Here is a 57,671-nt window from a genome sequence, read left to right as displayed (position 1 = left end):
ACGAAAAAATTAAGCAGGCTGTCGTGATGATATTAGAAGCGATTGGAGAAGATCCTTCACGTGAAGGGTTAATAGATACACCAAAACGTGTGGCAAAAATGTATGAAGAAGTGTTTCAAGGGTTGAATGAAGACCCGAAAGAGCATTTTGCAACGGTTTTTGGCGAGGACCATGAAGAGTTAGTCTTAGTTAAAGACATTCCATTTTTTTCAATGTGTGAGCACCACTTAGTTCCTTTTTTTGGAAAAGCCCATGTTGGTTATATTCCTCGCGGTGGAAAAGTGACAGGATTAAGTAAACTGGCTCGTGCAGTCGAGGCTGTTGCTAGAAGACCGCAGCTACAAGAGAGAATTACGTCAACGGTTGCAGATTCTTTAGTTGAAACACTTGACCCTCATGGTGTGATCGTTATCGTTGAAGCAGAGCACATGTGTATGACGATGCGTGGCGTGAAAAAGCCTGGCTCGTCTACAGTTACATCTGCTGTTCGAGGGGTATTTGCAAACGATCAAGCAGCGCGGGCCGAGGTTTTGGCTCTAATCAAAGCATAACGAGGAGGCTGGGGATGAGCGACAATGCGGATTTTTTCATTATTAAAGCAAAAGAAAACGGTGTAAACGTGATTGGGCTAACAAGGGGAACCGATACACGCTTTCACCATTCAGAGAAATTGGACAAAGGCGAAGTAATGATTGCTCAATTTACAGAGCATACATCTGCTGTGAAGGTAAGAGGAAAAGCCATTATTCAGACGCGTCACGGTACAATAGATACAGAGGAATAGGAGGAAAAGCAGGATCCCCTGCTTTTCTTTTCCTTAGCAGATAAGAAAGAAGAAAGTATTGAATTTTAAAGCTGTCTAGCTGCGGCGCAAGCTGCTCGCGGTCGATTCTGCTCTTCCTAAGAAAAACAAAAATCGTTTTTTAGGCACAGTTTCCCGTGCTTGTCGCGGATAGGCGGGCGCCTTGGGCAATTCTAATCGATCACTTTAAGGATATGTTGCTTATCGGGTCTAAGGAATTATGCTATAATAGGATTCGATCTTGTCTTTTGAATGATTATAGGTAAAGAAAAAGAAGGATTGACCTGACACCTTAACAACAACGAATGTTTTCAGTATATGGGGGACTTATTCATGGTTAGAATGGAACATTTAAATGATAAAGTAGAAGAAATTAAGCAAAGCTTTTATGGATTAATTCAGCACTCATACTTACAAAAATACATAACAGAGCCGAAAGTTGATGAAGATAAGATTCGTTTCATGTATGCGATGCTTCCTGAAAAGCTAGCAAAAAAAGATACGAAGGTTTTCATTCTATCAGCTTTGCTTGCTCAAGCAGCACTAGATATCCATGAAGAAGTCTCCCTCCATAATATTAAGTCCGACTCTATTAAAAAAAATCGGCAATTAAAAATACTTGCGGGTGATTATTATAGCAGTCTCTATTATTATTTGCTTGCGGACGGCAATCACTTGCCAATCATCCGAATTTTTAGTCATTCGATCCAAGAAATTAACGAAGATAAAATGACGGTTTACCGTGAAGAACGGCTTCCATATAAAAATGCTGAAGAAATTGTAAAGCGAATTGAGTCAATTTTAACGCAAAATATGGCTGAACATTTTCAACTCCCCGCTTGGAAGGATGTCATTGCAGACTTCTTTTATTTAAAGCGACTGATTGCTGAAAAAGAAGCATGGTTAAAAGGGAAAAGTGTTCCGCTGATTCGTGCAATTATTTTTGATTATTTTGGTGAAGCTTCACAAGAGTTAGCGCTTAAAAAGCAGGAGAAAGAAGACATCCTGCTCATTTGTGAGCAAAAAGTGGAAGGCGTAAAAGATCGACTCCTAACGGCGGCAAAAGGTATGCAGCGAATTGAAAAATTTGTCATTGACCATGTGGACCACCTTCTCGGTTCATCAGTACAAACAGATAAAGTTGCGGAAGAAGGGTAGACAATCATGGCAAAAAGTAAAGAAGAGCGTGTTCATCAAGTCTTTGAATCCATTTATAAAAAGTACGATATGATGAATTCAGTTATTAGTTTTCAACGCCACAAGGCATGGCGAAAAGATACAATGAAACGTATGGATGTGAAAGCCGGTCAATCAGCTTTGGATGTTTGCTGTGGAACAGGAGATTGGACCATCGCCCTTGCCGAAGCAGTTGGGGAGAAGGGCCGTGTTGAAGGACTTGATTTTAGCCAAAATATGCTTAAAATAGGAAAACAAAAAATTTTAGAAAAGAAGCTAACCCAAGTGACATTACGTCATGGTAACGCGATGGAGCTTCCGTATGACGATAATACATTTGATTATGTGACGATCGGGTTTGGATTGCGTAATGTTCCGGATTATATGCAGGTTTTAAAGGAAATGAGACGTGTGGTAAAACCTGGTGGAATGGTCGTTTGTTTAGAAACATCGCAGCCGACGATTCCGGTTTTTAAGCAAATGTATTTCCTTTATTTTCGCCGAGTGATGCCTTTGTTCGGCAAAATTTTTGCGAAAAGCTATAACGAATATTCGTGGCTGCAGGAATCGACCATGTCTTTCCCAGGGAGAGACAGGCTTGCTGAGATGTTTCGTGAGGCAGGGTTAACGGACGTGGAAGTAAAAGCGTATTCAGGGGGCGTTTGTGCCATGCATTTAGGGAAGAAGAAAGGTTCAAAGTAGAATTGAGGCAGATATTGTGGTTAGAAAAATAAAAATCATCCTAGAAATGATTAAGTTTGAACATACGGTTTTTGCACTTCCGTTTGCTTATTTTGGTGCAATTTTAGGTGCGCAGATAATCAATGGAGAATGGCCAAGCATAAGCACATGGCTATGGATTACGTTGGCAATGGTTGGAGCACGAAGCGCTGCCATGTCGTTAAATCGTGTCATTGATGCACAAATTGATAAAGCGAATCCGAGAACGAAATCACGGGCGATTCCAGCTGGGCTTGTTTCGAAGCTTGAAGTCTACTTTTTTATACTCGTGTCGTTGGCTCTTCTCTTTTTTTCAGCGTATCAACTAAACATGTTAGCGGTTATTTTACTCCCGGTTGCTGTATTTTTTCTTGTCATTTATTCGTACACAAAACGGTTTACATGGGCTTGTCATCTCATTTTAGGGATTACGATTGGGATTGCTCCTCTAGGTGGATGGGTCGGTGCCACTGGAACCTTAACATGGGATGCGATGGTATTGTTTCTTGCTGTCGCCCTTTGGACTGCAGGGTTTGACGTGATTTACGCAACACAGGATGCCGACTATGACCGTTCAAAAGGATTATTTTCCATTCCCAGTTGTTTCGGAATTAAGAAGGCACTTCAACTGGCGAAAGGCTTTCACATCATAAGCTTTGTTTCCTTTATTCTTATGTTTTTTATAACCCCTCTTGGATATGTCTATTTAATAGGAGTGCTCATTGCTGGTGGGATTATGTTGTATGAACATTCCCTTGTCTCAGCAGACGATTTATCAAAAGTAGATGTTGCATTCTTCACAATGAATGGCATCTTAAGCTTAGTAATGTTTGTATTTACGATTGGGGACATGCTGTTATGACAAATCACAAGGGCATTTTAACGGTAGGAATAACGGGAGCCAGTGGAGGGCTTTATGGCGTGCGCCTTGTCCAAGAGCTCGTACGTCAGCAATATAAGGTCCACCTTGTTATTACAGAAGCTGGCTGGCAAGTGTTTCGTGAGGAGCTTCTTCTTGATACGACCGATCGGGGGAAAGTCATTGTCGACTTGTTCTCAGAAGGCGATGGAGGCGTTTTCTTTCATCCGTTGCATGACTATACAGCTCCTATTGCCAGTGGTTCCTATCGGCAAGATGGGATGATTATTATACCATGTTCGATGGGCACGCTATCAGGGATTGCCCACGGTGCCTCAGGGAATTTATTAGAACGAACAGCAGATGTCGTGCTGAAGGAAGGGCGTCGTCTTGTCATCGTTCCGAGAGAAACACCGTTAAACCAAATTCACTTAGAAAATATGTTAAAGCTATCGAAAATGGGTGCAACGATTATGCCAGCGATGCCGGGTTTTTATCAATTACCGAAAACCCTTGACGATCTTGTTTCCTTTGTTGTTGGAAAAGCGCTCGATCAACTTGGCATCGAACATCATCTTTTCACCCGATGGGGGGAAGAACGATGACGTTAACCGTAGGGGAAATTAGTTATACGAATACACTACCGTTCTTTTATTATCTAAGCCGAGATTGGCTTAAAGAAAACGGATGTTTGTTTGTCCCGCAAATTCCTGCACATCTAAATCGTGAAATGGCCAGTGGTAGAATTCACGTTGGCCCGATTTCATCCTTTGCCTATGCACAGCAGCAGCATAAATATGTTTTATTTCCGGAATTGTCAGTTTCGGCTCATGGAAAAGTTGGATCCATTTTTTTATTTTCTAACGTTCCGATTGCTGAATTGACAGGAAAAAAAATTGCCCTTACATCAACATCGGCAACATCTGTTCATTTAATTAAACTTCTTTTGGCTGCATTTTATAAAATTGATGTCACTTATACCGTAGCCGCCCCAAATTATGAAGAGATGATGAAAGAACATGATGCTTGCCTTCTGATCGGTGATGAGGCCATTGCCTCATCATGGAGTGTTGATGACCGCATTTATCGATATGATTTAGGGGAGCTATGGGAAGAGTGGACAGGCTTGCCGATGACCTATGCAGTATTTGCTGTTCGCAAGGACGCGATAGATGAACATGCTGAACTTTTAGCTGAATTGTATCAGCAATTTATCGATAGCAAACGAAAAAGCATGGAGGATGCGTATCGCCCGATGATTGCTGCGATCCAAAAACGTCTTGGCGGTACAGTGCCGTTTTGGGAGCATTATTTTACTCATCTTACGTATTCGTTTGGTGAAAAGGAGCAAGAAGGTCTACTCCTTTATTATCGGTTGGCATATGAACATGGTTTTTTAAAGGAACCAGTTGAATCAATTCAAATTTGGAGTGACGTTTCCAACCATCACTCCAGTTTTATGTAGGGTGGGCACTATGAATCTAGCTGACATTTATATGAAATTTCAATCGGATATTTCGATTATTGAGAAAGAGCTTGAAGCGAATGTACAAGCCCGGCATGATGTCTTGCGGGAGGCTTCAACGCATTTATTAAAAGCAGGGGGAAAAAGAATTCGTCCGGTTTTAGTTTTATTGGCTGCGAAATTCGGGAACTATAATATTGATGTGCTGAAGCATGTAGCCGTTCCCCTTGAATTAATTCATATGGCTTCACTTGTACATGATGACGTTATCGATGATGCCGAGCTTCGCCGTGGGAAAAAAACGATTAAATCACAATGGGATAACCGTGTCGCCATGTATACGGGAGATTATATTTTTGCTAAAGCCGTTGAAGCATCAACCTTTTTTGATGATCCGAAAATTCATCAAATTCTTTCACATGCGATCGTGGAAATGTGTGTTGGAGAAGTAGAGCAAATTCGTGATCAATATAATTGGAATCAAAATTTGCGTATTTATTTTCGACGAATTAAACGAAAAACAGCGTTACTTATTGCTGTTAGCTGCCAGCTAGGTGCTCTTGCTGCGAAAGCAGAGCCGTCTATCCAAAAAAAACTCTTCTTCTTTGGCTATTATGTGGGCATGTCCTTTCAAATCACCGATGACATTTTAGACTTTGTTGGAACAGAGGAGCAGCTTGGTAAGCCAGCTGGTGGAGACTTATTGCAAGGGAATGTAACGTTACCTGCTCTTTACGCTCTATATCATGACGATAAATCAAAAGCCTTAATTAAAGAAACACTTTCAAATCCGTATCTTGAGCATCAGGATATGGCAGAGGTCATTTCAGCGATTAAACATTCAGGTGGGATCGAATATGCCCTATCGATCAGTGATCGGTACTTAGAGAAGGCACTAAAAGCATTAGAGCCGCTGCCTGAACAGAAAGCGAAAACCTATTTTAGAGAGATTGCAATGTTTATCGGAAAGCGAAAATTTTAACACAATGGCTGTCTAATTCGTAGGCAGCCTTTCTTAATGTTGCGATAAATCTTTATATTTGCTATAATCATGAAGGTTTATCATACATATTGAAGGGTGAGGGTGTAACATGGAACGAACATATTTAATGGTAAAACCAGATGGTGTACAACGTAACTTAATTGGGGAAATTGTTTCTCGCTTTGAAAGGAAAGGGTTTACATTAGTTGCTGCAAAATTGATGACGGTTACAAAAGAGCAAGCAAAAACCCATTATGCTGAACATAAAGAGCGCCCGTTTTTTGGAGAGCTTGTTGATTTTATTACGTCTGGCCCTGTATTTGCAATGGTATGGGAAGGGGAAAATGTGATTTCAACCGCTCGTACAATGATGGGGAAAACAAACCCAGCAGAAGCTGATCCTGGCACAATTCGTGGCGATTTTGGGGTTCAAGTGGCAATGAATGTAATTCATGGCTCAGATTCTCCTGAAAGTGCAAAGCGTGAAATCGGTATCTTTTTTGATGAAAAAGAGCTGAATACGTACGAAAAAGCAATGAATAAATGGGTGTAAGATTGTAAGCGCTTATAAGCGATTGAAAGCTACCGGACAAAATATGCAGGTAGCTTTTTTTTTGATCGGCTTTTAATGAAAATACGGTCTGAAGGGGACGAGCGTTCTTTTCAACCAATGGACAAAAGTCTATAATAAACAAAGGAAGATGTCGATACTTGTTATCGCTAGATAAAATGTCGTTTTCGTTATGAGGAGATTAAAAATGACTACTGATTACGAGCAATTTATTGGGAAAATCAAACAAAAAACGGGAATTGATTTAGCTCTTTATAAAGAAGCACAAATGCAGCGACGCCTAAAAGCACTACGTGATAAACGAGGTTTTACAGATTTTATGAGTTATTTTAACGCTCTAACAAAAAATGAAGCATTTTTTAATGAATTTTTAGATCGCATGACCATCAATGTGTCAGAATTTTATCGAAATGCGCGCCGCTGGGAGGTATTAGACAAAAAGATTATCCCTCGGCTTCTTAAAGAGAATAAAAAATTAAAGCTTTGGAGTGCCGCCTGTTCAACAGGAGAGGAACCCTATACCCTTGCAATGGTGATGGCAGGGCATGTGCCATTGAGAGATATTTCGATATTGGCAACAGACATTGATCAGCAAATCTTAGAGCGGGCAAAAGTCGGCCTATATAGTGAACGTTCGCTCAAGGAAGTACCAGCGGATGTGTTAAATCACTATTTTGAGAAGGACAGCATGGGTTACAAAGTAAAGCCAGAAGTGAAGGCAACGGTTCGCTTCCAAAAACAAAATTTACTTGCCGATCCGTTTATCGAGAATGCAGACCTTATCATTTGCAGAAATGTCATGATCTATTTTACGGAAGAGGCGAAGCATGAGCTATACCATAAATTTAGTCAGGCCTTGCGACCAGGTGGGGTTCTTTTTGTCGGGAGCACAGAGCAGATTTTTAATGCAGCATCTTATGGATTCGAAACGGAAGATACATTTTTTTATCGTAAAGCAGAAAGCTAGAGAGTGGTGACAACAACTTCCCACTCTATTTTTATCGAAAAAAGGATGAAATGGTTCAGTGCATTTGTTAAAATGAACAATTAATAGCAACGTAATGTACATAAGCAAAGACAGGTTTTAAAATGTATGTTATAATTTAACGCATAAAAGCGATAAAGAGATGAATTGTAGTAGGAGGAGTCGCGATGAGATACTTAACAGCTGGAGAATCACATGGTCCCCAATTAACGACGATTTTAGAAGGTGTACCAGCCCATTTGGAGCTTGTGGCAGAAGATATTAATACGGATTTAGCACGTCGGCAAGGTGGCTATGGAAGAGGACGGCGGATGCAGATTGAAAAGGATCAGGTTCAAATTTTAAGTGGCGTTCGACATGGGAAAACAACCGGGGCACCGATTGCTCTTGTTGTTGAGAACAAAGATTGGAAGCATTGGACAAAGATTATGGGTGCAGAACCGATTTCTGAGGAAGAAGAATCAGAAGTTAAACGCAAGCTTACCCGTCCACGTCCTGGTCATGCAGATTTAAATGGTGCAATCAAATACGGTCATCGCGATATGAGGAATGTGCTAGAGCGTTCTTCAGCTCGGGAAACGACAGTTCGTGTTGCTGCGGGTGCTGTGGCCAAAAAGATTCTACGGACCTTTGGGATGGAAATTGCTGGCCATGTTCTGGAAATCGGCGGTGTAAAGGCAGCTGATACAGACTACACATCCATCAAAGACTTGCAAGAACGTTCAGAAGCATCTCCTGTACGCTGTCTAGATAAAAAAGCGGAAAAAGAAATGATGAATTTGATCGACGAAGCAAAGAAAAACGGAGATTCCATTGGTGGCGTGGTAGAGGTTATTGTTGAAGGCGCGCCAATTGGACTTGGAAGTCATGTTCATTACGATCGGAAGCTCGATGCGAAAATTGCAGCGGCAGTCATGAGTATAAATGCTTTTAAAGGCGTTGAGATTGGCATTGGTTTTGAGGCGGCGTCACGACCTGGAAGTGAAGTACATGATGAAATTCTTTGGAGTGAAGAAAGAGGATACTACCGTAAAACAAACAACCTTGGTGGGTTAGAGGGTGGCATGACAAATGGTATGCCAATCGTTGTTCGTGGCGTAATGAAGCCGATTCCGACGCTCTATAAACCGTTGCAAAGTGTAGATATTGAAACAAAAGAAACATTTGAAGCAAGCATTGAGCGTTCAGATAGCTGTGCAGTTCCAGCAGCTTCAGTTGTAGCTGAGGCAGTTGTGGCTTGGGAAGTAGCGAACGCATTACTTGAAACGTTTGGTTCTGACCAAGTGGAGGCAATTGCTGAAAATATTGAGCGTCATAATGAGCAAGCGAGGTTATTTTAATGACCACGTTACCGATTCAAACATCTTCAAAAACCTATGATGTTGTCATTAAAGAGGGTGTGCGAAAGACCATTGGTCATTATTTGCAGGAAAAAAAGATCAAGCCTTCTTCGGTTTTAATCATTACAGACGATGTTGTCGCCAAGCGTTATTTGGCAGATGTGAAGGAAGGCTTGATTGGTTCCTACCCTGTCTATGAGGCGATTGTACCGAGTGGAGAGGCGACAAAATCATTCAAATATTTTGATGAGCTTTTAACACGAGCATTAGAGAAGAGCCTTGACCGAAAATCACTAATCATTGCCCTAGGTGGGGGTGTGATTGGTGATTTAGCAGGATTTGTCGCAGCGACATTTATGAGAGGAATTCCGTTCATTCAAGTGCCTACGACATTGCTTGCCCATGATAGCAGTGTCGGTGGAAAGGTTGCGATCAATCATCCGCTGGGAAAAAACATGATCGGTGCGTTTCACCAGCCTGAGGCCGTTCTTTATGATCCTGAGACATTATCGTCATTACCTGAAAAAGAATGGCGTTCTGGCTTTGCTGAGGTGATGAAGCACGGGTTTATTTGTGATAAGTCATTTTTAAGCTGGCTTCAGGAGCAAATTGATGATCTGCAGTCCGTCAAAGGTGCAGTGGCAGAAGAAATGCTCGCTCGTTCCATTGGTGTGAAAGCGGCAATCGTCGCTGAGGATGAAAAAGAGACTGGCTTACGCGCGTTACTTAATTTCGGTCATACTTTGGGTCATGCAATTGAAGCAAACCTTGGCTATGGTGAAATGACTCATGGGGAAGCGGTCGTTATTGGAATGTTGTTTGCGATGAGAGTAAGTGAAGATCGACTGGCAGTCCGCTTGCCGATTCAAGAAACAGAATTGTGGTTTCGAGGGCTAGGCTATGAAACGACGATACCAAAGCAGCTATCAAGTGAACGTTTAGTAGAAACAATGAAAAAAGACAAAAAAGCAGAAGCTGGTACGTTACGTATGGTTCTCCTGAAAGAAGTCGGTGAAGCCTTCGTTGACAGTGTAGACGAAACTCGGATTTACGAGCTTCTAGATAAACTGCGTAAGGAGGCGTAGCATGATTCGTGGAGTAAGAGGAGCAACAACGGTGTATGAAAACAATGAAGCGGAAATTCTTGATGCAACGGAGGAGCTTGTTCGAGTAATGTGTGAAGCGAATAACATTGAGCCAGCGGACGTGGCCCAAGTGTTAATTACTGTAACGGAAGATTTGCCATCCACGTTTCCGGCAAAGGCGTTACGTCGCATTGAAGGGTGGACCTTTGTCCCTGTGATGTGTGCACTTGAAATTCCTGTTCCAAATAGTTTACCTCGTTGTATTCGTGTGATGATGACGGTGAATACAGCCTTACAACAAGAGGACGTACAGCACATCTATTTACATGATGCCGTAAAGCTTCGACCAGACTTGAAGTTGACAAAAGATTCCTAATCAAGGTAAAATAAAAGCATTGAAACGAGTAAGTGAGATTGAAGAGTCGAGTTGAGAATGAAGTTGAGTTGAGGAGAGCAGAGCAGAGGGATACGTATGTACATTATGCCCTTAGACGCCTCGTCTTGGGGCTTTTTTAGTTGTTGGTGTCTCACGTTCCTATTGACGTAGCCGTGTAGATGACGTTTGGCTTCTTGCCGAGTTTGTATATACGAATAAAGATATTCTCCCCCTAATCTTCTCCTTCATTCTTTCATTCCACAGACAAAGGAGTGAATGTAAATGAAGATGACCTCTTACCAGGATTTTGTAGAAGCTGCGCGCAGCTACAAAACTGTTCCGGTGGTCGGTGAGTTCTTTGCCGATGCCATTACCCCTATTCAAATTGTTCAACAAGTAAATGAGCAGGTTTCCTTTATCCTTGAAAGCAAAGATGATGAATCGCCATGGTCTCGCTATTCTTTTATTGGGTTGAACCCAATGATCGAATTAATTGAGGAATTAGGCATGTACAAAGCGGTCGATCGATCTGGTCGAGTCATTGTTAAGCAGGATAGCTTTCAAAAAGCATTTGATCAGACATTAGAGGCCTTACAGGTGCAGCCAGTTGAGCTACCCATTCCGTTTCGCGGCGGAGCTGTCGGTTACATGGCTTATGATGCCATCGATACAATTGAGCCTAGTCTCGCTGTGGAAGGAAAGAAGCATCTGGACCCTCTCTATCACTTCCTTTTTTGTCAAACAATGATTACTTACGATCATACGCAAAAGCAGCTAACGATTACCCATTTTAGCGAGACACAAGAAAAAGGAAAGATTGAAGATCGTTATCAGGAAGCAGTGCAAATCATTCAGGCGCTCGTTGACCGTCTGGATCAGCCGGGAAGGGCGGGGCGTCTTGGCACACCACCTCAGCTTGAAGGCCCTGTTAGCTTTGAGGGCGTACGGTCGAATTATGAAAAAGATGCCTTCCTTAAAGATGTGGAGAAGATTAAGGAATATATTCGCGCAGGGGATGTTTTTCAAGCTGTTCTTTCACAGCGTTTTGAAATGGATGTCACGGTTTCAGCTCTTGATTTGTACCGAGTGCTACGAATGATTAATCCGTCTCCTTATCTGTTTTATTTGAAATTTGACAACAAAGAAGTGGTGGGTAGCTCTCCAGAGCGGCTCGTGCAGGTGGAGAACCGTCATGTGGAGATTCATCCGATTGCGGGTACGCGTAAGCGAGGAGAGACACCTGAAGAGGATGATGCACTTGCTGAAGAGTTACTTGCAGATGAAAAGGAGCGTGCGGAGCATTACATGCTCGTCGATCTCGCAAGAAATGATGTGGGAAGGGTTGCTACCTATGGTTCTGTCAAAACACCGGCGCTCTTAGAAATAGGGAAATTTTCACATGTGATGCACATCATTTCAAAGGTTACAGGTGAATTGCGCGAAGGGCTTCACCCACTTGAAGCGCTCCATCGCTCCTTTCCGGCGGGAACCGTGTCTGGTGCACCTAAAATCCGCGCAATGGAAATTTTAAAGGAGCTTGAACCGACGAAGCGAGGACTTTATGCAGGTGCGATTGGCTACCTTGGCTATGATGGAAACATTGATTCCTGCATTGCGATTCGAACGATGGTGGTGCAAGATGGCAAAGTATTTATTCAGGCTGGAGCAGGAATTGTAGCAGACTCTGTTCCTGAAAATGAATATGAAGAGACGAGAAATAAAGCAAAAGCATTGTTGAAGGCTGTGCAAGTGGCTGAAGCGATGTTTGGGGAGAAGGAGGCGAAGCGTCATGCTTAAAGACATACTAAAAGCATGCATGGAAGGAAAGACGTTAACGGAAGCAGAAGCTAGAAATGTCATGGATGAGATCATGAAGGGATATGCCACACCTAGCCAAATTGCGAGTTTTTTGACGGTCCTTCGCTTCCGTGGCGAGACGGTCGATGAGATGACTGGCTTTGCCCAAGCGATGCGAAGTCATGCGATTACCATTCCCCATACCTTTGAAGATGTGGTGGATACGTGTGGAACAGGTGGCGATGGTGCTAATACATTTAACATCTCCACAACGACAGCTCTCGTTTTATCAGCGATGGGTGTAAAAGTAGCAAAGCATGGAAATCGCGCTGTTTCTTCTAAAAGCGGAAGCGCCGATGTACTTGAAGAGTTAAACATTCCGATTCAAAGCACACCTGAGGCGGCAGCGGAAGCACTTGAAAAGCAAAACATGTCCTTTTTATTTGCGCCGATTTACCATGTAGCCATGAAGTATGCAGTAACCCCTAGAAGTGAAATTGGCTTCCGAACCGTTTTTAACGTCCTTGGCCCCCTTACGAATCCGGCGCGAGCAAAGCATCAGTTAATAGGCGTCTATGATACGGGATTTGCAAAAAAAATGGCGGAAACCCTAAATCGACTAGGGACGAAACATGCCCTTTTTGTGACGGGAGAAGACGGAATGGATGAGTGCTCCATTACAGGTACGACTCAAGTTGTTGAAGTGAAGGACGGGAAAGTAACGCAGTATACATTGACGCCAGAAGATGTGGGATTAACACGTGGCAGATTAGAAGACCTACAAGTCTCATCTGCTGCTGAAAGCGGAGAGCTGATCAAACAAGTTCTTGCTGGAGAAGCAAACGATTCAGCGCAGCAAATCGTTCTCTTTAATGCTGGTGCAGCCCTTTATGTCGCTGATCGTGTAAAATCGATTCGTGAGGGTGTGGAGCTTGTTCGTGAGGCGGTTGAACGCGGTGACGTATACCGCCATTTTCTTACTCTCCAGAGAGAACGAAAGGAGTCCCAGCATGCTTGAGAAGATTATTCAGACAAAGCGTGAAGAAGTCGAACATCTTGAGCTTCCAGAACAAGTCGAGGTAACGAAATATTCTCTCTATGAGGCGCTACGTAAGCCAAACCGTTCTGTTGGTTTACTAGCAGAAGTAAAAAAAGCTTCTCCTTCAAAGGGCTTGATCCGGGAAGATTTTGAACCAGTTAAGATTGCGAAAGGCTATGAAGAAGGTGGAGCGGACGCCATTTCAGTTTTAACCGATCAGCTATATTTTCAAGGACATCGGGATTATTTAACTGCGGTCAAACGCTCCGTACATTTGCCGGTGCTACGAAAGGATTTTATTATCGATGAGCGCCAAATTGAGGAAAGTGAGCGAATCGGTGCTGATGCCATTTTGCTCATTGTTGGAACCGTCCCGATTGAAACCCTTCATCATTTTTATAAGATTGCACATGAGATAGGTCTTGAGTGCTTAGTCGAAGTTCATAGTAAAGAAGAGCTTGAAGAGCTTCTCTCGACTTTTACACCTACCTTAATCGGTGTGAACAACCGGAATTTAAAAACATTTGAAACAGACTTAGCTCAGACTGAATTAATGAGTGAAATGATTCCTAAAGACAGTCTATTTCTTAGTGAGAGTGGAATTTTTAACCGTTCAGATATCGAACGTGTCGCACAGGCTGGAGCAGCAGGGGTTTTAGTTGGTGAATCGCTTATGCGTGCACGTACTCCTCAGGAAGGCATTTATCACTTGTTCGGAGGGGAACAAATTGAAGCCCGTTCTTAAGTATTGCGGCAATCGTTCAATGCAGGATGTTAAAACAACCGTTGCCTCAAATGGAGAGTACCTTGGTTTCGTATTCGCAGAAAGTAAACGTCGAGTTGAGGCTGATGACGTTGCTGAATGGTTGAAGGTCGTACCTGTTCACGGAAAAAAAATTGTCGCCCTGTTTGTTAATGAACGGATCGAGGAGATTGAAAAAGTTGTCAAAAAAGCCCCAATTGATATCATCCAGTGTCATGGCTCTGAATCTCCAGAGGAAGTGAAGGCGATTAAGGAACGATGCAAGCTTCCTGTATGGAAGGCGATCCATCATTCTAAGACGGCTATTGATGCGATGAAATCCTATGAAGGGATCGTTGACGGCTTCATCATTGACAGCAAGGTAAAAGGACAGTGGGGTGGAACAGGTCAAACCTTTGACTGGTCACACATCCCTGCTTACATTGAAGAGGGAAAACGCCAAGGTGTGCTCGTTTTTATAGCTGGAGGAATCACACCGGAAAATGTGTCTGGTTTGCTTTCGTATAAACCAGCTGGGATCGATATTTCAAGTGGGATTGAATCAGAAGAACAAAAAAATGCTGAGCGAATTTCACAGATAGAAATGAGGGTAAATCAACATGGACATGACATATCCTGATAAGCGCGGTCGTTTTGGCCAATTCGGCGGAAAGTATGTTCCTGAAACACTGATGAGTGCAATTGAGGAATTAGAGTCAGCATTAGAGGAGGCAATGGCAGATCCAAGCTTTCATGAAGATTATAAAGAGCAGCTGCGGGAATATGCAGGACGCCCGACAGCGTTAACCTATGCAAAAAATGTTAGTGAAGCTTTAGGTGGGGCACAGATCTACTTAAAGCGTGAAGATCTGCTCCATACAGGTGCGCATAAGCTGAACAATGCAATGGGTCAGGCGCTCCTCGCAAAACGAATGGGCAAGAAAAAAATCGTTGCTGAAACAGGTGCAGGGCAGCACGGTGTAGCAACGGCAACCATTGCTGCACGCTTCGGCCTTGAATGCAAAGTGTTTATGGGTGAAGAAGACATGGAGCGTCAAGCGTTGAACGTCTTTCGGATGGAGCTTTTAGGTGCTGAAGTCATTCCTGCTAAATCGGGGAGTAAGACGTTAAAGGATGCAACAAATGAAGCGATCCGCTACTGGGTAACACACGCTGAAGATACGTTTTATTTAATTGGTTCTGTTGTTGGTCCTCACCCATATCCACGTATGGTTCGTGATTTCCAACGAATTATTGGCGATGAAGCAAGAGCTCAGTTTCAAGAGGCAGTAGGCACGCTACCAACTGAAGTGATTGCTTGTGTTGGTGGGGGAAGTAATGCGATCGGAACGTTTTACCCGTTTCTTGAGGACGATGTCCGTTTAATTGGTGTCGAAGCGGCAGGAATGGGTGTGGATACTGACCGGCACGCAGCAACGATTACAAAAGGACGGATTGGGGTCATTCATGGGTCGATGACGTATCTTCTACAGGATGAGGGCGGACAAATTACTGAGCCTTATTCCATATCAGCAGGACTTGATTATCCAGGCGTAGGGCCTGAGCATGCTTATTTAGCAAGCGAGGGTCGTGTTCAGTACGAGGCGGTAACGGATAAACAGGCTCTCGATGCCTTGAAACTACTATCTGAGACAGAGGGGATCATTCCAGCTGTTGAATCTGCTCATGCCCTCGCGAAAGCGTTTGAGCGGGCGAAAACGTTGGAAAAAGGTGCCCGCATTCTTGTCTGTCTATCAGGCCGTGGTGATAAAGATGTGCATACGCTAATGAAGCATTTCCGAGGTGACGAAGCATGAGTCGGTTAAATGAATACATCGCAAACAAACGCAATTTATTTATTCCTTTTATTACAGCTGGGGATCCGACACCTGAAGCGACCGTTGATCTTGCAGTGGCCTTGCAAGAAGCGGGTGCTGACTTGCTAGAGCTAGGCATTCCATATTCAGATCCCTTGGCAGACGGACCAGTCATTCAAGAGGCATCAAAGCGTGCACTTGCTCAAGGGATGACGTTAAAAAAAGCATTAGAGCTTGTTCCTGAAATGCGTGCTAAAGGGCTGACGATTCCTGTGGTTGTCTTTACGTATGTCAACCCCCTCTTACAATTTGGCGAAGGAAACTTTGTTGAAAAAGCATCTGAGTATGAAGTTGATGGGATCTTAGTACCAGACCTTCCTTTTGAGGAATCAGCGCTTTTGCAAAAGCGCTGTGAGCAGCATGGATTAGCCCTTATTTCCCTCGTTGCCCCCACATCGAAAAGTCGAATTGAAAAAATCGCCTCTCAGGCACAAGGATTTTTGTACTGTGTATCATCATTAGGGGTGACAGGCGTTCGTGACGAATTAGATCCAAGGGTCTATGAGTTTCTTCAAACGGTGAAAACGTACAGTCACGTTCCGGTTGCAGTCGGATTTGGTATCTCCAAGCGTGAACAGGTTGAAGCGCTTGCTGATCATGCAGATGGAATCGTTGTAGGAAGCGCCATTGTGCGTTTGATTGGCGAATTAGAGCAGGAGCTTCGCGATGAAAAAACGAGAAAAGAAGGCTTAGAAAAAATAAAAAGGTTTGTTCTCTCACTCATTTCATCGTAACATAGAGGTAAGCTATACTTTCACTAGGTGAGGTGCTAAAGTTGAACATTAAACCACAAATTGTTGGTCTGCCTGCGTATGTGCCAGGAAAGCCAATTGAAGATGTAAAGCGAGAGCTAGGTCTTGAAAAGGTCATTAAACTAGCCTCGAATGAAAATCCATTTGGTGCATCACCTAAGGTGGCTGAAGCGATTCGCGAAGCAGCATCAAAAACAGCAATCTATCCAGATGGCTATGCAACAGACTTACGAATTCGTGTTGCGCAGCATGTGGGGGTCCAACCGAACCAATTGATATTTGGAAACGGCTCAGATGAAGTGATTCAAATTTTATGTCGGGCATATTTAACGCCTGATTCAAATACGGTCACAGCGTTTCCAACATTTTCTCAATATAAATTAAATGCAACCATTGAAGGCGCGGAAATTCGGGAAGTACCTTTAAAAAATGGTGTACACGATCTAGAAGCCATGCTTCATGCGATTGATGAGAAAACAAAAATTGTATGGGTGTGTAACCCGAACAACCCATCAGGTACGTATGTGAATGAAGGACAATTTCATTCATTCATGAAGCGCGTTCCGAAAGGGGTTCTCGTCGTGTCAGATGAAGCTTACTACGAATATACGACAGCAGATGACTATCCTGAAACCATTGAGATGCTTGATTCTTATGATAACCTTGTTATTTTACGAACTTTTTCCAAAGCATATGGGTTAGCTGCGCTGCGGGTTGGTTACGGAATCGCTTCAGAGGAGATCATTCGCTTGATTGAGCCGATTCGCCCTCCTTTTAATAATACGACGTTTGCCCATGTGGCGGCGATCGCTGGTCTTGAGGATCAAGCGTTTATTCAGCACTCAATTGAAAAAAATAAGCAAGGGATTGCTCAGTTTGAGGCATTTTGTGAAGAGCATAAGCTTTATTATTACCCGACTCAAGCGAACTTTCTTCTGATTGATTTAAAACGACCGAGTGATGAGGTGTTTGATTACTTACTGACAAAGGGGTACATCGTCCGATCAGGAAGAGCGCTTGGATTCCCTTCATGCATTCGTATTACAATCGGTTCACAAGAAGAAAATGAAGGGATTATTGCTGCATTAACTCAGTTGTTGAAGGAAAGTCCCGTTCCACAAATGTAACGATATGGAGCCGTCCTTTCAGATATAAGGAAATGGACGGTTTTTTCAATGGGACTCATTCCTTGTCAGGGTAGGGAAGAAAGATGTTGGATCGAGAAAGGAGAGATCATCCGTTGGCTCGAAAGGTTTTTATCATCGGACTCGGATTAATCGGTGGTTCGATTGCCCTTGCAATACGAAAAGAACATGATGTTACAATTTCTGGCTATGACATCAATGAACAACAGCTAAAAATGGCTCGTTCTCTAGGTATTATCGATGAACAAGCGAACAATCTCCAAGAAGGGATAGCAGATGCAGATTTAGTCATCATTGCGACACCTGTTACAAAAACAGAAAAAATACTTGAAGAGATCGCTAAGTATGATTTAAAGGAAGGCATGTTAATTACAGATGTAGGAAGCACGAAACAACGAATCGTAGAAAAGGCAAAATGCTTAAATGATAAAGGGGTCATGTTTATTGGCGGGCATCCGATGGCAGGTTCGCATAAAACAGGAGTGGAAGCGGCAAGGGTCCACTTGTTTGAAAACGCCTTTTATATTTTGACGCCTGAAGATGGTTCATCGATTCGACCAGTCATTCAACTGCAAAATTGGCTTAAGGGGACAAAAGCAAAATTTATTGAAATGACACCTGAGCAGCATGACAAGCTAGCAGGTGCAATTAGCCATTTCCCACACATTGTTGCGGCAAGCCTCGTCCATCAAGTTTCAAAAATCGAAGGGGAGGAGCCCCTCGTGTCTCGTTTAGCAGCTGGAGGCTTTCGAGATATTACACGAATTGCCTCGGCGAGCCCTGTTATGTGGCGCGATATTTTGCTCCATAATAAAGAAAGCCTTTTACGCTTATTAGAAGCTTGGCAAGAAGAGATGAATGATGTAAAAGCTCTTATCGAAGCAGCGGATGATGAAGGAATTTTCCGTTACTTTGAGGAGGCGAAAGCCTTTCGTGATGGCTTGCCAGTACATAAAAAAGGTGCGATCCCTTCTTTTTATGATTTGTATGTTGACGTCCCAGACCATCCTGGAGTGATTTCTGATGTAACGGGCATTTTGGGAAAAGCCGAAATTAGCATTACAAATATACGAATTTTAGAAACACGTGAGGATATTATGGGAGTTCTTGTCTTGAGCTTTCGTTCAGAGGAAGATCGAGAAGGAGCAAAGTCAGCCCTTCATCGAGAAATGTATGAAACATATACAATGTAAGGAGGAGATAATATGGCAACGAAAACGGTTCAACCAATTCATGGGGGCCTTCGTGGCACCATTCGAATTCCAGGTGATAAATCGATCTCTCACCGAGCGGTAATGTTTGGCGCTCTCGCAGAGGGAACGACAACGATTGAAGGTTTTTTAGCAGGTGAGGATTGTTTAAGTACGATTGCCTGCTTTCAAAAGTTAGGAGTGGAAATCGTCCAAGAGGGAGAGAAAGTAACGGTACATGGTAAGGGCTGGAAGGGACTAGAAGAACCAGCTGAGATTTTAGATGTTGGAAACTCTGGAACGACCACACGGCTGATGCTCGGAATTCTCGCAACGCAGCCCTTCCATTCTGTTGTGATCGGCGACGATTCAATTGGAAAGCGTCCAATGAAACGTGTAACCGTTCCTTTACGAGAAATGGGAGCACAAATTGATGGCCGTGATGATGGGAATTTCACCCCATTATCTGTTCGCGGTGGACAAACAAAAGGAATTTCTTTTCAATCAAAAGTGGCAAGTGCCCAAGTAAAATCGGCCATTCTCCTTGCTGGTTTGCAAAGTGAAGGGACAACCTCTGTCATAGAGCCTGCTCTTTCTCGGGATCATACAGAACGGATGCTTGAAGCATTCGGCGTCGAAGTGAAAAGAGACGGCTTAACGGTATCTGTAAAAGGGGGGCAAGTACTAAAAGCACGTCATGTTGTCGTTCCTGGCGACATTTCCTCGGCAGCGTTTTTCCTTGTTGCAGGTGCCATTACACCAAACAGCAAGCTAACGTTGACCAATGTTGGCTTGAATCCAACTCGATCTGGCGTTATCGATGTTTTGCAGCAAATGGGAGCAAGCCTTCAAATTGAAAATGAACGTCTTGAAGGCGGAGAGCCTGTAGCGGATCTTACGATTGAAACGTCAACGCTCCATGGTACGGAAATAGGAGGGGAGTTAATTCCTCGCTTGATCGATGAAATTCCAGTTCTCGCTGTCCTTGCAACGCAAGCAAAAGGACGGACTGTAATCAAAGATGCAGAAGAACTCAAAGTGAAAGAAACAAATCGAATTGATACGGTTGTTAGTGAGTTAACAAAGCTTGGCGCAACCATTCAAGCCACGGATGATGGGATGATTATCGAAGGGCCTACAACCTTATCTGGTGGAGTGGTTCAAAGCTTTGGCGATCACCGCATTGGTATGGCCATGGCGATAGCTGGACTTGTGGCGAGCGATTCAGTCCAGGTTGAGCGTAGTGAAGCCATTTCTGTTTCCTACCCAACCTTTTTCGATGATATTAATAAATTAAGTGAAAAATAAGAACGCGTTGCTCCCTGCCGCGAAAGCTAGGTTAGGGAGCAAATAATTCGAGCAATCGTTTAAATTTTTCGAAAAATGACATTGACATTTCATGTTAACTAGGTATAATAAATATAAGCGTATGGTTTCTCTCCACTCCTATCCATACTATACTTTTTTTAGCGATTATTTTGCTAAAGCCTGATTTGAAAGCGTTTTCGTTTTCGAATCAGGTCTTTTTTTGTTTGAAAACAAAGGAAATATGGATAAGCTTCCACTTAAAAGCAGGCATTTTTTTTTCTTTTCCTCATAGGTTGTCTATAAGCATGTCTATTTGGGGAAGAAAGGGACGAAGAGTATGGCCTATATTATAAAAAATGTATTAAAAGAGTTGGACGACCAACTAATTAGGCAGTCGTACGTAATCGATGATGAACAAATTGTCTATGCAAACGGACAGCTGAATGCCATCGCATATCCTCATTTACACGTTTCTGACTTTCGAATTGCCCCAGGGAGAGTAATGTGTGGCGAGCAGCTTGCAAAAGCTGAGGATCCTGCCGATTTTAAAAATCGAATGGGTCGTTTACTTGAAAAAGGCTGTACGACAGTCATATATTATGCAAAAGCAGACTACGAACGGTCATTGCCTTTTGAGATCAAACGGGCGTTTCATCAAATGAATAACTCGTTTCTTGATTATGTCATTGGCTTGGCTATCCCTCTAATTCTTCTTCGACCTTCCGTCTTACGGTTGTGCAAAAGCAAAAAAATTCCCCTTATTCGTTTTCAGGTTAGCTGTTTAGATGAATTATTGCTTGTACCTTGGTCACGATTAAAAGAACCGCTTTTTCATTATCCTGTTGTTTTCCAACCGGATTTTCGTCTTCTTTCAACCAAGGAGCAAAAGCAGGCGATGAAAATATGGGAGCGGATTGCCACAAATATCAAGCTACCTACCTGTGTTGAATCATTAGAAGATAACGAGTCATGGAGCAAATCATCGACTCAAAAAATGGGGATTTATCCGCGAAAAGGTGAATTACGCGTAGGAGGAGATGCTGATTATTTGCTATATTATCAGCCTCATTCAAGCGCATCAGTTGCTGAGAGTAACGAACTTGATTATGATAAAGACAAGCCAAACGTTGTTGTCTTGCGCGGGCGTGTCCTTAAAGCGAATCAATTTGTAAAAATTCGTCCAGGTTCAGGGAAAGCCATTCCTGTTCTCCGCCCTGGGCAATTTCTTCAAATAGCTGATGCAACCGTTTAGTCAATTAAGCCAGTGTAGACTGGTTGTTTATTTAGGATAACGCTTCAACGCTGTCTAGCTAATGGCTCTATCAGCTCGAGGTTGCTTCAGCCTGTACATGGTTTCCTAAAATCAAGTAATGCTTTGACAAATTTCCAGAGCTTGGCGCGGCTGAACAAGATGCTTGCACTTTTGCCGAAGATAAATCTAAAGAGAGAACAGTTTGTGTGTTTACATGTAAGGAGGCCGACATAAAACGTGAAACAAATTGAACAAGCCCTTGAAAAAATTGAGAATGGAGAGATTGAGCAAGGCTTAGTCGCTCTGTCTGAAGCAGAAAAAACCTCAGACCATGAAATGAAATTTACCATCGCTGAAACCTATTACGAATTAGGACATTTGGATAAAGCGAAAGGAATTGTGGAAGAACTATTATTCCTGTATCCAGATGAAGGAAGTCTGTACGTTTTTTTAGCAGAAATTCTCGTTGACCTTAACGAAGAAGATGAAGCGATTGAATTGTTAAACGAAATAAAAGAAGACGACCCTTCTTATTTGCAGTCAAGATTGCTTCTCGCTGATCTTTATCAGCTTCAAGCTTTGGATGAAGTAGCTGAGCAAAAGCTTTTAGAAGCGGCAAAAATTGCTCCAGATGAGCCAATTATTTCTTATGGTTTAGGTGAGTTTTATTTAGATCGTGGTGACTATATGAAAAGCATCCCTCATTTAAAAAAGGCATTGCATCATAAGGTCGAAGCCCCAGAAGGTCATGTTGCATTGAGACTTGCAGAAGCATACAGTGCAAGCGGTCAGTTTGAAGAAGCTTTGCGTTATTATGAAGAAGGGCTAAAAGAGAAGCTTGACCCTCATGCCTTGTTCGGTTACGGATTTACTGCATATCAACTAGGAGAGTATGGCATTGCAATTGAGCAGCTATCGGCCTTAAAGGCGCTCGACCCTGATTTCACGAGCTTGTATCCTTATTTAGCAAAAGCTTATGAGGCTGAGCACCGTCTCGATGAAGCGATGGAGACACTAAAAGAGGGAATGGCTGTCGATGAATACAATGAAACGCTCTATATCCATGCTGGTAAGCTAAGCTTTAAGCTGCATGAAAATGAGCAAGGGGAAGTCCTTTTAAGAAAAGTCATCGCGCTAAACCCTTCGAATCTTAGTGCGATACAATCGTTAGCTGCGTATTTTAAACATGAGGAAAAATACGAAGAGCTTCTCGACTTAATTGGTCATACAAAAGCATACGGTGAAGAGGACCCACTGTTAACCTGGTACGAAGCTGCAGCATATAGAGAGCAGGACGAATATGATAAGGCGTGTGAGTTATATGAACGTGTTTCAGACACGTTCGCCAGCGATGCAGACTTTTTAGAAGAGTACGGACGGTTTTTGTTAGAATATGGTGAGCGCCAAAAAGCCTTGGAGAAATTTACTACGATTGTAGAAAACGATGGCACGCGTCTTGATATTAAAGAACTCATTCATGATCTTCAATTAAATGGGGAAGATTTTTAGGAAAAGGGAAGGTTTTTCAGTCGTCAATGGTGAATAGTATGTGGTAGGATAAGAGTATAGAATTTAACTGCTCATTCCAGTCGTTTAGAAGGAGACTGTGGAGTTTCATGAGGAGGGATGTGGCATGGGCAGCACCATTCCAGTGGTTGAAAAAAAAGATTTTCTAAAATGGTTCTTAAAGGAATATCAGTTGAAGAAGCGAGAGTGTGCATGGTTACTAAATTATTTGATCAGTGACGATAACTTAATGGCAAAGGTACATTTTGTGGAAAAGGCTGATTCTTGTCCAAAAGCCCTCATTATTTCAGCAAATGATGTAGAGGCAATCCCATTTAGTTTTCATAAATACCACAAGGTAGCAATGGATGCAGAGAAGGCGTTCCATGACATTCGTTTAAACGATGATGAAGAGATTTATATTCAGCTAAATTTTTCAGGAGCAAAATCAAATCCGAATTACATTGCCGTGCTAGAGGATAATCCATTTCTTCCTGAAAACAAAGAAGTGGCTGATGCGAATCGAGAAATGGCTGAACAGCTCGTCTCAAACGCTTTACTGCAATTCAGACGAAAGCAGCTAGCTGAGGAAATTGATGAAGCTCTTGATCAAAAAGACGAACAACGCTTTCATATGCTTGTGAAAGAACTTAATGAACTTTCCCGCTCTTAGTCATTCATGACTGGGAGCTTTTTATATTTATTTTGGAATTTCATGGACGAGATGAAGGAGCTGTAGAAAGAGAACTTGTTCTTCCACAGGGAAAAAGGTAGAATGAACCCCGAAGGATTGAAATGAAAACCGACCTTACGAAACGAGGAGAGACGGACATGAAATGGTTAGCGAAAGAAATTGATACGTATTTTCAAGCAAGAGAATATATGGATAGTGCACTCATTCCCCTTGTTCCAATTTCATGGGGATCTGACGTAAAGTCAACCGTGGCGATGGGGGAGTTTACGACGATCATTAGTCATGAGCTCGAGCGCCAGTTTCACGGTCGGCTTATTCTTTTTCCTGCGTTCACATACGTAAAAAAAGAGCCAGAGCAAGTCGTCATTGAAAGGTTACGCGGGTGGATAAATGAGCTGAGTGAAAACGATGTGAAACACTTGTTTTTTGTGACGTCAGATTCTTTTTGGAAAGCCTATGAGTCTCAGTTGAACGATGCAGAACTGATTTGGCTTCCTTCAATACCGATTGAGCATGTTGAAGCAGACATCCGTAAAAAAATGATTACTGACCAAATCAAGCAGCTAGTACCAATACTTACAAATAAATGGCAAGAGAGATAGGTGACGACTTCAGAACAGAAAAGAAAGAGCAAAGGCGCGCGTCTAAGAGATGAATGCGCCTTTGTTAAAGGTTAAAGAAAAGCACAAAGCTTCAAAGGAGTCGGCGAGGCTTCAATGATAGAGAGTCGATTTAAGACCCTTGTGAAGCTCTCCTATTTTTCGTAGTCTTAAAATAATGATAGTCTAGCGATTTTTGGACAAACTGAACATAAAACCTTATTTGTTCCATTTATCATATTCATGATATCAAATTTCAGCAGTGTGGGAGTTATTGTAAACTTATTTGTCAATTATGTCTGTTTTGTGTATTATCTTGCTTATCTTTACACAATGTATTATCATGAGTATGTCCTAGTATCATTGTGTCTAAAACTGTCCGATTGGACTGAACTTATAAGTGTAGGGGGGGAAATCTAGTGAGCGAAAAAGACCACAGAGTATCACGACGTCAATTTTTAACGTATACGCTTACGGGTGTTGGCGGGTTCATGGCAGCTGGAATGCTAATGCCTATGGCACGCTTTGCCCTCGACCCTGCGTTAAAAGCTGGAGCAGAGTCAGAATTTAAGTATGTATGTGAGGTTGCCGACCTAACTGAGGAGCCTCAAAACTTCCCATTTTCATTTGACCAAGTGGATGCATGGTATGAATCGGAAGTTCAGCGTGAAGCGTTTATCTTCTTGCGTGGTGAAGAGATCGTTGCCTTATCACCAACATGTACACATCTAGGTTGTACAGTTAACTTCGGTACGAATGAACAGTATCCTGATCAATTTTACTGTCCTTGTCACTTCGGTCGATTTGAAAAGGATGGAACGAACATTCCGGGTCTACCACCGCAACGACCGCTTGACGTGTTTGAAGTTAAAGTTGAAGATGGAAGCGTGTACTTAGGTCAAATTATTCAGCGAACATAAGGGGGACGTAGTCAATGCTTCAAAAGTTATATGATTGGGTTGATGAACGTCTGGATATTACGCCAATGTGGCGAGACATCGCTGACCATGAAGTGCCTGAGCACGTAAACCCTGCTCATCACTTTTCTGCATTCGTATACTGTTTCGGAGGATTAACGTTCTTTGTTACAGTTATCCAGATTTTATCTGGGATGTTCTTAACGATGTATTATGTTCCAGACATTCTTAACGCCTATCAATCTGTCGCGTATTTACAAAATGAAGTGGCTTTCGGTGTTATTGTACGTGGTATGCATCACTGGGGAGCCAGTCTTGTCATTGTCATGATGTTCCTACATACGTTGCGTGTATTCTTCACAGGTTCATACAAGAAGCCACGTGAACTTAACTGGGTTGTCGGAGTTCTTATTTTCTTTGTTATGCTCGGATTAGGCTTCACAGGGTACTTATTACCTTGGGATATGAAAGCGTACTTTGCGACAGTTGTAGGTCTGCAAATTGCTGAAAGTGTACCTGTAATCGGTGATTTTGCGAAAACGTTGTTAGCTGGTGGAGAAATCATTGGTGCTTCAACATTAGCTCGTTTCTTTGCTATTCACGTCTTCTTCCTTCCAGGTGCGTTGTTAGGACTGTTAGGAGCTCACTTCTACATGATCCGTAAACAAGGTATTTCTGGTCCGTTGTAAGATGATACGTATAAACCTATAAAGGAGGGAACGAGATGGAACGTGGAAAAGGGTTGAAATTCGTAGGAGACTCCCGAGTTAAAGCTCCAGAGTATCGAAAAAAGAAAAATATTCCAAAAGATTACTCAGAATATCCAGGGAAAACAGAAGCGTTTTGGCCTAACTTCCTCTTAAAAGAGTGGATGGTCGGAGCCGTGTTCCTTATGGGTTATCTCTTATTAACAATTGGACATCCAGCTCCATTAGAGCGTATGGCTGATCCGACAGACTCAGGATACATTCCGCTTCCTGACTGGTATTTCTTATTCTTGTATCAGCTTTTAAAATACCAATATGCTTCTGGGGATTTTAACGTCATCGGTACGGTTGTTATCCCAGGGCTTGCTTTTGGAGCGCTTTTACTTGCGCCGTTTCTTGACACAGGGAAAGAACGCCGTCCTTTGAAGCGCCCAGTTGCAACAAGCATGATGCTTTTAGCACTTATTGCTACTATCTACTTAACGTGGGAATCTGTAGCACAGCATGACTGGGAAGCTGCTGCTGAGCAAGGAGAGATTGTCGAAGTTGATATTGATACGGAAGCACAAGGATACGAAATTTATCAAAATCAACAATCTTGTATTGGCTGTCACGGAAACCAGCTTGAAGGTGGAGCTGGTGGCCCGAACCTAATTGATAGTGAGAAGTCTGTTGAAGAAATCAAAGACATTATCATTAACGGTCAAGGTGCAATGCCTGGTGGAATGTTTGAAGGTACGGATGAAGAGCTTCAGATTCTAGCTGAGTTCATTGAGAATAACGGACACGCTCCTGAAGAGTAGTCCAATTGGAAAGCTGACTGAAAAAGTCAGCTTTTTTTTCATAAAAGATAAAAAAGTAAAATACGTCTAAGCTGTCTAGCTCAAGCGTTAAGCCTAAGCCGCTTGAGGTTGCTTCAGCCTTTACATGGTTTCCTGAAAGCTTGGAAGACATTGGCAGGCTTCCAGCACTTGAGTGGATGACCCAACGCGTTTGCGCTTTTCTTAAAACCTGCATGAGTGGTCGGCTCTTTCTACATGGATAATAACGAGTTTGTCAGGTCAAGCTGATACATATTTTATAGAAGGGATTGGGAAGATGAAGGGGATTCTTTCGTTGTTTGGAAATAGGCTCGTGATTGTCATACTTCTCCTTATTAATTTTTTTGGAACAATTTATGGGTACATTTGGTACAAAGATCAATTAGCGATCACACCAGGACCATTTCTTTTGTTCGTCCCCGATAGCCCGACAGCGAGCTTATTCTTCGTCTTCGTGCTCATCGCGTTTCTTTTGGGCAAGCATTGGCCTTTAATGGAGGCCTTTGCTGCTGTTACGCTAATAAAATACGGGGTGTGGGCCGTAGCAATGATTGTAGCAGCTGCTGCAGCTGGGGATACACTTCAATGGCAGCATTACATGTTGATCGCTTCTCACGGTGGAATGGCCTTGCAAGCACTCCTTTATATGCCGTATTATCGAATCAAAATGTGGCATTTAATGATTGTCGCAGTTTGGACTTTACATAATGATATCATTGACTATGTGTTTATGATGCACCCTTGGGTTTCTTATCGCTTAAATCCGTTTATTGCTCATATTGGCTATTTCACATTCTGGTTAAGCATCGTTTCACTCGCTTTGACGTACTATTTTTCAGTTAGAAGGTCATCTTTAAAACTTGAAATTGTAAGGCGGTAAGCTCGGTAAAACATGTCCCGTTTTTGGTCTACTCTTGTCCACCTGATCATAGGATGAGAGTAGATGAAGGAGGGACCAATATGCGATTTGTCGCAATCATTACCATATTGATAATAATGATAATCGCGCCAATAACGTCAAATGCAGAAATGAGCACAACGAATAATACATGGAAGCAGTTAAATCATACGGCCGATCAAATTTTACAAATGACCAAGCAAGAAAAATATGAGGAGGCAAAGCAGCTGCTTGATTACTTTTCTACTCAGTTTTTGGCCTTGGATCACAGGGGACAAGGCTTAACCATGACTGCCTTGCGTTCAGTGTCAACCTCTTTTGAACGGGCAGAGGTAGCAGTAACAGCAGCGAATTCGTCTGTTGACGAGCGAATCGCTGCAGTTACCGAATTTCGGCTAGTGGTGGACGCGTTAGTAAGTGAGCATCATCCTCTTTGGCTCAATTCTGAAACGAATGTGATGCAAGCGATAAAAACGATGCAGGAAGCTGTAAATCGTGAGGACTATCAGGCCTTTCAGCATCGAATGAATGATTTTCTCCGCCATTATCAGATAATTCGTCCTGCCCTCATGATCGATTTGCAGCCACAGCATTTGCAACGACTCGAATCGCAAATACATTATTTGGAGCGGTTTCGAACAGATCCGCAGCAAAAAGGATTGAATCAGCATTTACTGTTGATGGAGGAGGAGTTTACTCACCTTTACAAACAAGTGAAGGAAGACGCAACTGACCCTTCCCTTTTATGGGTGATTTTTTTAATCGGGGGAACGATTATTTTGTCGTTAACCTATGTCGGTTGGAAAAAATACAAAGGGGAAAAGGATAAAGTAAAAGTAAAAGAATAGTCACAACTACCGATGCAGGAAAATTGACTTTCTTTGATTTTTCATCTAGACTAAAAATAAGAAAATATATAGATAAATAGAGGTGGTAAGACAACATGGTAGGATTTTTAATTTATTTTGCTCTACTCCTTATCATTCCATTATGGGCACAAATGAAGGTGAAAAGTGCGTACAAAAAGTACTCACAAGTACCGGCGTCTTCAGGAATGACAGGTGCACAAGTAGCGCGAAAAATTCTTGATGACAACGGATTGTACCATGTAACGGTGGAAGAAGTAAGAGGGACGTTAACTGACCATTACGATCCACGTTCGAAAACGGTTCGCTTATCTTCTAATAACTATCATGGTACATCTGTTGCTGGTGCCGCTGTTGCTGCCCATGAGGTGGGGCATGCGATGCAGGATGCGGAGGATTATGCGTTTTTACGCTTCCGTCACGCATTGGTTCCAGTTGCCAATATTGGGTCAAACTTTTCATTCATCCTCATTCTTGCGGGGATTTTGATGCAGGCTTCTGGGTTTATTTTACTAGGTATTTTTGCGATGGCTGCAGCTGTCTTGTTCCAGCTGGTTACGCTTCCTGTAGAGTTTGACGCAAGCAACCGGGCGATGCAACAAGTGGTTTCAGTTGGTGTGATTCGCAACAATGAAGAGCGGGAAACAAGAAAGGTATTAAATGCAGCAGCACTAACCTATGTAGCAGCAGCGCTTGTAGCTGTTCTTGAATTGGTCCGCTTTATCTTGATGTATATCGGAATGAATGAAGATTAATCAATCAAAAAGCTTGGGCTTCTGAATGAGTCCAAGCTTTTTTCATTATGAAAGATTATACGCCAATCGGCTTTTTGTTCTCATCAAGGGTAAATCCTTCACCGATCACATCTTGTACATCGTTAACAGTAACAAAGGCGTGAGGATCGATTTTCTCAACCAACGTTTTTAAGCGAATAAGCTCATTGCGACCGACGACGCAATAAAGCACCTCTTTTTCTGAGCCAGTAAAGCTCCCTTTCCCTTTTAAGATCGTTGCCCCCCGGTCCATTTCCTTTAAAATCAACTCAGCAATTTCCGGTACTTTTTCTGAAATAATAAAAGCAGCTTTGGCTGAATAGGCACCCTGCTGCATAAAATCAATCACCCTTGTGGCAATAAAAACGGCAAGTAGTGTATACATCGCTTCTCTGTAATTTAAATAGATAAGTGAAGAAGTAATAACAATGGCATCAAAAACAAACATCGTTCGCCCCATGCTCCAGCCGAGGTAGCGAAAGCCAAGCTTTGCAATGATATCCACACCCCCGGTTGTCCCACCGAATCGAAAGACCATTCCAAGACCAATACCGATGAACACACCAGCAAACAATGCTGCTAACGTCATATCATCATGCAATGGAATATGAATGACTTTATATCGTTGAAACAGCTCTAAAAAGATCGAGACTCCAATCGTTCCAATGATGGTATAAATGAATGTGGTTCGCCCTAATATTTTCCAGCCTATAAAAAACAAAGGAATGTTTAGCAGTAAATTTGAGACGGCTGGGTTGAAAGAGAAAATAAAATAAAGAATCAAGGTAATACCAGTGAATCCCCCGTCAGCTAAATTGTTTTCCATATTAAAATAAACGAGCCCGAAGGATAGAATGGCAGAGCCTAACAAAATAAACAAAATGTTTTTCAGTTTCACTTGATAGGCCATTGGTGTGTCTCCTTTCGAACGGTATTTAACACAAATTTACAAAACATATCTGCCGATAATTATATAGAAAAAGATTTTTTCCAGCAAATAAGATTTTGCATTTGTCAAAAAGGATAGGATTAGCTAACATGGAATTTGTAAGACGTAATGAGGTGATGACAATGGCTGAGAAATCAATGAAAGAAATGCAGCGGGAAGTCGATGCATACATAAGTCAATTTAAAGAAGGCTATTTCAGCCCTCTTGCCATGCTTGCTAGGATGACGGAGGAAGTTGGAGAGCTTGCTCGTGAAGTGAACCATTATTACGGCGAGAAGCCAAAAAAGACGTCTGAAGAAGAGCGAACAATGGAGCAGGAAATGGGCGATCTTTTATTTGTGCTCATTTGTTTTGCGAATTCATTGAACATTAATCTAGATGAGGCTCATGACCTCGTGATGGAAAAATTCAGAACAAGAGACAGGGATCGATGGACGAAGAAGGTCGAAGGAGAGGAAGCATAACAATGGAAACAATTCGAGTAGCAATCGCAGGACCACGTGGAAAAATGGGACGTGAGGCTGTCAAAATGGTGGAAGAAGCAGCTAACTTCCAATTGATGGCTGTCGTTGATTCTAAAAATGAAGGGAAAAAAGTAAGAGACATTGATGGCTTACCAGCTAGTGATGCGCCGATTTATACAAGCTTAGAGGAATGCTTAACAGCTCACGATGTCGATGTGCTTGTTGATTTAACCGCTCCTGCATTCGGGAAAAAGCATATGGAAATTGCTTTTGCACATGGAGTTCGCCCGGTTGTTGGCACGACTGGTTTTACCGAAGCAGACATTGAGGAATTGCGCAAAACCGCAGAGGAAAAAGGCATTGGTGCAATTATTGCGCCTAACTTTGCCATCGGTGCAATTTTAATGATGAAATTTGCGCAAGTTGCTGCGAAATACTTGCCTGATGTAGAGATTATCGAGATGCATCATGATAGGAAGCTTGATGCACCGTCAGGAACAGCGATAAAAACAGCCCAACTTATCCGTGAAGTCCGAGAAGCAAAGGAACAAGGGCATCCAGATGAGCGGGAAGAGCTTCAAGGAGCACGTGGCGCCAATCTTGATGGGATGCACATTCATAGTGTTCGTCTGCCTGGACTTGTTGCTCACCAAGAGGTTTTATTCGGTGGTGTTGGCCAAACCTTAAAAATCCGTCATGACTCCATTGATCGCACTTCCTTTATGCCAGGTGTGAAGCTTTCGATTGAAACGGTGATGGGGATCGACACATTGGTTTATGGCTTGGAAAATATAATCGAGTAGGTGACATCTTTATGAAAATCGCATTAATCGCCCATGATAAAAAGAAAGACATGATGGTGCAATTTGTCGTTGCGTATGAACATATTTTTAAAGACCATGAACTATATGCGACAGGGACGACGGGAACAAGAATTATGGAGGCAACACATCTAACCGTCACAAGGTTTAAATCAGGCCCGCTTGGAGGGGATCAACAAATTGGTGCCCTCGTAGCTGAAAATAAGTTCGATTTCATTGTCTTTTTCCGTGACCCATTAACAGCTCAACCTCATGAGCCCGATGTCACAGCTCTCGTTCGACTTTGTGACCTTCAGCAAGTACCATTAGCGACAAATCTAGGGACAGCTGAAATCTTAATTAAAGGACTTGAACGCGGTGATTTTAAATGGCGAGAAATCGTTCATGAGAGGGAGAAGGAACGTGGAGAAGCTTGATATTTTAGCGTTTGGGGCTCATCCAGATGATGTGGAAATTGGAATGGGAGGAACGCTCCATCGCTACGCTCATGAAGGCTTCAGTGTAGGCATTTGCGATTTAACCAAGGCTGAACTTTCCTCTAATGGAACGGTGGAGCTTCGCCAAGAGGAAGCGAAAAAGGCAGGAGACATTCTTGGCTTACACACCCGTGTCCAGCTGGAACTCTCAGACCGTGGCTTACGAAATATAACAGAAGCTGAGCTCGCATCTGTTGTATCCGTTATTCGCACTTATCGACCGAAGCTTGTATTTGCTCCTTATTTTGCAGATCGGCATCCTGATCATGGTCATTGCGGGGAAATTGTGAAAGAAGCTGTTTTTAATGCGGGGATTCGACGTTATGCCTGTTTGGAGCAGCTCCCAGCTCATCAGGTGTCAAACATTTTTTTTTATCTGATTAACGGATATGAGCGTCCAGATGTGTTGGTTGATATTACGAAAAGCATGGAAGCCAAAAGGCGAGCGCTCGAAGCATATCGTAGCCAGTTTATGAAAACCGAAGCGAGTGTGGACACGCCCCTTACAAATGCTTATATAGAGAAAGTAGAAGCGAGAGAACGCTTGTTCGGGAGTGAGGTGGGTGTCCTCTTTGCAGAAGGCTTTAAGTTAGAGAAGCCGCTGCTCGTAAACCATTTAATAGGAGACGAGTGTTAATCATGAAGCTTAAAATAGGAATTAGCTGCTATCCGACAGTTGGTGGTTCAGGTGTTGTAGCAACAGAGTTGGGGAAATTGTTGGCTGAGCGAGGGCATGAAGTACATTTTATTACATCAAGCATTCCGTTTCGCTTAGATCAAGTTTATCCAAATATTTATTTTCATGAGGTTGAGGTTAACCAATACTCCGTCTTCAAATACCCGCCCTACGATTTAACACTAGCTAGTAAGATGGCTGAGGTGGCAAGGAGGCAAAAGCTTGACCTCCTTCATGTGCATTATGCAGTTCCTCATGCCATTTGTGCGATTTTAGCGAAACAAATGCTCGGGGATTCTCTCAAGGTGGTGACCACCCTTCACGGAACAGATATTACCGTATTAGGATTTGATCCTACCTTATCAGAGATCATTAAATTTGGTATTGAGAAATCGGATCTTGTCACAGCGGTATCTAACGACTTGGTTCATCAAACCCAAATCCTTTTACATACTAAAAAATCGATCCACAGTGTTTACAATTTTATCGATGAGCGTGAGTATTACAAAAAAGATGCACAGGAACTTAAGCGTCACTATGGCATTGAAGAGGATGAAAAAGTAATCATTCATATCTCGAATTTCCGCCCTGTAAAACGGGTCCCAGATATTATTCGCAGCTTTCACCTGATTCAGCAGCAGGTAAAGGCAAAGCTATTATTGATTGGTGACGGGCCTGATTTGACAACGGCCTGTCATTTAGTGAAAGAATTAGGGATTCAAGATCGTGTGCTCATGCTTGGGAATCAAAAGCATATTTCGCAATTATTATCCCTTAGTGATCTAATGCTCTTGCTAAGTGAAAAGGAGAGCTTCGGATTGGTCGCACTTGAAGCGATGGCATGCGGCGTTCCTGTCATTGGTACGAGGATTGGCGGGATTCCAGAGGTCGTAGCCGACGGAGAAACAGGTTTTATCTGTGAACTTGGTGATATAGAAGTGATAGCAAAACGAGCGCTTCAGCTATTAAAAAATCGGGATTTGCATCAACAATTCGCACAAGCGAGTGAGGCACGGGCAAAATCGGTGTTTCACTCCCAGCAGATCGTTCAACAGTACGAAGAATTGTATCATCAGGTATTAACGGAAACCGTAAAGGAATGAGGCCATGAATGATTTATTGAATAAAGGGCTCCTTCTTGTTGAGAAACTTCAACAAGAAGGATTTCGGGCAGCAATTGTAGGTGGAGCGGTTCGAGACTATTTGCTAGGAAAACAACCGGTTGATCTTGATCTTGTGACGTCAGCGACACCAGAGCAACTGCTTGAGCGATATTCGAAGTCATTTCAACTGAACAATCGTCATGCCACGGTCACAATCTCCTTTATGGATCAATTTTTTGAAGTAACGACAGAGCGGGGGAAGGATCTTACGGAAGATTTGGCGATGCGTGACTTCACAATGAATAGTATCGCGATGGATAAAAACAAAAGGCTGATTGACCCTTTGCAAGGAGAAAAGGACTTGAAAGCAGGAGTGATTCGCTCTCATGAACCGAGAAAGCGGATGGCTGAAGACCCACTAAGAATGCTTCGAGCTCTTCGGTTTGTCAGTCAATTTGGATTTTCCCTTGATCCAAGCTTGAAAGAGGTTATGACCAAAGAAAAACAGCAAATAAAAACAGTGGCCGTTGAGCGGATTGAAAAAGAATTAGAACGCCTGCTTATAGGGGAATTTCGCAAGCACGCATGGCAGCTTGCCCGAGAGACAAGCCTTCTTTCATTCGTTCCTGGGTTAACGGTCACGGCTAAAGGACTTTATACCCTTGAGCAGCTCCCTACAGAAGAGGGATTAAACCTTCCCGTCCATTGGGCCTCTTTTTGTCTAGCGAATGGGGAGGAGCTTGAAGCGATACAAGGGCTTCGTTTAGCAAAACAAACGGAGAAAAAGGTGCGTCACCTTTGTCGTTATTTTGCCTTTCGACAAGAACACAGCTGGGACGATACTTCCCTTTACACCGCTTCTCTTGAGGTGGCTTTAGGGGTGGAGCAATTAAGAAAGTGGTTCGGACATGAGCCAATGCCTGCAAAAGAGCTGTATATTAAATGGAATTCTTTGCCTATCCACTCGCGAGAAGATCTCCAAGTGGACGGTCGTGTGCTAATGGAGCACTTTAAGGAGCCTGGTGGGCCGTGGATTGGTGCAGCATTAAATGAAATCGAGCAAGCGGTCTTAGCAAGGGAAATCAAAAATGAAAAAGAAACCCTCTTACAATGGGTACACGAAAGGAGGAATAACCGATGAAAGAAACACTATTAAAAATGCTCCTTGAACGTGATGGCGAGTTTGTCTCAGGTGAAAAAATTAGTAAAACAATTGGCTGTTCCCGAACCGCTGTATGGAAGCATATTGAAGAATTACGTAAGATGGGATATGAGGTCGAAGCAGTACAGCGAAAAGGCTACCGGATCGTAAAACGACCAAATGGGATTCAAGCCCATGAAATTCAGTCAGGACTGACAACAAAAAAAATCGGACGCGAAATTACCTATTTTGATTCCACATCCTCAACTCAAGTTGTTGCCCATCGTTTGGCACAAGAAGGGGCGCAGGAAGGACACGTCGTAGTTGCCAATGAACAGACCGGTGGTAAGGGAAGATTAGGACGTGCTTGGCATTCACCACCTGGTACAAGCATTTACATGAGCTTGATTCTTAGACCCCAGCTACCTCCACAGCGTACCCCTCAGCTTACGCTCTTAGCTGCTGTTGCGGTCGTGAAAGGAATTAAGGATGTAACAGGTTTAACGTGTGAAATAAAATGGCCAAATGATCTGTTAATCAAAGGAAAAAAGGTGGTTGGCATTTTAACCGAAATGCAATCAGAGCCTGACTGTGTTCATTCCGTAATTATTGGAATCGGGATTAATGTGAACCAGCAAAAGGAGCATTTCTCTTCAGCCATACGCAACATTGCCACCTCTTTAGCGTTCGAAAAAGAAGAAGAAATTCAGCGCTCCCAATTAATCGCAGCAATCTTCGCCCATTTTGAGACATTGTACGAAGAATACATTGAGCACGGATTTTCACGAATTAAACCAATTTGGGAAGCATATGCCGTCAGCATTGGTAAGAAAATCTACGCTCGTTCCATGCATGAAGTGATATATGGAACGGCAAAAGGGATTACGAATGATGGGGTGCTTTTGTTGGAGGATGAATTAGGAGAGATTCATCATATTTATTCAGCAGATATTGAATTGGCTGATCAGGAGTAGGCGAAATCTGTTATACTTTATATGAATGGGCGGTATCCCTTTGGAACTGCACCAAAAGGCTTTTGAATGAAAAAATGAAACATACGGGTCTGCCTTGATCCAAAAAATGGACTAGGACAGAGGGATCGATGAGCGTTTTTGCTGCACATAAAACGATCGTTATTTTTACGATGCTATCCTTCTTTCCTTCTGAGAGAAGGATTTTTCTGCGTGCGTCAAAACAGCTTATGGAGCTTCCTCGGTTAGGAGGATGAATGAAATGAAAACAACTGCAAGCTTTCGAAAAATGAAAAAAAATGGTGAAAAGATCGCAATGATGACAGCGTATGATGCACCATCAGCTCGTCTTGTGGAAGAGGCAGGGAGCGATTTGATTCTTGTAGGAGATTCCCTTGGGATGGTCGTCCTTGGCTATGATTCGACGATTCCTGTTACTGTGGATGACATGGTCATGCATACAAAAGCAGTTCGACGCGGTGCATCAAATACATTTATTGTGACCGATTTGCCGTTTTTTTCGTATCATAGTACATTTTCAGAAACGGCTGCACATGCACGTCGATACATGCAAGAAGCAGGCGCCAATGCAGTTAAGCTAGAAGGGAACGGTGACGTCATTGAGACGATTCGTCAGTTAACGTCGGGAGGGGTTCCTGTGATGGGGCATCTTGGCTTAACACCACAAGCTGTTGGGGTCCTCGGTGGCTACCGAATCCAAGGGAAAAATCTCGAAGCAGCGCAGCAATTACTTGATGATGCCAAAAAAATCGAAGCGGCAGGCGCTTTTGCCCTTGTGTTAGAATGTGTACCTGAGCAAGTCGGTTCTTTGGTTTCTGAGCAATTAGAGATTCCGGTTATCGGGATTGGCGCGGGAGCTGGCTGTGATGGCCAAGTCCTCGTTTATCACGATGTGATTGGCTACGGGAGTGCCCATGTCCCTTCCTTTGTCAAGCAGTACACAAATGTGTCCGAATCCATTCGTCAAGCCTTGACATCCTATACGGAGGAGGTAAAAACAGGGGTTTTTCCCGCAAAGGAGCATACCTTCACAATGAAGGATGAGGATGTGAAGAGGCTATACGGAGGTTTGTCTGAATGATCATTTGTCGAACAAAGGAAGCATTACGAACAGAAATTAAAACCAAAAAAGCCGAGGGGAAATCGATCGGATTTGTGCCAACGATGGGATATTTACATGAAGGGCATTTGCATTTAGTGGAGCAAGCCAGAGCTGAGCACGATGTAGTTGTACTTAGTATTTTTGTCAATCCGCTGCAATTTGGCCCTAATGAGGATTTGGATCGCTACCCGCGTGATTTTGAGCGAGATGAACGATTGGCAATGGAAGCAGGAGTCGATCTTGTCTTTTATCCTACTGTTGAAGAAATGTATCCGGATGAGCCATCCCTTGCTATCCATGTGAAAAAAGGAACGGACGTTCTGTGCGGAGCGAGCCGTCCAGGTCATTTTGATGGCGTTGCTACGGTTGTTCTCAAGCTATTCAATCTCGTACAGCCAGACGACGCGTATTTTGGCATGAAGGATGCCCAGCAAGTAGCTGTTATTATGAATATGGTTCGTGATTTAAACCTTGATGTTCGCATTGTCCCATGTGAAACAGTAAGGGAAACAGATGGGTTAGCAAAAAGCTCCCGAAATGTAAATTTAACCGCCGAGGAACGAACAGAAGCCCCACTCCTATATCAAACCTTGCAGGAAGCAAAAGAAATAATTTTAACAGGGGAACGAGAGGCTGACATGGTTCGTGCCTACCTTTTAAAGCAATATGAGGATAGGCTGTCAGGGAACGTTGATTATGTAGAGCTGTTAAGCTATCCGGACCTTGAACCAATCAAGACAATAAAAGGGACTGTTATTATCGCTGTTGCGTACCGTTACTCAGCGGTCCGCTTAATTGATAATATCGTTTTTACATTAAATGAAGGATAAATAGGGGAGGTATTAAGAATGTTCCGCACAATGATGAAAGCGAAAATTCATCGTGCCCGTGTAACGGAAGCAAATTTAAATTATGTGGGCAGCATTACGATTGATGAGGACATTATGGATGCTGTAGATATTGTAGAAAATGAAAAGGTTCAAATCGTCAATAACAACAATGGCCAACGGTTTGAAACCTATGTGATTAAAGGACCAAGAGGAAGCGGTGTTTTTTGTTTGAACGGAGCCGCAGCCCGACTCGTGCAGGAAGGTGACGTCATTATCGTTATTTCTTATGCCCTCGTTGCTGAAGAGAAGGTTAAAACTCATGTGCCGCGTGTTGCCATTATGAATGAAAAAAATCAAATTGTTGAAATGCTTGGAACGGAGCCAGCTTCTACCGTCTTTTAACTCGTATATTCCTCCTGTCTTGATCAAACACTTTGAGAAAGAAACAAACAGGAGGAGAATACAATGGAACAAGGGTGGAGAGGGTTTGTTGAACAGATAAAGAAAAGCTGGGAAATGCTTTCAGAAAGAGAAAGAAAAGAGGCGCTTCTACTGTTAGAAGGCTGGTCGTCTCAACTCCTTGATGAATGGTCAGATATGAATGAAGTGACCGCAAATTTAGCACAACGTTTAGCGGAGCGAAAGCCATTTGAACCGTATGTGTCAAGAGGGTCGTCTCTTTTTGACCTGGAGTTGTTTGCTGAGGCGGCACAGGAGCTCGAAAGCGAAGTGAAAGCTTTACCGACACACTCACTCCTCCTGCTTTATTCCATCTATGCAAATCTTTATGCTGGTTTAACCGATCGCTGTAAAGAGCGCTGTCTGTATGTCTTACATCTGACAACAGAGCCAGTCATTCGATATTTTACGTATGTCGCTTTAGGATGCATGCATGTGCAAGAAGGGCGGCTTGAAGAGGGAATTTCTTCGTTTGAACATGCAGAGAGCCTAACAATTCATTCAGATGTATTGTATAATTTAGGTGTGTGCCATTATTTAAATCAATCGTATGAGCTCGCAAAAAGGTATTTTATACAAGTTGTCGATTTCGAACCTGAGGATGCAGAAGCATACTATCACCTTGGCTGTTGTTATTTGGCTCTAGGGGAAGCGGGTGATGCTCATGAATCCTGGCTCTTAGCCCTGCAGCTGCAGGAATCAACCACGCTTTTACAAGCGATGGCGTACCTTTTTGAATGGTACGGTTTGTATCAAGCAGCGATCCATTGCTATGAGCGACTCGTTTCCATAGGTTATGAAAAGCAACTTGCTAAGCATGGAATGGCTTGGAACTATGCATTAATGGACAGACGCAAGGAAGCATTAATCCTTTTTGAAGAGCTTGTAGAGGCAGATTCGCATGTGGAAGAGGTTCAAGCTTCTATAAAATGCTTAGCTGAGCAGTGGGGAGAAACAACATTTCAACACTTATTAGTAGAGTCTGCACCTTACATTTGAGGTGGAAATATGAACGACCGATTTGTAGTTATTGACATTGAAACGACCGGCCAATCGGTTGCCCAAGGCGATCGAATCATTGAAATTGGGGCTGTTGTCATTGAAAAAGGCTGCATTGTAGACACGTATTCAACACTTGTCAATCCTGAGCGATCCATTCCTCTTTTTATTGAAGATCTGACAGGGATTACGGAGGAAATGGTTCAAGATGCGCCTACGTTTCATTCATGTATTCCGACCCTTTTAACGATGTTAGAAGGGGCTTATTTTGTTGCACACAATGTGCAGTTTGATTATAGCTTTTTACAAAAGCAGCTTGAACTTGAAGGCTATGAACAGCTAACGATGCCTGTTCTTGACACCGTTGAGCTTGCTCGCGTTCTCCTTCCTTCTGAGGAAAGCTATAAATTAAGCCAACTAACAGAGCAGCTCGGTTTTGACCATGATCGCCCACACCGGGCTCAAAGTGATGCTGAGGTCACAGGAGATCTGCTTCTTTTATTACTGAATAAGCTGCAAGCCCTTCCTGTTATCACCTTGCAGCAATTGGAGCCACTAACTGATTCATTTATCAGTGATATCGGGCCAATCATCGAGGATTTGATTCAGAAAAAATTGCATCTACATACTCATGATGAGGAGAAATACGATATTTACCGGCAGCTTGCGTTAAAAAAGCAGGTGGATGAAGAAGAAGAAGGAGATGTAGGGTCCTTTTCTTATGAACAGTACAAAGAGCAATTGACACAGGAAGACGGAGATTTGGCCCGTGCTTTTGAAAAGTATGAGTGGCGAAAAGGACAGCTTAAAATGATGGATGTAGTGGACGAAGGATTTCATAACCATGAGCACCTTCTGATTGAAGCTGGAACAGGCACAGGGAAATCTCTGGCTTATCTCGTACCTTCCGCCTTTTTTGCGAAAAACCATCAGGTACCTGTGGTCATTAGTACACAAACAATCCCTTTGCAGGAGCAAATTTTAGAGCGGGACATTCCTCTTTTAAAAAAAGTACTCCCTTTTCCGTTAAAGGTAGCGCTATTAAAAGGTCGAAACCATTATTTGTCTTTAAGAAAGTTTGAGCAATCTCTTGCTGCTGGTCATCATGATGATACATACGATACGATTCTAACAAAAGCCCAAATTCTCGTGTGGCTTACGGAAACGGACAGAGGTGATCGGGAAGAGCTGAACCTACCTCCTGGTGGAAATGGCTATTGGTATACGGTTCAAAGTGATGCGGAATCTTCCTTGGGGAAATATTGTCCATGGTTTTCACGCTCCTTTTATCAACGTGCTAGAAAAAAGGCCCAACAAGCCGATTTAATCGTGACCAATCATGCCCTTCTTTTCACTGATATGGTCCAAAAAAAGGGACTAATTCCATCTTATAAGCAGGTTGTCATCGATGAGGCGCACCATCTTGAGGAAATCGCAAGTGACTATTTAGGGATGCAAACAGATTATGTAAGCTTTTATTATTTGTTTCAGCGTATCGGATTTGGCGAGAAAGAGGGTGTGGTCGATCGTCTTTATTCGATTGCCACAAAACGACAGCTTCCCTTGACTTTCAAACGAAAAGAGCTAGATGAAAAAATTCAATCCGTGCTTAAGGAAATCGATGAGCTGTTTCGACAAATTCATGGTTATGTGCTCCGCAAGCAAAAAACATCAGCCTCAGATGTAGGGAGATTAATCTATCGTTACGAAAGCTATGCTGAACATGGTGTGCAGTGGGAAGCCATTCTTGAGAGTACGATGCGCGTTCATTTGCAAATGAAAGAGCTGCGTCAATTATTCCTACGACTGATTCAGCCATTCGAAGTTGTTCGTAAGGAGCTTTCCTTTCAAGAGCAGGGAATTCTTGCGGATAGCCATGGTTTGTTTGAAGCCATTTATGAAGAGGAAGATAAGCTTTATCAGCTACTTTTAGAAGCCGATCCGAATGCAGTCTACTGGATTGAAATTGAAGCTCGGGGTGCGAAAAACGCAACGTATTTGTTTAGCCGACCTGTTGAAGTCGGCGAGTGTCTTGCTGATGAATTTTTTGCAAAAAAGCATAGTGTTGTCATGACGTCTGCAACCCTGTCGATCAAAGGATCATTTGACTACCAGCTAGAGCGGCTTGGTTTAAATGATTTTGGCGTGAAGACGGTAATTATTGAATCGCCTTTTGATTATGAACGACAAGCAAGGTTGTTGCTGCCAACCGACCTACCATCGATTAAGGATGTTCCAGAAGTGGATTTTATCAATGAAATCTCCATTAAGCTTTGGCGAATTGCAGATGCTTCCTCTGGCCGGGTGATGGTGTTGTTTACTTCATTTGAAATGCTGCGGCAGGTGTATCAAAATGTGAAAGATCTTTGCACAGATGAATCATTTGTTTTAATTGGTCAAGGAATTAGTAGCGGGAGTCGTGCGAGGTTAATGAAAAGCTTCAAGCAGCATGAACGAGCCATCTTATTCGGTACGAGTAGTTTCTGGGAAGGCATTGATTTGCCTGGAGATGAGCTGCGAGTCCTCGTCATTGTTCGTCTCCCATTTCTCCCACCAGACCAGCCATTAATTCAGGCACGGATGGAGAGGATAAAAGAAGAAGGAAAAAATCCGTTTATGCACGTGTCCTTGCCCCAGGCGATCATCCGTTTTAAGCAAGGCTTTGGCCGACTTATTCGAACAGCCGATGATAAAGGGGCAGTATTCGTTCTCGATAAACGAATTTCTACCACTCGTTATGGGCGGTTATTCATTGAATCACTGCCAAATGTTCCTGTTCACAAAGGTAAGCTTGAATCATTAATCGAACATTATGGGGAGTGGTTATAAGATAGACGGTTTGGTAAGTGGGCACAAGGTGACCAAAGAGCAGGAAAACGGTCTTGTTTACATCAATTTCTTTGTATGCAGGGAATGAAAAGCTGAGGGGAGAATATGGATACATTAATTAAAAATATTACGATCATCACAATGAATCGTGATCAAAAAGTGATTCAATCAGGCTACCTTGGTGTTGAAAATGGGAAGATAAGCACCATTGGCGATGGTGAGGCTTCAATTGAGATAGAAGAAGGAGCAAAGCAGGTTATTAACGGTAAAGGCAAATGGGCGTTGCCTGGACTCATTAATACCCATGGTCATATCGGCATGGGACTATTAAGGGGGCATGCTGACGATTTGCCCCTTCACCGCTGGCTTGAAGAAAAGATGTGGCCATTTGAAGGACAGCTTGACAGAGAGGCTGTATTCGCTGCACGGCAGCTTGCAATGGTTGAAATGGTTAAATCGGGAACAACAACCTTTTTAGAAATGTATCATTTATGGATGGATGATCTTGCAGAGGAAGTGGAGCGCAATGGCATGAAAGCCGTTTTAATGCGTTCCATGATCGGATTATGCTCTGAAGAGGAACAAAAAGCAAAGCTTCAAGAAGCGGTAGCTTTTGCCAAGGCGTGGAACCGTCAAGCAAATGGACGAATCCAGACAATGATGGCACCACATGCCCCCTATACGTGTCCTCCAGCTTTTATCGAAAGGATCACAGAAGCTGCTAGAGAAGAGAACCTTGGACTGCATATGCATATAGCAGAAACGAAGAAAGAAGTGGAGGACCATGTGAATTTATATGGCATGCACCCTCTGAATCACTTAAAGGAGTTAGGTGTGTTTGAGAACACCCATTGGCTTCTTGCCCATTGTGTCCATATCGGTGAAGAGCAAATCGAATTGCTCAAATCCTATCCTATTCATGTGAGTCATAATCCGATGAGTAATTTAAAGCTTGGCTCAGGCATCGCACCTGTTGGAGAAATGCTTGCAAAAGGAATAAATGTGGCATTAGGAACGGACAGTGTCGCTTCGAATAACCATTTAGACTTAATTGAAGAAATGCGGTTCGCTGCGCTCTTACAAAAGGGGCGCAACCTGGACCCAACGGTTTTACCAGCAGAAGAAGCACTTATGATGGCGACACGAAACGGGGCGTTAGCCTTAGGTTTGGATGGGGAAGTGGGTACTCTTCAAAAAGGTGCAGAAGCTGATGTGATCCTGGTTAAAGCTAACGAAGCTCATTTGCAGCCGTGGAGTCACCCTTTTTCTCATGCCGTATATGCCTTGAAGGGAGCCGATGTGACAGATGTGTTTGTTCAAGGCGTGCAGCTTATGGAAAATCGTCAGCTAAAAACACTCGATGAAGAAAAAATTGTAGCCGAGGCTAATAAGCATTACGAACGGATGTTAACGCTTTTATAAAAAGCAAAAGTCAAACGCTTCTTCATTGACACGGTTATGTCGGGAAAAAGGCGTTTGACAAAGGATACAGCGAACATGAGGTGTGAGTGTAGACATGTTTTTAACTAAGCATACGATCCTGCATGAGCATCTCTGTTAGTTTGAATCATCTGCTTGAGATGGCTCAGCAAGAAAGCATTGAGGAAATTGTGTTTGTCTAAGTGAAGGCGGGAAGACATGATGAATGGAGGAACCATGACGAATGAGCAGAGCAGCTTTCTGCTTATGTGCTTGAAACCATTCAGCAGTAGACGTCATTTTAGTAAGCCCTTGAATCACGTCCAACCCCCTTTCTTGACCTTAAAGCCTTCATACAGCTGTTGAAAAACGTTCGCTACATCTGTTTTTCGTTAGCGTATTGTTAGTATGACCGACATGCTTTACCGTATGTTTAGCAAATGTTGAACGGAAAGCAGAACATTTTACATTGGAGGCGAGATTATGGACGAAAAGATCCAAGTCATATCAACTGTAACCATTCAGCGATCCTCTGATTTGTATAAGGTCGTTGACGCATTAAATCGAACATTAAAAAACGATGATTTAATGTTTGGCTTAGCATTAGACGAAAATGATGAGGAAAAAATGGTCTTCAAGATTTATCGAACTTAAGTAAGGACGGATTAAAATGATAAAAAAATGGGTAATTGTTGGGTTGGTCCTCTTTTTTACGTTGACGATTGGCTTAAGCGTTTACGCATATCAAGTCATTCGATCACCCCTTCTTGAATCACAAGAACAAGCTACATCCTATGTCTTAGAAGAAGGGCTTCTCTCATCTGTTACTGATGTGGAATTTTATCATGGAACAGCTGCATACATTGTCCTTTTTGGGATTGATGAGGACGGCGATGAATCGATTGTTTGGTTGAATGAGGAGAATGAAGCCATTGTTAGAAAAGCGGAGGATGGCATTACATTTGAGCAGGCTCGTGAGATCGCAGAGGCAGAATTGCCCATTCAAGAGCTTCGCTCGATTCGGTTAGGGATTGAAGTGAATCGCCCAATTTATGAAATCACGTATTTTGATAATGAAGAGCGTCAGTCTTACTATTATGTAACATTTGAAGATGGAACGTTCGTAAAACGGTATAGCATCCGGCCGTAATCGCCGGAAACGAATGAAATAATATGGTTAAAAACGGACAATTTGTTAAAAGCACTTGAAAGGGAGAAGATTCCGTTCTATAGTAAGAGAAATAGCAAAAGGGAGGATCAATCAACCATGAAGCTTTCAACACGTGTTTCCACGTTGACCCCATCGTCAACACTCGCAATAACAGCTAAAGCAAAAGAATTAAAAGAGCAAGGACATGATGTCATTGGATTAGGGGCAGGAGAGCCTGACTTTAACACCCCTCAATATATTATTGATGCCGCAGTACGCTCAATGGAGGAAGGACATACAAAATATACTCCGTCTGCAGGGCTGCCTGCTTTAAAGCAAGCGATTATTGGTAAGTTTAAACAAGATCAAGGCATTACATATCAGCCAGCTGAAGTTTTTGTTGGAACTGGCGCTAAGCATGTTCTCTACACCTTGTTCCAAGCATTACTTGATGAAGGCGATGAAGTGATCATCCCAATTCCATATTGGGTAAGCTATCCAGAGCAAGTAAAGCTTGCTGATGGTACGCCAGTATATGTAGAAGGCTTAGAAAGCAATGAGTTTAAGGTGACACCTGAACAGCTTGAAGCAACGATTACGGAAAAAACAAAAGCGTTCATTTTAAATTCACCAAGTAATCCAACAGGCACCCTTTACACGATGGAAGAGCTTGAAGCGTTAGGAAACGTTTGTTTAAAGCATGATGTATTGATCATTTCCGATGAAATTTACGAAAAGCTTGTCTATGGCGGTGTTCAGCACGTGTCAGTTGCTGAAATTTCACCAGATCTTAAAGAACAAACGATTATTGTTAACGGGGTTTCAAAATCCCATTCCATGACAGGATGGCGGATTGGATATGCCGCAGGAAACGTCAAGTTAATCAATGCGATGACAAACTTAGCGAGTCATAGTACGTCCAACCCAACAACAAATGCCCAATACGGTACCATTGCTGCTTATACCGAAGATGATGGTTCAGTCGAAATAATGCGCGCAGCCTTTGAAGAGCGTTTGAATAAGATCTATGAACAGCTCATTAACATTCCTGGTGTATCATGCGTGAAACCAAAAGGCGCATTTTACTTGTTCCCGAATGTGAAGGAAGCAGCTGTAATGAACGGTTTTGACAATGTGGACGATTGGGTGACTGCATTGTTAGAAGAAGAAAAGGTTGCCCTCGTACCTGGTTCAGGGTTTGGTGCTCCAGATAACGTTCGTCTTTCCTATGCTACTTCATTAGACTTACTCGAAGCAGCGATTGAGCGAATTGAACGATTTGTTCGCAATAAAACAAAATAAAATCAAGATATGGGCTAGACGCTTCCAGTGAGTGTCTAGCCTCTTCATTTATTCGCTTACGTCCTCTTTTATTTCTTCATGCACGAACAGATTGACTTCAATTTTTGAACAAGAGTATAATGAAGGTTGCGTTACATAAGTAAATTGAGCATTGGTTTTGATGGAGGGAATAAAGCGTGAAAACGACAATTGCAAAAATCGGTCAGCACGTAGGAGAAGAAGTTACAATTGGTGCATGGCTTGCTAATAAGCGTTCAAGCGGAAAAATCGCTTTTTTACAATTACGAGATGGAACTGGATTTATTCAAGGTGTCGTTGTTAAAGAAGACGTAGGTGAGGAGCTTTTCCAAACGGCGAAAAATATCACGCAAGAAAGCTCTCTGTATGTAAAGGGAATCGTTCGCAAAGAAGAGCGTGCTCCGTCTGGATACGAGCTAACGGTTACTGGTGTAGAAATTATCCATGCTGCTGTAGACTATCCGATTACGCCAAAGGAGCATGGAACAGATTTTTTAATGGATCATCGTCACCTATGGCTTCGTTCAAAGCGACAGCATGCGATCATGAAAATTCGAAATGAAATCATTCGTGCAACGTATGAATTTTTCAATGAGAACGGATTTGTGAAGGTCGATCCTCCTATTTTAACAGGAAGCGCACCAGAAGGGACATCAGAATTGTTCCATACAAAGTACTTTGATGAGGACGCCTATTTGTCTCAAAGTGGACAGCTTTATATGGAGGCGGCAGCAATGGCCTTAGGACGCGTTTTCTCATTTGGGCCTACCTTCCGTGCAGAAAAATCAAAAACACGACGTCACCTTATTGAGTTTTGGATGATAGAACCAGAAATGGCCTTTGTTGAATTCGAGGAGAATCTTGAAGTCCAAGAGCAATATGTAGCTTATAATGTTCAATCCGTCGTAAAAAATTGCAGCATTGAATTGAAAACACTCGGTCGGGATGTATCTAAGCTAGAACGAATCAAAGCACCATTCCCACGAATTACCTATGATGATGCCATTAAATTTTTACAGGAAAAAGGGTTTGATGATATTGAATGGGGTGATGATTTTGGTGCACCTCATGAAACGGCCATTGCTGAGAATTATGACATGCCCGTATTCATTACCCATTACCCAACCTCATTAAAGCCGTTTTACATGGAACCTGATCCAACGCGTGACGATGTCGTGCTTTGTGCAGACTTGATTGCACCTGAAGGCTATGGTGAGATCATTGGTGGTTCTCAGCGGGTGCATGACCCAGAGTTGCTGAAGCAACGTCTTGATGACCATCAACTCTCACTTGACGCTTATCAATGGTACCTTGACTTACGCAAATATGGGTCCGTCCCTCACTCTGGATTTGGTTTAGGTCTAGAACGAACCGTTGCTTGGATTTCAGGAGTTGAGCATGTCCGTGAGACGATTCCGTTCCCACGCTTGCTTAATCGTCTCTATCCTTAAAAACAATCGTAAAACCCGTGTAAAGGCAATTCTTTTACTACGGGTTTTTCTTTTTTTGATTTTGTTTATGACAACCGATAGAATAATGACAGAAAGAAAATACTGGTTACGTCATTTCACTGATTAAAGGTAGTGGAACTCATGCTATAATGATCGAGAGGTGTTTCGACATGGATCAAACAATACTGACAAAATGGGTAGCATCAGGACAACTTTCGATCTCGAAACTATTGCTGCAGCATTACAGTGATTTAGACTTAAACGAAGAAGAACTAGTTGTTCTTTTACATATTCAAACATTTATCGAAGCAGGTGATCATTTTCCTACTCCTGAGCATTTAGCGTCAAGGATGACGCTAAATGCCACTGCTTGCTCAGAGCTTCTCGGTCGGACGATAAAAAAGGGTTGTTTATCTTTAGAAAAACGGTTGGATGATAACGGCGTTTCATATGAATTTTTCTCTCTTGCTCCGCTATGGGAACGGCTGGCAGCTTTTATCGGTGAAAAAGAACAAGAGCAAAAATTGCAGAAGCAGCAAGAGATGGAGGCAAACGTATATCGACTGTTTGAGCAAGAATTTTCCAGACCCCTCTCACCAATTGAAGGGGAGACGTTAACGATGTGGCTCGATCAAGATCATCATTCACCTGAGCTCATTCGTGCCGCCTTGCGAGAAGCCGTTGTCTCAGGAAAGTTGAATTTCCGCTACATTGACCGAATTTTATTTGAATGGAAACGAAATGGTATCAAAACATTAGACCAAGCAAAAGCATATGGAGAAAAATTCCGCGCCCATCAGCTGCGGCGAAAGCCTGAGCAGGAGAGGGCGAAGGCAGAGTCATTTCCTTCCTATAATTGGTTGGAGCAATAAGGCGAGAAATGTTCTGTTTTTTTATTCATTGCAAAAATAAAAACATTTGTGGATGTTAGGTTTAGAAAGGAAGCATGATGTTAACGATTAAACAAACACAAGAAGCATTGAATGTCATTGCCGAGATGTATCCTGATGCTGAGTGCGAATTGCATCACTCGAATCCTTTTGAATTGCTCATTGCTGTTGTGCTTTCAGCTCAATGCACGGATGCATTAGTGAACAAAGTGACACCAGCGCTATTTGCCAAGTATAAAAAGCCAGAGGATTATGTCCGTGTCCCTTTGGAAGAATTAGAGCAGGATATACGTTCCATCGGTCTTTACCGAAATAAAGCGAAAAACATTAAGAAGCTGTCCCAAGCGCTGATTGAGCAATATGGCGGAGAGGTTCCAAAAGAACGAGATGAGCTTGTAACCTTAGCTGGTGTTGGTCGAAAAACCGCCAATGTTGTCGCCTCTGTTGCTTTTGGATTTCCTGCGATCGCTGTCGATACGCATGTTGAACGGGTAAGCAAACGATTGGGTATTTGTCGCTGGAAGGACAATGTTCGAGAGGTTGAGGAAACGTTGATGCGAAAGCTACCAAAAGAAAGATGGTCACAGGCCCATCATCAGCTTATTTTCTTTGGTCGATATCATTGTAAAGCACAAAATCCACAATGTGAAATTTGTCCGTTGCTTGAAATGTGTCGTGAGGGGCAGAAGCGAATGAAAAGGAGGGCAAAAGGATGACCGATATTTTAGTGCCTAACCCCTTTGTCCGTCCTCCTTTTTATGAGAAGCAAGGTACGGTGGAATGTAGTGATGCCTCATTTGAGGCGATCATTCATTCCATTCCTTTTTATTATGATTTAGAAGGAACCGTTGCTCCTTGGAAGGAGCGAGAACATTATGTGCCGAAGCTGTTTCAGTATTGGGAGCAGTCAAAGCCTGCACTCGAATTATACTATGAAGCGAGAAATGCAGAGGCAGCAAAAGAGCCAATGCTTATGGCAACAGCAGCGTTTGTGGACGCACTTTTTTGGACGAATAAGCAACCTGTTCGTAAGCTGGTAGACATTGAAACAGATGCAAAAGCGCTTTCGATTAAGCCAATAAACATCGAAGAGCGGCTAGCCTTTTTGCTTGCTGCACCAAATAAATACCATTCCTATGTACAGCTTCGAGCGATGATGGACGAATTGATGAAAATGTATTATAAATCTGTTTTACTAGCTCATGAAAAACAAAAGAACAATGATGGAAAAGTTGAAGGTGGTGCTTTGAAATGACGTCCCAGACTGTCGAGCGGCAGACCATTGGTCATGGGGTTATACTGACTGATTCAGAACACGAGCGGTACAAGCAGGTGCTAAAAAAGCAAGAGAAGAAAGAATTCCAGCTTGCTTTTTGCGGTCATTTTTCTGCAGGAAAGTCGTCGATTTTAAATCGGATTCTTGGTGCTGAAGTGTTGCCTACAAGCCCAATCCCTACAAGTGCAAATGTAATTGAGATTATGAATGGCCCCCTTGGCTTAACCCTTAAGCAAAGCAATGGGGAATTAAAAGTATGGGAAGGCGAAATTCCTTGGGATCAAGTTCGAAAATGGGGTATGGATGGTCATGAAATTACAGGAATGACTATTTCTGCTCCGCTACCATTTCTTGGGGAGGTCAGTAAGATTTACGATACACCGGGCGTAGATTCTACGGATCCTTCACACCAAGCTGTGACTGCAGAACAGCTTTATACAACAGATGTTATCGTCTATGTGATGGACTATAATCATGTTCAATCAGAAACTAATCTTTATTTTTTAAAGCAGCTATCTGAAGAAAAAAAGCCACTAATCATTGTCGTCAACCAAGTGGATAAGCATGATGAGAACGAGCTATCATTCGAAGTGTTTGAACATTCAATCATTGAAACGTTTAAGCGTTGGGACATTGAGTATCGTCACATGTTTTATACGAGCATGAAAGTGGATGACCATCCATTAAATCAGTTTGCTTCCTTTGAAAAGACGATTAAACCGATGCTTTATCATGGAGAAGATCTCGTCCCACTTGCTGGGAAGCGTCTCTATCAGAGCTTTTATTTAGGGGTGGAAGCAAGGCTGCGTGAGGAACAAGAAGAAGCGATTGAAGCTGTGTTAGATGAAATGAGAAGAAACGGGCACGACCCAAAAAAGCTTGAAAAAAGGGAAGAACTTGAGCAAGCGTTAGCAGGGCTTGAGAATGCATCTGACGAACTAAGAGCTTCATCTATGCAGCGTCTGCAGGATTTAATGAAAAGCGTCACCTTATTCCCATTTTCTACGACGGATTTAACAAGAGAATGGCTTGAAAGCATGCGCCCTGGTTTTAAAATAGGCTGGTTTGCCTCTAAAAAGAAGACAGAAGAAGAGAGAGAACGTCGTCTCCAAAAGCTGATGGATGAGCTACAAGACAAGGTGAAAAGTCAGCTGGAGTTTCATTTGCATGCGATGTTTCAAGAGATTGATCGGGAAAAGCTATCGAACGAAGAAGAGCTTGAGCGGGCAATCGAAGCTGTGCATTATACTGTTAAGCCGTCGTTATTCAAAAATAATGTGATGGCAGACAATACAAACCGCGAATATGTTTTTACCTTTACAAAGGAACGAACAGACCTGATTATCAAAGATCTTCGCGAAAAAGCGGCGCATGTCTTTGATGTGCAGCAGAAGGGTATGGCTCGCTACTGGGAAGCTGAGCGTCAGAAGCTGTTAAAGGAAATGAACGAGCTAGAAGAGATAGAGGCTTACGTTCAAAAAGTTGAGGCGATAAGAAAGGCATTTGCTAAGCAATGCGATGATGTTCGCAAAGAGGGTAAGCAATATGATGACAAAGGCGCGTATGAAGAAGCATTAACGAAGTGGGAAAACGCCTCTGTTCAGCTTGATGAGCAGGCTGATAACGCTTTCGCCACAGTCGAGCTTCCAATAGAAAGTGTCATTAAGGCCGAAACACTCGAAGTGAGTGCGGAGGAAGAAACGATCTTTGATGAAACAGCTGCAAAACAGTGGCTAAACCGACTTGAAAAAGGATTGGAAATAGGGGAGGAAGCCTATTATCCGCTCAAGGAGGAAAAGAAGCAGCTATTAGAGCGAATCAAACGCTTCCGTCAGCAGGAATACATGCTCTCTCTCTTTGGTGCATTTAGTGCAGGGAAATCGAGTTTTGCCAATGCACTGTTAGGTGAGCAAGTTTTACCAGTCTCTCCCCACCCGACAACTGCAACAGTGACAACGATTCGTCGCTCAGATGAGTCGCATCAACATGAGCGTGCTGTCATTCGTGTGAAGAAAGCAGAAGCGATCGATGAAGAGGTTCAGGCGGTTGGACGTCAGCTTGATCTTGATGTCAATTTTGAATCGTTACCGTCCTTTAACGTGGCTCAAAAGAATGTCGGCACCCGTGCTCAAAAAACGTACATTGAATATTTATTGATGCTGAAAGCCGCATTAAAAAAGACAGAGTGGACCTTGGGAGGGGAGTTGGAAGTATCTCTACAAGAGCTGCAGCAATATGTAGGGAATGAAAACTACGCATGCTTAATTCAAGATGTAACGCTCTATTACGATTGTTCCTTGACTCGCCAAGGCATTGTCTTAGTGGATACGCCAGGGGTCAATTCCATTCATGGGCGACATACAAACGTAGCGTTTACCCAATTACGACAATCGGATGCGATTTTTTATGTGACGTATTACAATCATTCATTCTCAAAGGCTGATCAATATTTTCTGCAGCAAATGGCAAAGGTGAATGAATCGTTCCGTCATGACAAGCTGTATTTCATCCTTAATGCTGCTGATTTAGCGAATTCAGAAGCGGAATTGCAAGGTGTCCGCTCTCATCTACGTGAACAGCTAGTCGCAAATGGAATTGAACAGCCGCGACTTTACCATCTTTCAAGTAAAGCAGGACTAAAAGCTAAACAAGAACAGGAAGAGCGTCCAAATCTTTTTCAAGCATTTGAATCGGCGTTTTATAAAAATACGATCGGTCAGCTAAAATCCCTAAGCTTCTCATTAATGGAAGAAGAGACCAAGCATTTCCTTCAAAAGCTTGAGGATAGTCTTTCCTTTTTAAAAGAAGAAACAACGGAGCAGGATGCTCGTCGTCAAAAGCTTAAACAAACCGTTGAGGCAATGAAACAAGAGGTAGGTGCTCTTGAAGCACCTGTGCCACTAAGGGAAAGCTTGCAAGAGCTTGAGCAGCTAATCCTCTATTTGCGCCAGCGTATTCGTTATATGTTAAACGATGAATTTGTCCATTCCATTAATGTGTCAACGGTTAAAGGCACGAATAAAAAAGCACAAATACAGAGCTTATCTCAGGCCATTAAAGATTGGCGAAACACAGGGGAGCATTATATTAATCAGGAGCTTGCAGCCCTGTCCATACGTGTGGAGGAAACAGTGAAAAAGCAAATGGAAGCGTGGGGGAGAGCAACGGAGAAACGCTTAAAAACAGAGCTGCCTCATTTGTATACAGACTGGTCTTTTATTAAGGCACAGCTTCCTGATTTGAAGATCCAACGATTGCTTGCGATTCAAAGCACCTCGTATGAGCATTACTTTACGTCGTCAAAAGCCTTTTTTGAAGAAGGTGGGCTAAAGCGGTTAAAAGAAGCGCTCGTTGAGGAGGGAACGACCTTAGCAAGTGAACAGCTACAAAAAATTGAAGCAGAGAGACGTGAGCATGTCGAAGCCTCTGTAAAGCAAGTAGAGCAAGAAATCAAACAACAGCTAATTTTAGCTATTGACCGTGAATATGAGCGGTTTGACGCATTAACAAATGAAGGAACCCAAATCTTGCTTCAAAAGCAATATGACGCTTTATCTGAGCTTTAGAATGAAAAAAGGACTGACCAAGAGTGTCAGTCCTTTTTTCTAGTTTTCTTCATTTTCATTTTCATTCGCTTCGACGATGCTATCAGAATCTGAATCCTCTTGCTCTGGTGTGCCGTTGTCGCTACCATTGTCTTCATTTCCTTCACCTGCGCCAGGAGGGCCATTCCCATTACCTGGACCATTCTCGTTTCCAGGTGGTGTTGTGACTGGATTTTCATCCGAACCATTCTCATCTCCTGGTTCTAGCTCATCTATAGGATCAGGAATGTCTTCATCCTCTTCTTCCTCTCCAGGAATCGTTACTTCCACTTGAGCAGGATCACTTGTGAGACTTGAATTCTCATCGGAAATCGCAATGACTCGGAAGCTATAGGTTGAGCCAGGCTGAATGTTCGAATAAATGAACTGCATATCCTTTGATTGGCTCAGATTTTGATAATCGCCGCCATCCACGCTCACCTGGAGTTGGAACGAGATGTTTTCAAGTAAATCTGAGTCGTAAGTCCAGCTACCGATAATCTGATTTGTATCCTCATTGTAAGCAGCAGTAAAGCCAGATGGTGCTTCAATTCTCTGGAATTGCTCAGATACGCGAGTTGGCTCATTTCCACGAACAAAGAGCTCGTAAACAATTTCACTCTCTGGTGTGAAATCACTTGGGAGAAGTCCTGTTGAGCGTTCAACTCCGATGCGAACGACTGAATTTGGCATTTCAAAATCAGGTGTATCGACGTTCGCTGAAACCTGCTCCATGATGGATTTAAAGATTCGTTGAGCTAATTGTCGTTCATTGCCGCTTAAGTAGTTGCTTTCCCCCTTGCGGTCATACCCAGTCCATACGGCAGCTGTATAATTGGTCGTATATCCAGCAAACCAAACGTCTGGAACCCCTTCACTAGGGATGCCATACTGCCTAATGTCGTCTTCACTAAAGTTGGTTGTACCTGTTTTCCCTGCTAGAGGAAGGCCAGGGATGTTTGCGGTTGTACCTGTTCCTTCTGTCACAGCCGTTTTCAGCATGTCTGTGATCATATACGCCGTATAGTCACTCATCGCTTGTGAGGCCTCTGGGGTTGTATCGATTTGACGTCCATCTGGAAACTCAATTTTTCGCACAGTGTACGGCTGAGTATAGCTACCGCCATTTCCAAAGGCAGCATAGGCACCAGCTAAATGAAGAGTAGAGAGACCTGTGCGAAACCCACCAAGTCCATATGCTTCAGGCATTGGGCTTTCTTCAATTGGAATCCCTAACCCTTCTGCAAATTGTTCAGCACGATCAACGCCAACCTCTTGCAGTGCCTTAATCGCTGTTACATTTCGTGAACGGGCAAGGGCGCGACGCATTGAAATATCACCCTCATAGCCGCGGTCAAAATTTCGAATCGGAACCCCATTGCTATAATTATGCGGTGTATCAGAAATAATGTGTCCAGTCGACCATTTCAAATGCTCGATTGCTGGTCCGTAATCTAAGATTGGCTTAATCGTTGAGCCTGGCTGCCTACGAATATCCGTTGCATAGTTAAAGCCACGTTGGATCCCTGATTCTTCACGGCCACTTCCTATCGCTTTTATTTGCCCTGTTTTTGTATCAAGCAGGGTAACACCAGCCTGGAAGTCTTCGTTTGCAGGGAAACCACTCACAAATTGGTCCGTATGGAGAACGGAGTCTACCTGCTGTTGTGCTTCCTGATCAAGTGTCGTATAAATTTTTAAGCCACCATTATATAAGTCGCTGACCGAAATGCCTTCCATTGCTTCAACTTCGGCAAGTACTTGATTATAAAACGCTTCATATGGGTAAGCTTCACGTTCTTGAACATCTAGCTGCTCCTCAATCGGAACAGCTTTCGCTGCTTCAGCTTCCTCACTTGTAATCTTTCCGTGCTGCTCCATCAATGAAAGAACAAGGTTCCGTCGATTTTCGGCATTCTCAGGATTGTGAATCGGGTCATAATAGCTTGGTCGACGGGGAATACCTGCAAGTAGGGCCGCATCGGCAAGTGAAAATGATTCATCGGTAATTGATTTGTTAAAAAAAGTTTGTGATGCTGCTTCTACCCCGTAGCCACCAGAAGCGAGATAGATTTGGTTTAAATACATTTCTAAAATCTGATCCTTAGAATACTGTTGTTCAAGGCGAATGGCTAAATACTGCTCTTGAATTTTTCTTGTAAGCGCCTTGTCATGCGTTAGAAAGGCGTTTTTTACAAGCTGTTGGGTAATCGTACTAGCACCTTCTGCACCAAAACCTTCAGTAATATTGGCAAAAACAGCACCAGCCACCCGTCGCAAATCGATCCCGAAATGCTCTCGGAACCTGACATCCTCTACGGATAAAAAGGCGTCCTCTAGCACTTGCGGAACATCTTGAATGCTAACATTGACTCGGTGTTCTTCTGCATCAAGCTGGGAAACAAATTCATCATTTTGGTCATAGATTTGAACGGCTTGTGCAAAGGCAAGTCGTTCAGGATCTAGAGGTGGTGCTCCTTGAATAATGGCAAAAGCAGCAATCCCACCTGCAAGAATGCCCACTGTCATTAGTATGAACGTTGCTATCAATATTTTTTTAAATAAACCGCGTTTCTTCTTTTGCTTTCCATTTTTCGCTTGTGATTTCGCATGACGACGCCCTTGTCTCGTGTTCATTTGCTCTGACATCGTTTCTCTCCCTTTCTAATAAAAGCATCCATCCTATTTAAAATAGACTTTATCAACAATCGATAAATAGTCAACACGTGGATGATAACCTATTTTAATCAAAAAGCCGTTTGTTTCAATATCGGACTTTTGTATTGATTTGCGCTTGGCATGCTGCGCTTCAAATTCTCGAATGACATAATGTGCATCCAGTAAATAAATTTCATCATGAACTGTAAACTTAAGGAGAACAAAACAAATCCCCTGCTGGTCAAGTACATTTTTCATATGGGTAATCTGGTGTTCATGAAAATTTTGCAACGGAAAAGACGTCTTATTTCTTGTTTCCTTTGCCTCAAAATCTAAGTAGCGTCCGCGATAGACGCCGTTGTAATCCGTTGTTGAGGGCTGTTTAAAATAGGCTTCTTTTATAACAGCAGCACTTCGCATCGGATAATCAACATGGACAATTTGAACAGGGGTCGGTTTTTTATGGATAACGGCAATTCTTTGACTTAAGTAATAATCATTTGTTTCATTAATATCTGTTTCAAGCGTCATACCTCTGTTGCTATGGCTTAGCTTCTTGTTGCATGGCTTCTTTGTTGCTGCTTGTGTGTTGTAACGCTTGCCATTTGGGTAGCGAATCGTCACCACTTATCACATCCTTTCCAAAATGGGCCAAGGCATGCATGGAATGGTCGATAAAGACAAAGAATATTGGTTAAAATCCATCATTTAATCTTACCATAAAAGCTCGACCCTTGTTATATAGTTTGTATCAAGTTTGTGACTCTCTTTCTTGCCTAAGGCGATCATGAGTGACCATCGAAAGCCTGAAAAGTTTGGAGGTTCAAAGTGAACACGAAGCCATTCTCGATTTCAAAACAACAAGCAAGCATGTTGGCACATCTTCAAACAAAAATAACCCATTATAATCTTGATAACATCGCTAGGACGATGGCCTATCAACGTTTTTATCAACGTCATCCAGAAATTCGCTGGGCGCTGCTCGCAAGCTTGGTCTCAAGAAATGCCGGCTATCATATGACGGATCTTCAGAGCAAATGGTTTCAACAATTAGTGAACCAAGAGCAACGGGCTTTGTTATTTTGTGCCTATGAACGGGCCAACTGGTTAATTTTTAAAGATGCATACCCACAGCTTCTACTCTACGAATGGTCAAAGCGAAAGAAGCAGCCATTGTTCGATTTATTAAAGCATTTTAATGTCTCCCGCTTTATGAAAAAGGAATGGGAGCTTTTCTGGGAAAAACGAGATGAACAGCGTTTATGCACCGCGCTCATTATTAATGAGCAGCATGTCATCCAATCGAGTGTGATCGACCATCCCAGCTTTCGTGAACGTGTATTTCGTAGTTTTCCTTTTTTTCTCGAAGAGCAGGGACATTTTGGGGCTGTATTGTTTCCTGTCTTAGAAGGAAAGCTTTACGGTTTATATGTACGTGATTTTCGCAGGATAGATGCAAGAATTTGGCTCGGGAAGCAGCTTCAGCAATTATTATTCCATCCAGACTATTTTCAACATTTTTATACGTTTGCAACGTCGACAGAGCATACCGGTTCAAGAAGAGACTATGGTAGGTATTTGCAGTGGGAAACAACAAATACAAGTCCTTTTTTGCGTATTATCTATCCGATTGTGAATCACAGGTTGGAGGAAAAAAAGGATTGGTACGAGGAAAATAAACAGGTTGAAGCTTATTTTGCAGTGGAAAAAGGGGTGCATCCACAAGAACGAACAAGCTGGGTGCAAAAAAAGCAGCTTGAGCTTTTTCTCCTGTATCAAATAAAAAAGAAGCTTACATAAAGAATAATTATTGATGAGACATCGAACGCAATAGTGGC

Annotated in this window: 59 protein-coding genes (1 of these 59 running past the window's edge); 54 read left to right on the top strand and 5 right to left on the bottom strand. The window is 42.7% G+C overall.

The genetic code is table 11. From position 1 onward, the window contains the following. The 29 genes from folE to BLT_RS0111855 form a co-directional block, all read left to right on the top strand. Nucleotides 1-551, top strand: the 3' portion of a protein-coding gene (folE, locus tag BLT_RS0111995) for a GTP cyclohydrolase I FolE (RefSeq protein WP_017728040.1). It extends 16 nt beyond the left edge of the window; the window shows 551 of its 567 coding nt (coding positions 17-567); the start codon falls outside the window, past its left edge; it ends in the stop codon at nt 549-551. A 14-nt stretch (nt 552-565) separates the two neighbouring features. After that, a complete protein-coding gene (gene mtrB, locus BLT_RS0111990) occupies nt 566-784 on the top strand; it encodes a trp RNA-binding attenuation protein MtrB (protein ID WP_017728039.1) in 219 nt (72 codons plus the stop codon). Between the two features lie 351 nt (nt 785-1,135). Next, nucleotides 1,136-1,960 (top strand): heptaprenyl diphosphate synthase component 1, encoded by an 825-nt coding sequence (locus tag BLT_RS0111985; protein WP_017728038.1) that lies wholly within the window; start codon nt 1,136-1,138, stop codon nt 1,958-1,960. A 6-nt stretch (nt 1,961-1,966) separates the two neighbouring features. Next, on the top strand, nt 1,967-2,680 hold the full coding sequence (gene menG, locus BLT_RS0111980) for a demethylmenaquinone methyltransferase (RefSeq protein ID WP_017728037.1): 714 nt from the start codon (nt 1,967-1,969) through the stop codon (nt 2,678-2,680). A 16-nt stretch (nt 2,681-2,696) separates the two neighbouring features. Beyond that, nucleotides 2,697-3,560, top strand: coding sequence for a UbiA-like polyprenyltransferase (locus BLT_RS0111975; RefSeq protein WP_017728036.1), 864 nt, complete (start codon nt 2,697-2,699; stop codon nt 3,558-3,560). Further along, nucleotides 3,557-4,162 (top strand): UbiX family flavin prenyltransferase, encoded by a 606-nt coding sequence (locus BLT_RS0111970; RefSeq protein ID WP_017728035.1) that lies wholly within the window; start codon nt 3,557-3,559, stop codon nt 4,160-4,162. Before BLT_RS0111975 ends, BLT_RS0111970 begins: the two co-directional genes overlap by 4 nt. Further along, a complete protein-coding gene (locus BLT_RS0111965; RefSeq protein ID WP_017728034.1) occupies nt 4,159-5,022 on the top strand; it encodes a menaquinone biosynthetic enzyme MqnA/MqnD family protein in 864 nt (287 codons plus the stop codon). Before BLT_RS0111970 ends, BLT_RS0111965 begins: the two co-directional genes overlap by 4 nt. Before the next feature lie 10 nt (nt 5,023-5,032). Next, nucleotides 5,033-6,004 (top strand): heptaprenyl diphosphate synthase component II, encoded by a 972-nt coding sequence (hepT, locus tag BLT_RS0111960; protein WP_017728033.1) that lies wholly within the window; start codon nt 5,033-5,035, stop codon nt 6,002-6,004. A gap of 109 nt (nt 6,005-6,113) precedes the next feature. Beyond that, nucleotides 6,114-6,557 (top strand): nucleoside-diphosphate kinase, encoded by a 444-nt coding sequence (ndk, locus tag BLT_RS0111955; protein ID WP_017728032.1) that lies wholly within the window; start codon nt 6,114-6,116, stop codon nt 6,555-6,557. A gap of 205 nt (nt 6,558-6,762) precedes the next feature. Next, nucleotides 6,763-7,542 carry a CheR family methyltransferase gene (locus tag BLT_RS0111950; RefSeq protein ID WP_017728031.1) on the top strand — a complete coding sequence of 260 codons (780 nt, stop codon included), beginning with the start codon at nt 6,763-6,765 and terminating at the stop codon, nt 7,540-7,542. A gap of 185 nt (nt 7,543-7,727) precedes the next feature. Then, nucleotides 7,728-8,900: a chorismate synthase gene (aroC, locus tag BLT_RS0111945; RefSeq protein ID WP_017728030.1), complete on the top strand. Its 1,173-nt coding sequence runs from the start codon at nt 7,728-7,730 to the stop codon at nt 8,898-8,900. Further along, nucleotides 8,900-9,985, top strand: coding sequence for a 3-dehydroquinate synthase (gene aroB, locus BLT_RS0111940; RefSeq protein ID WP_017728029.1), 1,086 nt, complete (start codon nt 8,900-8,902; stop codon nt 9,983-9,985). The genes aroC and aroB overlap by 1 nt, the downstream gene beginning before the upstream one ends. A 1-nt stretch (nt 9,986) precedes the next feature. After that, the gene (gene aroH, locus BLT_RS0111935; RefSeq protein ID WP_017728028.1) at nt 9,987-10,361 is read left to right on the top strand and encodes a chorismate mutase; all 375 of its coding nucleotides are present in this window, start codon (nt 9,987-9,989) and stop codon (nt 10,359-10,361) included. Between the two features lie 282 nt (nt 10,362-10,643). Then, nucleotides 10,644-12,158: an anthranilate synthase component I gene (trpE, locus tag BLT_RS0111930; RefSeq protein ID WP_017728027.1), complete on the top strand. Its 1,515-nt coding sequence runs from the start codon at nt 10,644-10,646 to the stop codon at nt 12,156-12,158. Continuing rightward, nucleotides 12,151-13,176 (top strand): anthranilate phosphoribosyltransferase, encoded by a 1,026-nt coding sequence (gene trpD / locus BLT_RS0111925; protein ID WP_017728026.1) that lies wholly within the window; start codon nt 12,151-12,153, stop codon nt 13,174-13,176. Before trpE ends, trpD begins: the two co-directional genes overlap by 8 nt. Next, entirely contained in the window at nt 13,169-13,942 is a 774-nt protein-coding gene (gene trpC, locus BLT_RS0111920) for an indole-3-glycerol phosphate synthase TrpC (RefSeq protein ID WP_017728025.1), read from the top strand. The genes trpD and trpC overlap by 8 nt, the downstream gene beginning before the upstream one ends. Beyond that, the gene (locus tag BLT_RS0111915) at nt 13,926-14,579 is read left to right on the top strand and encodes a phosphoribosylanthranilate isomerase (protein ID WP_017728024.1); all 654 of its coding nucleotides are present in this window, start codon (nt 13,926-13,928) and stop codon (nt 14,577-14,579) included. Before trpC ends, BLT_RS0111915 begins: the two co-directional genes overlap by 17 nt. Next, nucleotides 14,560-15,756: a tryptophan synthase subunit beta gene (trpB, locus tag BLT_RS0111910; protein WP_017728023.1), complete on the top strand. Its 1,197-nt coding sequence runs from the start codon at nt 14,560-14,562 to the stop codon at nt 15,754-15,756. The genes BLT_RS0111915 and trpB overlap by 20 nt, the downstream gene beginning before the upstream one ends. Beyond that, nucleotides 15,753-16,550 carry a tryptophan synthase subunit alpha gene (gene trpA, locus BLT_RS0111905; RefSeq protein ID WP_017728022.1) on the top strand — a complete coding sequence of 266 codons (798 nt, stop codon included), beginning with the start codon at nt 15,753-15,755 and terminating at the stop codon, nt 16,548-16,550. The genes trpB and trpA overlap by 4 nt, the downstream gene beginning before the upstream one ends. A 41-nt stretch (nt 16,551-16,591) precedes the next feature. Next, nucleotides 16,592-17,695, top strand: coding sequence for a histidinol-phosphate transaminase (hisC, locus tag BLT_RS0111900; protein ID WP_017728021.1), 1,104 nt, complete (start codon nt 16,592-16,594; stop codon nt 17,693-17,695). Between the two features lie 113 nt (nt 17,696-17,808). Beyond that, nucleotides 17,809-18,906: a prephenate dehydrogenase gene (locus tag BLT_RS0111895; RefSeq protein ID WP_017728020.1), complete on the top strand. Its 1,098-nt coding sequence runs from the start codon at nt 17,809-17,811 to the stop codon at nt 18,904-18,906. Nucleotides 18,907-18,918: 12 nt separating this feature from the next. Next, nucleotides 18,919-20,211 (top strand): 3-phosphoshikimate 1-carboxyvinyltransferase, encoded by a 1,293-nt coding sequence (gene aroA, locus BLT_RS0111890; protein WP_017728019.1) that lies wholly within the window; start codon nt 18,919-18,921, stop codon nt 20,209-20,211. A gap of 337 nt (nt 20,212-20,548) precedes the next feature. Further along, a complete protein-coding gene (locus BLT_RS0111885; protein ID WP_017728018.1) occupies nt 20,549-21,463 on the top strand; it encodes a hypothetical protein in 915 nt (304 codons plus the stop codon). Nucleotides 21,464-21,700: 237 nt separating this feature from the next. Then, on the top strand, nt 21,701-22,972 hold the full coding sequence (locus tag BLT_RS0111880; protein ID WP_017728017.1) for a tetratricopeptide repeat protein: 1,272 nt from the start codon (nt 21,701-21,703) through the stop codon (nt 22,970-22,972). A gap of 124 nt (nt 22,973-23,096) precedes the next feature. After that, entirely contained in the window at nt 23,097-23,642 is a 546-nt protein-coding gene (locus BLT_RS0111875; protein ID WP_017728016.1) for a ReoY family proteolytic degradation factor, read from the top strand. A gap of 158 nt (nt 23,643-23,800) precedes the next feature. Then, nucleotides 23,801-24,265, top strand: a complete 465-nt coding sequence (locus BLT_RS0111870) for a YpiF family protein (protein WP_017728015.1) — start codon at nt 23,801-23,803, stop codon at nt 24,263-24,265. A gap of 416 nt (nt 24,266-24,681) precedes the next feature. After that, complete coding sequence (locus BLT_RS0111865) at nt 24,682-25,182, top strand: QcrA and Rieske domain-containing protein (RefSeq protein ID WP_017728014.1); 501 nt, start codon at nt 24,682-24,684, stop codon at nt 25,180-25,182. A 14-nt stretch (nt 25,183-25,196) separates the two neighbouring features. Continuing rightward, nucleotides 25,197-25,868, top strand: a complete 672-nt coding sequence (gene qcrB, locus BLT_RS0111860) for a menaquinol-cytochrome c reductase cytochrome b subunit (RefSeq protein ID WP_017728013.1) — start codon at nt 25,197-25,199, stop codon at nt 25,866-25,868. A gap of 35 nt (nt 25,869-25,903) precedes the next feature. Beyond that, a complete protein-coding gene (locus tag BLT_RS0111855) occupies nt 25,904-26,689 on the top strand; it encodes a menaquinol-cytochrome c reductase cytochrome b/c subunit (protein ID WP_017728012.1) in 786 nt (261 codons plus the stop codon). On the opposite strand, the gene BLT_RS0111850 is transcribed toward BLT_RS0111855, so the two are convergent. After that, nucleotides 26,655-26,903 (bottom strand): hypothetical protein, encoded by a 249-nt coding sequence (locus BLT_RS0111850; RefSeq protein WP_017728011.1) that lies wholly within the window; start codon nt 26,901-26,903, stop codon nt 26,655-26,657. The two genes, BLT_RS0111855 and BLT_RS0111850, sit on opposite strands and share 35 nt — an antisense overlap. An 81-nt stretch (nt 26,904-26,984) precedes the next feature. Between BLT_RS0111850 and BLT_RS0111845 the strand changes: the two genes are divergently transcribed. From BLT_RS0111845 to BLT_RS0111835, 3 genes are all read left to right on the top strand, one after another. After that, nucleotides 26,985-27,587, top strand: coding sequence for a DUF1405 domain-containing protein (locus BLT_RS0111845; RefSeq protein ID WP_026105094.1), 603 nt, complete (start codon nt 26,985-26,987; stop codon nt 27,585-27,587). 80 nt (nt 27,588-27,667) lie between these two features. Further along, complete coding sequence (gene ypjB, locus BLT_RS0111840; RefSeq protein WP_017728009.1) at nt 27,668-28,453, top strand: sporulation protein YpjB; 786 nt, start codon at nt 27,668-27,670, stop codon at nt 28,451-28,453. A gap of 95 nt (nt 28,454-28,548) precedes the next feature. After that, nucleotides 28,549-29,226, top strand: a complete 678-nt coding sequence (locus BLT_RS0111835; protein WP_017728008.1) for a zinc metallopeptidase — start codon at nt 28,549-28,551, stop codon at nt 29,224-29,226. Between the two features lie 55 nt (nt 29,227-29,281). Here BLT_RS0111835 and BLT_RS0111830 read toward each other — a convergent pair whose 3' ends face one another. Continuing rightward, a complete protein-coding gene (locus BLT_RS0111830; protein ID WP_017728007.1) occupies nt 29,282-30,154 on the bottom strand; it encodes a YitT family protein in 873 nt (290 codons plus the stop codon). A 101-nt stretch (nt 30,155-30,255) separates the two neighbouring features. Here BLT_RS0111830 and BLT_RS0111825 point away from each other — a divergent pair, with 101 nt between their 5' ends. From BLT_RS0111825 to BLT_RS0111760, 13 genes are all read left to right on the top strand, one after another. Next, a complete protein-coding gene (locus tag BLT_RS0111825) occupies nt 30,256-30,657 on the top strand; it encodes a nucleotide pyrophosphohydrolase (protein WP_026105093.1) in 402 nt (133 codons plus the stop codon). Between the two features lie 2 nt (nt 30,658-30,659). Beyond that, nucleotides 30,660-31,460: a 4-hydroxy-tetrahydrodipicolinate reductase gene (dapB, locus tag BLT_RS0111820; protein WP_017728005.1), complete on the top strand. Its 801-nt coding sequence runs from the start codon at nt 30,660-30,662 to the stop codon at nt 31,458-31,460. A gap of 11 nt (nt 31,461-31,471) precedes the next feature. Then, complete coding sequence (gene mgsA / locus BLT_RS0111815) at nt 31,472-31,894, top strand: methylglyoxal synthase (RefSeq protein ID WP_017728004.1); 423 nt, start codon at nt 31,472-31,474, stop codon at nt 31,892-31,894. Beyond that, complete coding sequence (gene bshB1, locus BLT_RS0111810) at nt 31,881-32,591, top strand: bacillithiol biosynthesis deacetylase BshB1 (protein ID WP_017728003.1); 711 nt, start codon at nt 31,881-31,883, stop codon at nt 32,589-32,591. The genes mgsA and bshB1 overlap by 14 nt, the downstream gene beginning before the upstream one ends. A gap of 2 nt (nt 32,592-32,593) precedes the next feature. Beyond that, the gene (bshA, locus tag BLT_RS0111805; RefSeq protein ID WP_017728002.1) at nt 32,594-33,733 is read left to right on the top strand and encodes an N-acetyl-alpha-D-glucosaminyl L-malate synthase BshA; all 1,140 of its coding nucleotides are present in this window, start codon (nt 32,594-32,596) and stop codon (nt 33,731-33,733) included. Between the two features lie 4 nt (nt 33,734-33,737). Continuing rightward, a complete protein-coding gene (locus BLT_RS0111800; RefSeq protein ID WP_017728001.1) occupies nt 33,738-34,874 on the top strand; it encodes a CCA tRNA nucleotidyltransferase in 1,137 nt (378 codons plus the stop codon). After that, nucleotides 34,871-35,848, top strand: coding sequence for a bifunctional biotin--[acetyl-CoA-carboxylase] synthetase/biotin operon repressor (locus BLT_RS0111795; protein ID WP_017728000.1), 978 nt, complete (start codon nt 34,871-34,873; stop codon nt 35,846-35,848). The genes BLT_RS0111800 and BLT_RS0111795 overlap by 4 nt, the downstream gene beginning before the upstream one ends. A gap of 259 nt (nt 35,849-36,107) precedes the next feature. Then, nucleotides 36,108-36,947, top strand: a complete 840-nt coding sequence (gene panB / locus BLT_RS0111785; RefSeq protein WP_017727998.1) for a 3-methyl-2-oxobutanoate hydroxymethyltransferase — start codon at nt 36,108-36,110, stop codon at nt 36,945-36,947. After that, nucleotides 36,944-37,798 (top strand): pantoate--beta-alanine ligase, encoded by an 855-nt coding sequence (gene panC / locus BLT_RS0111780; RefSeq protein ID WP_017727997.1) that lies wholly within the window; start codon nt 36,944-36,946, stop codon nt 37,796-37,798. Before panB ends, panC begins: the two co-directional genes overlap by 4 nt. 18 nt (nt 37,799-37,816) lie before the next feature. Next, complete coding sequence (gene panD / locus BLT_RS0111775; protein WP_017727996.1) at nt 37,817-38,200, top strand: aspartate 1-decarboxylase; 384 nt, start codon at nt 37,817-37,819, stop codon at nt 38,198-38,200. 63 nt (nt 38,201-38,263) lie between these two features. Then, entirely contained in the window at nt 38,264-39,256 is a 993-nt protein-coding gene (locus tag BLT_RS0111770; protein WP_017727995.1) for a tetratricopeptide repeat protein, read from the top strand. Nucleotides 39,257-39,265: 9 nt separating this feature from the next. Continuing rightward, nucleotides 39,266-42,085 (top strand): ATP-dependent DNA helicase DinG, encoded by a 2,820-nt coding sequence (gene dinG / locus BLT_RS0111765; protein WP_017727994.1) that lies wholly within the window; start codon nt 39,266-39,268, stop codon nt 42,083-42,085. A gap of 105 nt (nt 42,086-42,190) precedes the next feature. Next, a complete protein-coding gene (locus tag BLT_RS0111760) occupies nt 42,191-43,507 on the top strand; it encodes an amidohydrolase (protein ID WP_017727993.1) in 1,317 nt (438 codons plus the stop codon). Between the two features lie 135 nt (nt 43,508-43,642). Here BLT_RS0111760 and BLT_RS0111755 read toward each other — a convergent pair whose 3' ends face one another. Next, nucleotides 43,643-43,825, bottom strand: a complete 183-nt coding sequence (locus BLT_RS0111755; protein ID WP_017727992.1) for a hypothetical protein — start codon at nt 43,823-43,825, stop codon at nt 43,643-43,645. A 162-nt stretch (nt 43,826-43,987) separates the two neighbouring features. On the opposite strand from BLT_RS0111755, the gene BLT_RS23155 reads away from it, so the two are divergent. From BLT_RS23155 to BLT_RS0111715, 8 genes are all read left to right on the top strand, one after another. Beyond that, entirely contained in the window at nt 43,988-44,158 is a 171-nt protein-coding gene (locus tag BLT_RS23155) for a YpmA family protein (protein ID WP_017727991.1), read from the top strand. Between the two features lie 16 nt (nt 44,159-44,174). Beyond that, nucleotides 44,175-44,654, top strand: a complete 480-nt coding sequence (locus tag BLT_RS0111745; protein WP_017727990.1) for a cell wall elongation regulator TseB-like domain-containing protein — start codon at nt 44,175-44,177, stop codon at nt 44,652-44,654. Between the two features lie 117 nt (nt 44,655-44,771). Beyond that, nucleotides 44,772-45,956, top strand: a complete 1,185-nt coding sequence (locus BLT_RS0111740; protein WP_017727989.1) for a pyridoxal phosphate-dependent aminotransferase — start codon at nt 44,772-44,774, stop codon at nt 45,954-45,956. A gap of 176 nt (nt 45,957-46,132) precedes the next feature. After that, entirely contained in the window at nt 46,133-47,425 is a 1,293-nt protein-coding gene (gene asnS, locus BLT_RS0111735; RefSeq protein WP_017727988.1) for an asparagine--tRNA ligase, read from the top strand. Nucleotides 47,426-47,595: 170 nt separating this feature from the next. After that, nucleotides 47,596-48,297, top strand: a complete 702-nt coding sequence (locus BLT_RS0111730) for a DnaD domain-containing protein (protein WP_017727987.1) — start codon at nt 47,596-47,598, stop codon at nt 48,295-48,297. A 77-nt stretch (nt 48,298-48,374) separates the two neighbouring features. Then, a complete protein-coding gene (gene nth / locus BLT_RS0111725; protein ID WP_017727986.1) occupies nt 48,375-49,031 on the top strand; it encodes an endonuclease III in 657 nt (218 codons plus the stop codon). Beyond that, nucleotides 49,028-49,570, top strand: a complete 543-nt coding sequence (locus tag BLT_RS0111720; RefSeq protein ID WP_017727985.1) for a YpoC family protein — start codon at nt 49,028-49,030, stop codon at nt 49,568-49,570. The genes nth and BLT_RS0111720 overlap by 4 nt, the downstream gene beginning before the upstream one ends. After that, entirely contained in the window at nt 49,567-53,157 is a 3,591-nt protein-coding gene (locus BLT_RS0111715; protein WP_017727984.1) for a dynamin family protein, read from the top strand. Before BLT_RS0111720 ends, BLT_RS0111715 begins: the two co-directional genes overlap by 4 nt. A gap of 39 nt (nt 53,158-53,196) precedes the next feature. Here BLT_RS0111715 and BLT_RS0111710 read toward each other — a convergent pair whose 3' ends face one another. Both BLT_RS0111710 and recU read right to left on the bottom strand, forming a co-directional pair. Then, on the bottom strand, nt 53,197-55,824 hold the full coding sequence (locus tag BLT_RS0111710) for a PBP1A family penicillin-binding protein (RefSeq protein WP_017727983.1): 2,628 nt from the start codon (nt 55,822-55,824) through the stop codon (nt 53,197-53,199). Nucleotides 55,825-55,857: 33 nt separating this feature from the next. Continuing rightward, on the bottom strand, nt 55,858-56,457 hold the full coding sequence (recU, locus tag BLT_RS0111705) for a Holliday junction resolvase RecU (protein ID WP_026105091.1): 600 nt from the start codon (nt 56,455-56,457) through the stop codon (nt 55,858-55,860). A gap of 204 nt (nt 56,458-56,661) precedes the next feature. Here recU and BLT_RS0111700 point away from each other — a divergent pair, with 204 nt between their 5' ends. Further along, the gene (locus BLT_RS0111700) at nt 56,662-57,633 is read left to right on the top strand and encodes a DUF2515 domain-containing protein (protein WP_017727981.1); all 972 of its coding nucleotides are present in this window, start codon (nt 56,662-56,664) and stop codon (nt 57,631-57,633) included. Nucleotides 57,634-57,671: the final 38 nt, after the last annotated feature.

The organism is Halalkalibacterium ligniniphilum (assembly GCF_000334155.1).
Taxonomy (GTDB): domain Bacteria; phylum Bacillota; class Bacilli; order Bacillales; family Bacillaceae_D; genus Halalkalibacterium; species Halalkalibacterium ligniniphilum.
The sequence above is the reverse complement of the archived record's forward strand: the minus strand, read 5'-3'. Positions and strand labels throughout refer to the sequence as shown.

What these genes read in the sequence shown, in the direction of transcription:
- aroC (WP_017728030.1), top strand. Translation starts at nt 7,728, where the DNA reads ATGAGATACTTAACAGCTGGAGAATCACATGGTCCCCAATTAACGACG.
- dapB (WP_017728005.1), top strand. Translation starts at nt 30,660, where the DNA reads ATGGAAACAATTCGAGTAGCAATCGCAGGACCACGTGGAAAAATGGGA.
- aroB (WP_017728029.1), top strand. Translation starts at nt 8,900, where the DNA reads ATGACCACGTTACCGATTCAAACATCTTCAAAAACCTATGATGTTGTC.
- BLT_RS0111715 (WP_017727984.1), top strand. Translation starts at nt 49,567, where the DNA reads ATGACGTCCCAGACTGTCGAGCGGCAGACCATTGGTCATGGGGTTATA.
- ndk (WP_017728032.1), top strand. Translation starts at nt 6,114, where the DNA reads ATGGAACGAACATATTTAATGGTAAAACCAGATGGTGTACAACGTAAC.
- BLT_RS0111720 (WP_017727985.1), top strand. Translation starts at nt 49,028, where the DNA reads ATGACCGATATTTTAGTGCCTAACCCCTTTGTCCGTCCTCCTTTTTAT.
- nth (WP_017727986.1), top strand. Translation starts at nt 48,375, where the DNA reads ATGTTAACGATTAAACAAACACAAGAAGCATTGAATGTCATTGCCGAG.
- BLT_RS0111835 (WP_017728008.1), top strand. Translation starts at nt 28,549, where the DNA reads ATGGTAGGATTTTTAATTTATTTTGCTCTACTCCTTATCATTCCATTA.
- BLT_RS0111730 (WP_017727987.1), top strand. Translation starts at nt 47,596, where the DNA reads ATGGATCAAACAATACTGACAAAATGGGTAGCATCAGGACAACTTTCG.
- BLT_RS0111970 (WP_017728035.1), top strand. Translation starts at nt 3,557, where the DNA reads ATGACAAATCACAAGGGCATTTTAACGGTAGGAATAACGGGAGCCAGT.
- BLT_RS0111950 (WP_017728031.1), top strand. Translation starts at nt 6,763, where the DNA reads ATGACTACTGATTACGAGCAATTTATTGGGAAAATCAAACAAAAAACG.
- panD (WP_017727996.1), top strand. Translation starts at nt 37,817, where the DNA reads ATGTTCCGCACAATGATGAAAGCGAAAATTCATCGTGCCCGTGTAACG.
- BLT_RS0111800 (WP_017728001.1), top strand. Translation starts at nt 33,738, where the DNA reads ATGAATGATTTATTGAATAAAGGGCTCCTTCTTGTTGAGAAACTTCAA.
- BLT_RS0111760 (WP_017727993.1), top strand. Translation starts at nt 42,191, where the DNA reads ATGGATACATTAATTAAAAATATTACGATCATCACAATGAATCGTGAT.
- BLT_RS0111870 (WP_017728015.1), top strand. Translation starts at nt 23,801, where the DNA reads ATGAAATGGTTAGCGAAAGAAATTGATACGTATTTTCAAGCAAGAGAA.
- panB (WP_017727998.1), top strand. Translation starts at nt 36,108, where the DNA reads ATGAAAACAACTGCAAGCTTTCGAAAAATGAAAAAAAATGGTGAAAAG.
- BLT_RS0111965 (WP_017728034.1), top strand. Translation starts at nt 4,159, where the DNA reads ATGACGTTAACCGTAGGGGAAATTAGTTATACGAATACACTACCGTTC.
- aroA (WP_017728019.1), top strand. Translation starts at nt 18,919, where the DNA reads ATGGCAACGAAAACGGTTCAACCAATTCATGGGGGCCTTCGTGGCACC.
- BLT_RS0111795 (WP_017728000.1), top strand. Translation starts at nt 34,871, where the DNA reads ATGAAAGAAACACTATTAAAAATGCTCCTTGAACGTGATGGCGAGTTT.
- trpC (WP_017728025.1), top strand. Translation starts at nt 13,169, where the DNA reads ATGCTTGAGAAGATTATTCAGACAAAGCGTGAAGAAGTCGAACATCTT.
- trpA (WP_017728022.1), top strand. Translation starts at nt 15,753, where the DNA reads ATGAGTCGGTTAAATGAATACATCGCAAACAAACGCAATTTATTTATT.
- menG (WP_017728037.1), top strand. Translation starts at nt 1,967, where the DNA reads ATGGCAAAAAGTAAAGAAGAGCGTGTTCATCAAGTCTTTGAATCCATT.
- BLT_RS0111740 (WP_017727989.1), top strand. Translation starts at nt 44,772, where the DNA reads ATGAAGCTTTCAACACGTGTTTCCACGTTGACCCCATCGTCAACACTC.
- BLT_RS23155 (WP_017727991.1), top strand. Translation starts at nt 43,988, where the DNA reads ATGGACGAAAAGATCCAAGTCATATCAACTGTAACCATTCAGCGATCC.
- BLT_RS0111885 (WP_017728018.1), top strand. Translation starts at nt 20,549, where the DNA reads ATGGCCTATATTATAAAAAATGTATTAAAAGAGTTGGACGACCAACTA.
- aroH (WP_017728028.1), top strand. Translation starts at nt 9,987, where the DNA reads ATGATTCGTGGAGTAAGAGGAGCAACAACGGTGTATGAAAACAATGAA.
- trpB (WP_017728023.1), top strand. Translation starts at nt 14,560, where the DNA reads ATGGACATGACATATCCTGATAAGCGCGGTCGTTTTGGCCAATTCGGC.
- mtrB (WP_017728039.1), top strand. Translation starts at nt 566, where the DNA reads ATGAGCGACAATGCGGATTTTTTCATTATTAAAGCAAAAGAAAACGGT.
- BLT_RS0111875 (WP_017728016.1), top strand. Translation starts at nt 23,097, where the DNA reads ATGGGCAGCACCATTCCAGTGGTTGAAAAAAAAGATTTTCTAAAATGG.
- panC (WP_017727997.1), top strand. Translation starts at nt 36,944, where the DNA reads ATGATCATTTGTCGAACAAAGGAAGCATTACGAACAGAAATTAAAACC.
- bshA (WP_017728002.1), top strand. Translation starts at nt 32,594, where the DNA reads ATGAAGCTTAAAATAGGAATTAGCTGCTATCCGACAGTTGGTGGTTCA.
- BLT_RS0111855 (WP_017728012.1), top strand. Translation starts at nt 25,904, where the DNA reads ATGGAACGTGGAAAAGGGTTGAAATTCGTAGGAGACTCCCGAGTTAAA.
- trpD (WP_017728026.1), top strand. Translation starts at nt 12,151, where the DNA reads ATGCTTAAAGACATACTAAAAGCATGCATGGAAGGAAAGACGTTAACG.
- qcrB (WP_017728013.1), top strand. Translation starts at nt 25,197, where the DNA reads ATGCTTCAAAAGTTATATGATTGGGTTGATGAACGTCTGGATATTACG.
- BLT_RS0111770 (WP_017727995.1), top strand. Translation starts at nt 38,264, where the DNA reads ATGGAACAAGGGTGGAGAGGGTTTGTTGAACAGATAAAGAAAAGCTGG.
- BLT_RS0111985 (WP_017728038.1), top strand. Translation starts at nt 1,136, where the DNA reads ATGGTTAGAATGGAACATTTAAATGATAAAGTAGAAGAAATTAAGCAA.
- mgsA (WP_017728004.1), top strand. Translation starts at nt 31,472, where the DNA reads ATGAAAATCGCATTAATCGCCCATGATAAAAAGAAAGACATGATGGTG.
- BLT_RS0111745 (WP_017727990.1), top strand. Translation starts at nt 44,175, where the DNA reads ATGATAAAAAAATGGGTAATTGTTGGGTTGGTCCTCTTTTTTACGTTG.
- BLT_RS0111850 (WP_017728011.1), bottom strand. Translation starts at nt 26,903, where the DNA reads ATGCAGGTTTTAAGAAAAGCGCAAACGCGTTGGGTCATCCACTCAAGT.
- trpE (WP_017728027.1), top strand. Translation starts at nt 10,644, where the DNA reads ATGAAGATGACCTCTTACCAGGATTTTGTAGAAGCTGCGCGCAGCTAC.
- dinG (WP_017727994.1), top strand. Translation starts at nt 39,266, where the DNA reads ATGAACGACCGATTTGTAGTTATTGACATTGAAACGACCGGCCAATCG.
- BLT_RS0111710 (WP_017727983.1), bottom strand. Translation starts at nt 55,824, where the DNA reads ATGTCAGAGCAAATGAACACGAGACAAGGGCGTCGTCATGCGAAATCA.
- hepT (WP_017728033.1), top strand. Translation starts at nt 5,033, where the DNA reads ATGAATCTAGCTGACATTTATATGAAATTTCAATCGGATATTTCGATT.
- ypjB (WP_017728009.1), top strand. Translation starts at nt 27,668, where the DNA reads ATGCGATTTGTCGCAATCATTACCATATTGATAATAATGATAATCGCG.
- BLT_RS0111830 (WP_017728007.1), bottom strand. Translation starts at nt 30,154, where the DNA reads ATGGCCTATCAAGTGAAACTGAAAAACATTTTGTTTATTTTGTTAGGC.
- BLT_RS0111845 (WP_026105094.1), top strand. Translation starts at nt 26,985, where the DNA reads ATGAAGGGGATTCTTTCGTTGTTTGGAAATAGGCTCGTGATTGTCATA.